This window comes from Paracoccus sp. (in: a-proteobacteria) (genome assembly GCF_030604785.1).
GTDB lineage: Bacteria > Pseudomonadota > Alphaproteobacteria > Rhodobacterales > Rhodobacteraceae > Paracoccus.
Window position 1 is genome coordinate 1 of the sequence record NZ_JAUVVF010000005.1, and the last position, 51,466, is coordinate 51,466.

The 51,466-nt window shown below is 65.9% G+C and carries 72 protein-coding genes and 2 tRNA genes (1 of these 74 cut by a window edge); 26 read left to right on the forward strand and 48 right to left on the reverse strand.

Translation table 11 applies throughout. The features are described 5' to 3' along the window. Window positions 1-483: 483 nt before the first annotated feature. Both QAR72_RS02680 and QAR72_RS02685 read left to right on the forward strand, forming a co-directional pair. Window positions 484-768, forward strand: coding sequence for a hypothetical protein (locus QAR72_RS02680; protein ID WP_304615821.1), 285 nt, complete (start codon window positions 484-486; stop codon window positions 766-768). 76 nt (window positions 769-844) lie between these two features. Then, complete coding sequence (locus QAR72_RS02685; protein WP_304615822.1) at window positions 845-1,159, forward strand: hypothetical protein; 315 nt, start codon at window positions 845-847, stop codon at window positions 1,157-1,159. Window positions 1,160-1,207: 48 nt separating this feature from the next. Here QAR72_RS02685 and QAR72_RS02690 read toward each other — a convergent pair whose 3' ends face one another. The 15 genes from QAR72_RS02690 to QAR72_RS02760 all read right to left on the reverse strand — a co-directional run bounded on the left by QAR72_RS02690 (window position 1,208) and on the right by QAR72_RS02760 (window position 16,017). After that, on the reverse strand, window positions 1,208-1,630 hold the full coding sequence (locus QAR72_RS02690; protein ID WP_304615823.1) for a hypothetical protein: 423 nt from the start codon (window positions 1,628-1,630) through the stop codon (window positions 1,208-1,210). 108 nt (window positions 1,631-1,738) lie between these two features. Further along, window positions 1,739-2,239 (reverse strand): hypothetical protein, encoded by a 501-nt coding sequence (locus QAR72_RS02695; protein WP_304615824.1) that lies wholly within the window; start codon window positions 2,237-2,239, stop codon window positions 1,739-1,741. A 14-nt stretch (window positions 2,240-2,253) separates the two neighbouring features. Then, window positions 2,254-2,886 carry a peptidoglycan-binding domain-containing protein gene (locus QAR72_RS02700; protein ID WP_304615825.1) on the reverse strand — a complete coding sequence of 211 codons (633 nt, stop codon included), beginning with the start codon at window positions 2,884-2,886 and terminating at the stop codon, window positions 2,254-2,256. Window positions 2,887-2,952: 66 nt separating this feature from the next. Continuing rightward, entirely contained in the window at window positions 2,953-3,243 is a 291-nt protein-coding gene (locus QAR72_RS02705; RefSeq protein ID WP_304615826.1) for a hypothetical protein, read from the reverse strand. After that, complete coding sequence (locus QAR72_RS02710; protein WP_304615827.1) at window positions 3,236-3,634, reverse strand: hypothetical protein; 399 nt, start codon at window positions 3,632-3,634, stop codon at window positions 3,236-3,238. Before QAR72_RS02710 ends, QAR72_RS02705 begins: the two co-directional genes overlap by 8 nt. Window positions 3,635-3,642: 8 nt before the next feature. Continuing rightward, window positions 3,643-4,038 (reverse strand): hypothetical protein, encoded by a 396-nt coding sequence (locus QAR72_RS02715; RefSeq protein WP_304615828.1) that lies wholly within the window; start codon window positions 4,036-4,038, stop codon window positions 3,643-3,645. Continuing rightward, a complete protein-coding gene (locus QAR72_RS02720) occupies window positions 4,035-4,817 on the reverse strand; it encodes a hypothetical protein (RefSeq protein WP_304615829.1) in 783 nt (260 codons plus the stop codon). Before QAR72_RS02720 ends, QAR72_RS02715 begins: the two co-directional genes overlap by 4 nt. A gap of 5 nt (window positions 4,818-4,822) precedes the next feature. After that, entirely contained in the window at window positions 4,823-5,260 is a 438-nt protein-coding gene (locus tag QAR72_RS02725) for a hypothetical protein (protein ID WP_304615830.1), read from the reverse strand. Beyond that, window positions 5,257-8,046, reverse strand: a complete 2,790-nt coding sequence (locus QAR72_RS02730) for a hypothetical protein (protein ID WP_304615831.1) — start codon at window positions 8,044-8,046, stop codon at window positions 5,257-5,259. Before QAR72_RS02730 ends, QAR72_RS02725 begins: the two co-directional genes overlap by 4 nt. Before the next feature lie 158 nt (window positions 8,047-8,204). Continuing rightward, window positions 8,205-10,082, reverse strand: coding sequence for a hypothetical protein (locus QAR72_RS02735; RefSeq protein ID WP_304615832.1), 1,878 nt, complete (start codon window positions 10,080-10,082; stop codon window positions 8,205-8,207). A 10-nt stretch (window positions 10,083-10,092) separates the two neighbouring features. Further along, window positions 10,093-12,105: a hypothetical protein gene (locus QAR72_RS02740; protein ID WP_304615833.1), complete on the reverse strand. Its 2,013-nt coding sequence runs from the start codon at window positions 12,103-12,105 to the stop codon at window positions 10,093-10,095. Continuing rightward, window positions 12,105-12,470 carry a DUF6950 family protein gene (locus QAR72_RS02745; protein WP_304615834.1) on the reverse strand — a complete coding sequence of 122 codons (366 nt, stop codon included), beginning with the start codon at window positions 12,468-12,470 and terminating at the stop codon, window positions 12,105-12,107. Before QAR72_RS02745 ends, QAR72_RS02740 begins: the two co-directional genes overlap by 1 nt. Before the next feature lie 105 nt (window positions 12,471-12,575). Next, complete coding sequence (locus QAR72_RS02750; RefSeq protein WP_304615835.1) at window positions 12,576-13,154, reverse strand: hypothetical protein; 579 nt, start codon at window positions 13,152-13,154, stop codon at window positions 12,576-12,578. Then, a complete protein-coding gene (locus tag QAR72_RS02755; protein WP_304615836.1) occupies window positions 13,151-13,822 on the reverse strand; it encodes a hypothetical protein in 672 nt (223 codons plus the stop codon). The genes QAR72_RS02750 and QAR72_RS02755 overlap by 4 nt, the downstream gene beginning before the upstream one ends. Continuing rightward, window positions 13,822-16,017, reverse strand: coding sequence for a hypothetical protein (locus QAR72_RS02760; protein ID WP_304615837.1), 2,196 nt, complete (start codon window positions 16,015-16,017; stop codon window positions 13,822-13,824). Before QAR72_RS02760 ends, QAR72_RS02755 begins: the two co-directional genes overlap by 1 nt. 65 nt (window positions 16,018-16,082) lie before the next feature. On the opposite strand from QAR72_RS02760, the gene QAR72_RS02765 reads away from it, so the two are divergent. Next, on the forward strand, window positions 16,083-16,487 hold the full coding sequence (locus tag QAR72_RS02765; RefSeq protein WP_304615838.1) for a hypothetical protein: 405 nt from the start codon (window positions 16,083-16,085) through the stop codon (window positions 16,485-16,487). On the opposite strand, the gene QAR72_RS02770 is transcribed toward QAR72_RS02765, so the two are convergent. The 24 genes from QAR72_RS02770 to QAR72_RS02885 form a co-directional block, all read right to left on the reverse strand. Then, window positions 16,480-16,788: a hypothetical protein gene (locus QAR72_RS02770; protein WP_304615839.1), complete on the reverse strand. Its 309-nt coding sequence runs from the start codon at window positions 16,786-16,788 to the stop codon at window positions 16,480-16,482. The two genes, QAR72_RS02765 and QAR72_RS02770, sit on opposite strands and share 8 nt — an antisense overlap. 11 nt (window positions 16,789-16,799) lie before the next feature. Next, complete coding sequence (locus QAR72_RS02775) at window positions 16,800-17,144, reverse strand: hypothetical protein (protein WP_304615840.1); 345 nt, start codon at window positions 17,142-17,144, stop codon at window positions 16,800-16,802. After that, complete coding sequence (locus QAR72_RS02780) at window positions 17,144-17,554, reverse strand: phage tail tube protein (protein WP_304615841.1); 411 nt, start codon at window positions 17,552-17,554, stop codon at window positions 17,144-17,146. Before QAR72_RS02780 ends, QAR72_RS02775 begins: the two co-directional genes overlap by 1 nt. Before the next feature lies 1 nt (window position 17,555). Continuing rightward, window positions 17,556-17,939: a tail completion protein gp17 gene (gene gp17, locus QAR72_RS02785; RefSeq protein ID WP_304615842.1), complete on the reverse strand. Its 384-nt coding sequence runs from the start codon at window positions 17,937-17,939 to the stop codon at window positions 17,556-17,558. Beyond that, window positions 17,939-18,415: an HK97-gp10 family putative phage morphogenesis protein gene (locus QAR72_RS02790; RefSeq protein ID WP_304615843.1), complete on the reverse strand. Its 477-nt coding sequence runs from the start codon at window positions 18,413-18,415 to the stop codon at window positions 17,939-17,941. The genes gp17 and QAR72_RS02790 overlap by 1 nt, the downstream gene beginning before the upstream one ends. Further along, entirely contained in the window at window positions 18,412-18,741 is a 330-nt protein-coding gene (locus QAR72_RS02795) for a phage head closure protein (RefSeq protein WP_304615844.1), read from the reverse strand. The genes QAR72_RS02790 and QAR72_RS02795 overlap by 4 nt, the downstream gene beginning before the upstream one ends. Continuing rightward, window positions 18,741-19,232: a head-tail connector protein gene (locus QAR72_RS02800; protein WP_304615845.1), complete on the reverse strand. Its 492-nt coding sequence runs from the start codon at window positions 19,230-19,232 to the stop codon at window positions 18,741-18,743. The genes QAR72_RS02795 and QAR72_RS02800 overlap by 1 nt, the downstream gene beginning before the upstream one ends. Next, window positions 19,229-19,504 (reverse strand): hypothetical protein, encoded by a 276-nt coding sequence (locus QAR72_RS02805; RefSeq protein ID WP_304615846.1) that lies wholly within the window; start codon window positions 19,502-19,504, stop codon window positions 19,229-19,231. The genes QAR72_RS02800 and QAR72_RS02805 overlap by 4 nt, the downstream gene beginning before the upstream one ends. A gap of 64 nt (window positions 19,505-19,568) precedes the next feature. After that, window positions 19,569-20,771, reverse strand: coding sequence for a phage major capsid protein (locus QAR72_RS02810; RefSeq protein WP_304615847.1), 1,203 nt, complete (start codon window positions 20,769-20,771; stop codon window positions 19,569-19,571). A 20-nt stretch (window positions 20,772-20,791) separates the two neighbouring features. Next, window positions 20,792-21,460 carry an HK97 family phage prohead protease gene (locus QAR72_RS02815; RefSeq protein WP_304615848.1) on the reverse strand — a complete coding sequence of 223 codons (669 nt, stop codon included), beginning with the start codon at window positions 21,458-21,460 and terminating at the stop codon, window positions 20,792-20,794. Beyond that, window positions 21,441-22,667, reverse strand: a complete 1,227-nt coding sequence (locus tag QAR72_RS02820; RefSeq protein WP_304615849.1) for a phage portal protein — start codon at window positions 22,665-22,667, stop codon at window positions 21,441-21,443. Before QAR72_RS02820 ends, QAR72_RS02815 begins: the two co-directional genes overlap by 20 nt. 1 nt (window position 22,668) lies before the next feature. Further along, window positions 22,669-24,378, reverse strand: a complete 1,710-nt coding sequence (locus QAR72_RS02825; RefSeq protein WP_304615850.1) for a terminase large subunit — start codon at window positions 24,376-24,378, stop codon at window positions 22,669-22,671. Between the two features lies 1 nt (window position 24,379). After that, a complete protein-coding gene (locus tag QAR72_RS02830; protein WP_304615851.1) occupies window positions 24,380-24,868 on the reverse strand; it encodes a resolvase in 489 nt (162 codons plus the stop codon). Window positions 24,869-24,950: 82 nt separating this feature from the next. Continuing rightward, the gene (locus QAR72_RS02835) at window positions 24,951-25,292 is read right to left on the reverse strand and encodes an HNH endonuclease (protein WP_304615852.1); all 342 of its coding nucleotides are present in this window, start codon (window positions 25,290-25,292) and stop codon (window positions 24,951-24,953) included. A gap of 115 nt (window positions 25,293-25,407) precedes the next feature. After that, window positions 25,408-26,157 carry a hypothetical protein gene (locus QAR72_RS02840; RefSeq protein WP_304615853.1) on the reverse strand — a complete coding sequence of 250 codons (750 nt, stop codon included), beginning with the start codon at window positions 26,155-26,157 and terminating at the stop codon, window positions 25,408-25,410. A gap of 436 nt (window positions 26,158-26,593) precedes the next feature. Beyond that, entirely contained in the window at window positions 26,594-28,408 is a 1,815-nt protein-coding gene (locus tag QAR72_RS02845) for a DNA primase family protein (protein WP_304615854.1), read from the reverse strand. Further along, window positions 28,401-29,555, reverse strand: a complete 1,155-nt coding sequence (locus QAR72_RS02850; RefSeq protein WP_304615855.1) for a DUF7146 domain-containing protein — start codon at window positions 29,553-29,555, stop codon at window positions 28,401-28,403. Before QAR72_RS02850 ends, QAR72_RS02845 begins: the two co-directional genes overlap by 8 nt. After that, complete coding sequence (locus QAR72_RS02855; protein WP_304615856.1) at window positions 29,548-29,829, reverse strand: hypothetical protein; 282 nt, start codon at window positions 29,827-29,829, stop codon at window positions 29,548-29,550. Before QAR72_RS02855 ends, QAR72_RS02850 begins: the two co-directional genes overlap by 8 nt. Next, window positions 29,826-30,314: an NUMOD1 domain-containing DNA-binding protein gene (locus tag QAR72_RS02860; protein WP_304615857.1), complete on the reverse strand. Its 489-nt coding sequence runs from the start codon at window positions 30,312-30,314 to the stop codon at window positions 29,826-29,828. The genes QAR72_RS02855 and QAR72_RS02860 overlap by 4 nt, the downstream gene beginning before the upstream one ends. Further along, window positions 30,311-30,553, reverse strand: coding sequence for a hypothetical protein (locus QAR72_RS02865; protein ID WP_304615858.1), 243 nt, complete (start codon window positions 30,551-30,553; stop codon window positions 30,311-30,313). The genes QAR72_RS02860 and QAR72_RS02865 overlap by 4 nt, the downstream gene beginning before the upstream one ends. Continuing rightward, entirely contained in the window at window positions 30,550-30,840 is a 291-nt protein-coding gene (locus QAR72_RS02870; protein ID WP_304615859.1) for a hypothetical protein, read from the reverse strand. Before QAR72_RS02870 ends, QAR72_RS02865 begins: the two co-directional genes overlap by 4 nt. 3 nt (window positions 30,841-30,843) lie before the next feature. Further along, entirely contained in the window at window positions 30,844-31,131 is a 288-nt protein-coding gene (locus QAR72_RS02875) for a hypothetical protein (protein WP_304615860.1), read from the reverse strand. A gap of 346 nt (window positions 31,132-31,477) precedes the next feature. Beyond that, entirely contained in the window at window positions 31,478-31,762 is a 285-nt protein-coding gene (locus QAR72_RS02880) for a hypothetical protein (RefSeq protein ID WP_304615861.1), read from the reverse strand. Window positions 31,763-31,778: 16 nt separating this feature from the next. Then, window positions 31,779-32,036 (reverse strand): hypothetical protein, encoded by a 258-nt coding sequence (locus QAR72_RS02885; RefSeq protein ID WP_304615862.1) that lies wholly within the window; start codon window positions 32,034-32,036, stop codon window positions 31,779-31,781. A 92-nt stretch (window positions 32,037-32,128) separates the two neighbouring features. Here QAR72_RS02885 and QAR72_RS02890 point away from each other — a divergent pair, with 92 nt between their 5' ends. The 12 genes from QAR72_RS02890 to QAR72_RS02940 all read left to right on the forward strand — a co-directional run bounded on the left by QAR72_RS02890 (window position 32,129) and on the right by QAR72_RS02940 (window position 37,501). Further along, window positions 32,129-32,488, forward strand: coding sequence for a hypothetical protein (locus QAR72_RS02890; RefSeq protein ID WP_304615863.1), 360 nt, complete (start codon window positions 32,129-32,131; stop codon window positions 32,486-32,488). 224 nt (window positions 32,489-32,712) lie between these two features. After that, a complete protein-coding gene (locus QAR72_RS02895) occupies window positions 32,713-32,907 on the forward strand; it encodes a hypothetical protein (protein ID WP_304615864.1) in 195 nt (64 codons plus the stop codon). Then, window positions 32,904-33,272, forward strand: coding sequence for a hypothetical protein (locus QAR72_RS02900; RefSeq protein ID WP_304615865.1), 369 nt, complete (start codon window positions 32,904-32,906; stop codon window positions 33,270-33,272). The genes QAR72_RS02895 and QAR72_RS02900 overlap by 4 nt, the downstream gene beginning before the upstream one ends. Then, entirely contained in the window at window positions 33,269-33,532 is a 264-nt protein-coding gene (locus tag QAR72_RS02905) for a hypothetical protein (protein ID WP_304615866.1), read from the forward strand. Before QAR72_RS02900 ends, QAR72_RS02905 begins: the two co-directional genes overlap by 4 nt. Beyond that, window positions 33,529-33,822 (forward strand): hypothetical protein, encoded by a 294-nt coding sequence (locus QAR72_RS02910; RefSeq protein ID WP_304615867.1) that lies wholly within the window; start codon window positions 33,529-33,531, stop codon window positions 33,820-33,822. Before QAR72_RS02905 ends, QAR72_RS02910 begins: the two co-directional genes overlap by 4 nt. A gap of 4 nt (window positions 33,823-33,826) precedes the next feature. Next, on the forward strand, window positions 33,827-34,036 hold the full coding sequence (locus tag QAR72_RS02915) for a hypothetical protein (RefSeq protein ID WP_304615868.1): 210 nt from the start codon (window positions 33,827-33,829) through the stop codon (window positions 34,034-34,036). Window positions 34,037-34,100: 64 nt separating this feature from the next. After that, window positions 34,101-34,643 carry a hypothetical protein gene (locus QAR72_RS02920; protein WP_304615869.1) on the forward strand — a complete coding sequence of 181 codons (543 nt, stop codon included), beginning with the start codon at window positions 34,101-34,103 and terminating at the stop codon, window positions 34,641-34,643. Then, a complete protein-coding gene (locus tag QAR72_RS02925; protein ID WP_304615870.1) occupies window positions 34,631-35,311 on the forward strand; it encodes a hypothetical protein in 681 nt (226 codons plus the stop codon). Before QAR72_RS02920 ends, QAR72_RS02925 begins: the two co-directional genes overlap by 13 nt. Further along, on the forward strand, window positions 35,308-35,679 hold the full coding sequence (locus QAR72_RS02930) for a hypothetical protein (protein WP_304615871.1): 372 nt from the start codon (window positions 35,308-35,310) through the stop codon (window positions 35,677-35,679). The genes QAR72_RS02925 and QAR72_RS02930 overlap by 4 nt, the downstream gene beginning before the upstream one ends. Before the next feature lie 70 nt (window positions 35,680-35,749). After that, the gene (locus QAR72_RS02935; protein WP_304615872.1) at window positions 35,750-36,322 is read left to right on the forward strand and encodes an MT-A70 family methyltransferase; all 573 of its coding nucleotides are present in this window, start codon (window positions 35,750-35,752) and stop codon (window positions 36,320-36,322) included. A 25-nt stretch (window positions 36,323-36,347) separates the two neighbouring features. Beyond that, window positions 36,348-36,605 (forward strand): helix-turn-helix domain-containing protein, encoded by a 258-nt coding sequence (locus QAR72_RS15645; protein ID WP_442953538.1) that lies wholly within the window; start codon window positions 36,348-36,350, stop codon window positions 36,603-36,605. Then, entirely contained in the window at window positions 36,518-37,501 is a 984-nt protein-coding gene (locus tag QAR72_RS02940) for a tyrosine-type recombinase/integrase (RefSeq protein WP_442953539.1), read from the forward strand. The genes QAR72_RS15645 and QAR72_RS02940 overlap by 88 nt, the downstream gene beginning before the upstream one ends. 20 nt (window positions 37,502-37,521) lie before the next feature. Here QAR72_RS02940 and QAR72_RS02945 read toward each other — a convergent pair. The 4 genes from QAR72_RS02945 to QAR72_RS02960 form a co-directional block, all read right to left on the reverse strand. After that, window positions 37,522-37,598, reverse strand: a tRNA-Arg gene (locus QAR72_RS02945). A gap of 84 nt (window positions 37,599-37,682) precedes the next feature. Beyond that, entirely contained in the window at window positions 37,683-38,573 is an 891-nt protein-coding gene (locus tag QAR72_RS02950) for a substrate-binding periplasmic protein (RefSeq protein WP_304615874.1), read from the reverse strand. Window positions 38,574-38,606: 33 nt separating this feature from the next. After that, window positions 38,607-39,317 (reverse strand): cytochrome c-550 PedF, encoded by a 711-nt coding sequence (pedF, locus tag QAR72_RS02955; protein WP_304615875.1) that lies wholly within the window; start codon window positions 39,315-39,317, stop codon window positions 38,607-38,609. Between the two features lie 80 nt (window positions 39,318-39,397). Then, window positions 39,398-39,835, reverse strand: coding sequence for a hypothetical protein (locus QAR72_RS02960; RefSeq protein ID WP_304615876.1), 438 nt, complete (start codon window positions 39,833-39,835; stop codon window positions 39,398-39,400). Between the two features lie 189 nt (window positions 39,836-40,024). Between QAR72_RS02960 and QAR72_RS02965 the strand changes: the two genes are divergently transcribed. Genes QAR72_RS02965 through QAR72_RS02985 form a run of 5 tightly spaced genes read left to right on the forward strand, consistent with a single transcriptional unit; the run spans window position 40,025 to window position 44,192 of the window. Further along, complete coding sequence (locus QAR72_RS02965; RefSeq protein WP_304615877.1) at window positions 40,025-41,137, forward strand: ABC transporter substrate-binding protein; 1,113 nt, start codon at window positions 40,025-40,027, stop codon at window positions 41,135-41,137. Between the two features lie 13 nt (window positions 41,138-41,150). Further along, complete coding sequence (locus QAR72_RS02970) at window positions 41,151-42,125, forward strand: PQQ-dependent catabolism-associated beta-propeller protein (RefSeq protein ID WP_304615878.1); 975 nt, start codon at window positions 41,151-41,153, stop codon at window positions 42,123-42,125. Further along, a complete protein-coding gene (locus QAR72_RS02975; protein WP_304615879.1) occupies window positions 42,125-42,844 on the forward strand; it encodes an ABC transporter ATP-binding protein in 720 nt (239 codons plus the stop codon). The genes QAR72_RS02970 and QAR72_RS02975 overlap by 1 nt, the downstream gene beginning before the upstream one ends. Then, window positions 42,841-43,635, forward strand: coding sequence for an ABC transporter permease (locus QAR72_RS02980; RefSeq protein ID WP_304615880.1), 795 nt, complete (start codon window positions 42,841-42,843; stop codon window positions 43,633-43,635). Before QAR72_RS02975 ends, QAR72_RS02980 begins: the two co-directional genes overlap by 4 nt. A gap of 14 nt (window positions 43,636-43,649) precedes the next feature. After that, window positions 43,650-44,192, forward strand: a complete 543-nt coding sequence (locus tag QAR72_RS02985) for a tetratricopeptide repeat protein (RefSeq protein ID WP_304615881.1) — start codon at window positions 43,650-43,652, stop codon at window positions 44,190-44,192. Between the two features lie 129 nt (window positions 44,193-44,321). Here the strand turns inward: QAR72_RS02985 and QAR72_RS02990 are convergent. From QAR72_RS02990 to pdxH, 4 genes are all read right to left on the reverse strand, one after another. Continuing rightward, window positions 44,322-44,396, reverse strand: a tRNA-Glu gene (locus QAR72_RS02990). Between the two features lie 134 nt (window positions 44,397-44,530). Beyond that, window positions 44,531-45,046 carry a DUF192 domain-containing protein gene (locus QAR72_RS02995; protein WP_304615882.1) on the reverse strand — a complete coding sequence of 172 codons (516 nt, stop codon included), beginning with the start codon at window positions 45,044-45,046 and terminating at the stop codon, window positions 44,531-44,533. Then, the gene (locus QAR72_RS03000; protein WP_304615957.1) at window positions 45,033-45,623 is read right to left on the reverse strand and encodes a cold shock domain-containing protein; all 591 of its coding nucleotides are present in this window, start codon (window positions 45,621-45,623) and stop codon (window positions 45,033-45,035) included. The genes QAR72_RS02995 and QAR72_RS03000 overlap by 14 nt, the downstream gene beginning before the upstream one ends. Window positions 45,624-45,760: 137 nt before the next feature. Further along, window positions 45,761-46,375 (reverse strand): pyridoxamine 5'-phosphate oxidase, encoded by a 615-nt coding sequence (pdxH, locus tag QAR72_RS03005; protein WP_304615883.1) that lies wholly within the window; start codon window positions 46,373-46,375, stop codon window positions 45,761-45,763. 84 nt (window positions 46,376-46,459) lie between these two features. Here pdxH and fabI point away from each other — a divergent pair, with 84 nt between their 5' ends. From fabI to QAR72_RS03035, 6 genes are all read left to right on the forward strand, one after another. Then, a complete protein-coding gene (gene fabI, locus QAR72_RS03010; RefSeq protein ID WP_304615884.1) occupies window positions 46,460-47,290 on the forward strand; it encodes an enoyl-ACP reductase FabI in 831 nt (276 codons plus the stop codon). Between the two features lie 28 nt (window positions 47,291-47,318). Then, window positions 47,319-47,927: a LysE family translocator gene (locus QAR72_RS03015; protein WP_304615885.1), complete on the forward strand. Its 609-nt coding sequence runs from the start codon at window positions 47,319-47,321 to the stop codon at window positions 47,925-47,927. A gap of 13 nt (window positions 47,928-47,940) precedes the next feature. After that, the gene (gpt, locus tag QAR72_RS03020) at window positions 47,941-48,441 is read left to right on the forward strand and encodes a xanthine phosphoribosyltransferase (protein WP_304615886.1); all 501 of its coding nucleotides are present in this window, start codon (window positions 47,941-47,943) and stop codon (window positions 48,439-48,441) included. 142 nt (window positions 48,442-48,583) lie between these two features. Further along, entirely contained in the window at window positions 48,584-49,342 is a 759-nt protein-coding gene (locus QAR72_RS03025; RefSeq protein ID WP_304615887.1) for a PRC-barrel domain-containing protein, read from the forward strand. Between the two features lie 174 nt (window positions 49,343-49,516). Continuing rightward, the gene (locus QAR72_RS03030) at window positions 49,517-50,263 is read left to right on the forward strand and encodes a calcium-binding protein (protein WP_304615888.1); all 747 of its coding nucleotides are present in this window, start codon (window positions 49,517-49,519) and stop codon (window positions 50,261-50,263) included. A gap of 106 nt (window positions 50,264-50,369) precedes the next feature. After that, the gene (locus QAR72_RS03035) at window positions 50,370-51,116 is read left to right on the forward strand and encodes an invasion associated locus B family protein (protein ID WP_304615889.1); all 747 of its coding nucleotides are present in this window, start codon (window positions 50,370-50,372) and stop codon (window positions 51,114-51,116) included. A gap of 68 nt (window positions 51,117-51,184) precedes the next feature. Here QAR72_RS03035 and QAR72_RS03040 read toward each other — a convergent pair whose 3' ends face one another. Then, window positions 51,185-51,466, reverse strand: the final stretch of a protein-coding gene (locus QAR72_RS03040; protein WP_304615958.1) for a beta-ketoacyl-[acyl-carrier-protein] synthase family protein. 927 nt of this gene lie beyond the right edge of the window; the window shows 282 of its 1,209 coding nt (coding positions 928-1,209); the start codon falls outside the window, past its right edge — the gene reads right to left on this strand; the stop codon is at window positions 51,185-51,187.

Genomic DNA, 51,466 nt, shown 5'->3' on the forward strand with positions numbered 1-51,466 from the left:
CGGAGGCTCGATCGAGGACTACAACGACAACCACCCGCACTCAGGGCTGAGAATGCGCTCGCCCCGCGAGTTCATCGCAGCCCAAACCGCAACCGCCTGAGTGTCCGGTGAAACGGGGGCAAGACCAAAGACGTGAAAATCCAGCTGCTTTAGTTCGGTGAAGCGAAAGGCATTCCCCAAAGTCCATTAACACGTTGATCTTATTGGTGACCCCGGCAGGATTCGAACCTGCAACCTGCCCCTTAGGAGGGGCTGGCACCCCGCGCAAATCCAGCGAATCCACGCAGAAAAGCAGCCCCCATTACGCCGATGTTCCCCGTTTGGACAGAAAAACGGGGCCTGCACAGGTCCAGTGAACCAAAGAGCAAACCCCCGCCATAAAGAAAAGCACCTTCAAGGTGCGTTTTCCTCTTGCGCTACGCACTCGCTGGGTGCATAAATAGGACATGGAAACGGGCAGGCGCCCAAACGGGAGACAAAGAAATGGCCAACTACTCCGCAGCCGGTTACATGATCCAAGACATCCAAGGCACCGCGATCTATGGCGTCGGCGCCACCGTCGATGAAGCCTGGCAGCAGGTCGCGGCGCTCGCGGGGCCTTTCTTCGATGCTTACGGCGAACTGATCAGCGATGACCAAGCCTACGACACGCAGTTCAGAGCGTATGGGGCAACGGCTGATTTGATCAAAGAGGTCCAGTCTTGCGGCGGGGCGATCAAGTGGGACGTGACCCAGGGTATCGCCCATCTCCCCGAGAACGACGACTGATTCCCATCCCGTCAAATTCGGCTCGCTGATCCAGGCGGGCCAATCCATCCCCGGCAATTTATCACAGGGAAAACCCATGAAGGCGATCATCAACGGCAAGCGTTTCGACACCGACAAGGCAAACCTACTGGCCGAGGTCAGCCACGGCTACAGCGGAGACTTCCATCGCTACGAGGAGGCGCTTTATCAGACCCCCCGCAGCGGGGCCTATTTCTTGGCAGGCGAGGGCGGGCCGCGCAGCCGCTATGCAATCAGCGACCGGCCCGGCGAATGGCGCAGCGGCCAAAAAATCACGCCCCTGACCGCCGACGAGGCGATGCGGTGGGCCGAGGAACACGGGCTGACCGACCTGCTGGAGGCACATTTCTCGGACCGCATCGAGGACGCATAAATCGCCTGATGTCAGCCCGCCGATGGTGCTTGCCTCCGACAGGCACCATCACTCCGAGATCGCAACCTCAATCTCGGACCAGTCCTCGGTCGCCATGTCGAACCGGACCTTCGCGGCATAATGATGCCGGATCGACACCCCGAGGCGGTTGTCGGCATCGACTGTGCCGGTCACCGTGTAGATGCAGACGCCCTCGTCATCGCTCGGCATCAGATAGGCGGTATGATCTCCGAACTTGGCGCTGCGGGGGGACACCAGCCGCTCTTTCACATAGGCCTCGGCACGCATAGGCGCACGCCATGAGACGTCCTGATGCGCGCAGCTCAGAGGCTCCGCAGCCGCCACATTGCCGCCCGCATCTTCCGGGTCAGGCGCGAAGATCGCCAGCCCCATCAGAGCGACCACCAGCCAGCCGGTCACGATCGTGAACTTCCCGCCGCGCGAACGCTCGGACCACGCTTTCTTCGCCATCCCTGTCACCCTAATACAAACGACCAATGGCGCGATGATTGCCCGGCAGGCGTCACGCGCGCAAGCGCAAGCGCCACCTTGCCCGCATGTAGCGCGGGCGCAGCCGCCTCATCGGCCCCCCGGCGCGCCAGCGCGGATCAGAGCCTGCGTCAGGTGATCCGGGGCCACCTTGGCGATCTGCTTGACCAGCTCGGCCTCGGCCATGTCCTGCAGGTGCTGGCGCGAGCCGAGCTGGTCGCGCTCCAAGCCGAAACGCCGCAGGCTGTCCGCTGCGCCCTCGTCCACATAGGGCAGCATCTGGCGGGCGGCGGCGCTGATCCGTTTGCCGATCGGCGTATCCGCCGCCTGGTCCAGCACCCAGGTCAGCGCCAGGGCGCTGGCACGCTCCATTGCGGTTTGGATCGTGGCCCGTGCGCGGGCATCCAGCTGGGCGCCGACCAGCCGTGCGATGACAGCGGCGATGGCCGAGGTCGCTGCCGTCGCGATTGCCGTGATGATCCAGGCCATAGCCTGATCCACGATCCCGGCCGAGGTCGCGGCCAGCGCGGTCAGCGGGGCCACGATCAGCGCAGCCGAGAGGCCCGCCAGAGCGGGGGTGATGCGTTTCATGGGTCTCTCCGATGTCAGGGGTTCAGAAGCTCGCAGCGCACCGCCTCGCGCAGGCGGTTGCCGATCTGGATCGGGTCGCCGGGCGCCTCCATGCCCGGCAGCCAGGTGATGTCCCATTTCCAGCGCTGGACGATGCCGAAGGTCGGCTGGATCTCGGCATGGCTGAGCATGGACCAAGGCGAGACCGGGATGTCGTATGTCCGGGCCAGCCGCGCCGTCTCGCGCACCATCTCGACCAGCTGGACAGGCAGGATCGGCGCCCGGCCCCGGTCAAAGGGCCGTTCATTGGCGCCCGCCATGGCGCAGATGGCTATGCCCACCGCGCCGCCATTGGCGTTCAGCGTATGGCTGCGCTGGACGGTCGGCTGGACAGGACGCACGACAGGACCGGTGGCAGGGATCAGGGCGTGATAGGCCGCCAGATCGGTCGCGTTCGGCACATGACCGCCTGCGGTCCAGTGCCAGTGGATGCGGGTGATGCCCGAGGCATGCTGAAACGGCAGGCCCTTTGCGTGTTGCGCGGCGCGCGCGGCTTCGAAAGCCGCGCGGGTGCGGGGACCATCCACCCCGTCGATCGGGCCGGGCCAGAAACCCAATGCGGCACAGCGCGCTTGCCGCGCGCGCACCGCGTTCATCACAGCGGTCATGGGGTTCTCCAATGCAAAAGCCCCGCGCGATGGCGGGGCGTGGGTCAGATCAGCGGATGCGCGGGGTCAGCGGTGCCGGTCGCTGCGCTCTTCCAGGATGGTCTCGACGCGGGTCATGCGGTCGCGCAGGCCGCGAAACTCGCGCTCGCTTTCCTTCTGCGCTGCCGCGAGCTGACCGCTCACCTTGTCAGCCATGCGGTCGATCTTCTCAGACAGCTTGTCCACGGCGGCAGCGCTGGCCTGTCCATCGTCGCGGTCAAAAAAACCGTATTTCACCGCCAGCTTGTAGCCGACGAACAGCAGGAAGCCGGGCAGGCCGACAGCGGCGATCATGGAGGTGAACGCGACTTCAGTCATGGCGAGGCCCTTTCCTGGCGGCGTCGGAGATGTCAAAGGCCGCCAGCAGCGCGACAGCGACGGCCAGCGCGCCGGACGCGATGACCACGATATCAACCCCGGCACTCGGTAGGGCGGCGACCACGAAGGACGCGAAATAGGTCATCATCCAGGCGGCGATCATGATGCGCGTCGGCGCTGTCCACCAGCGCCGGCCATTGATGAACAGCGCCGCCAGATAGGCGGATGATGGGACCAGCATGGCCAGCGCCCACCAGACCGCCGGGTATTTCACGGCGGCCCCGTAAACCGCTTCGGACATATGGAAATGCCCGGTCTTGGCAGAGATCCAGAACGCACCGCCCATCAGGAAAAGCAGGAAATAAAAGAAAAAGCGGGCGCCCTTGGTCATGTCACGGTTCATTTGCGCCGCCTCACGCCTGCAACGCCGATAGCGGCCAGGATGGCGAAGGCCAGCGCCACAGCCGCCCCGCGATTGCGCCACGCCCCTGCGGCCACGACAGCGCCGCACAGGACGGCCACAGCGTCCACGATGCAGTCAGCCAGCCCCGCGCCGAAGAACGCAAGCTGTGCGCCCTCCCACAGTGCCGCATAGGCCACAGACGCGACCGCCGCCGCCTGCCATGCCGTCAGCCGGGGAATGTCAGCCCACCGCGCGACCGTGGCGAATGCCCCGCCGATCAGCGCCGTCAGAAAAACCCCGATGGCGAAGTGCCCAAGCAGCGCCGCGCCCCATGTGTATGCGTCGGCCTGCGCGTCTGGCGTCTGCATCATCTCTCGAATGAGGTCCATCATGCCAGCGTGATCCCGTGCTTTGCGGCGACATAGATCTGCGCGGCGGTGAGTGCTGCGGCTGCCTGCGGATGGTCTGACAGCACGCCGAACACGTCCCCGATGCCGCCGTTGAAGCGGCTAGACGTGTCCAGGCCCTTGCCCAGATCGAGCAGCGGGAAATTGGCGTAGCTGTGACCGAATGTCCGCGCCAGTGCGCCGTTCTGGAAGAAGTTGCCCGCGGTTGCGCCCATCGACATGCGGAACAGCCCCTTGGCCGTCGTGTAGGGGAAGCGCGGCGACAGCGAGACAAGCGTGGTGGTTCCACCGACGACCCGGCGAAGGGTTAGGTTGGTGCCGCTGGCGTTGGTGTCAAAGCGGATGTCGGTCTGCGGGTCGGGCGACGGCTTGCCGAACAGCCGCATCCCGTTGGTCCACGGCGACTGCATGATCCAGCAGAAATCGACGCCCCGAATATCGGCTGCGTTGTTAAGCTGGACGTAGCCCCCTGTCCCGCCGCTGAATTGCAGCATCCCGTTGACCAGGGGCAGCGCGTTGCCCACGACCGTAGCCGAGAATGCGCCGCCCGCGCCGCCGATGTTTTGCAGCGCCACGACATTTCCGGATGCGTCGAGCGTGGCGTTTTCGTCCGACAGGTAGATCAGGATCGCGCCGCTGTCGAAATACGGCTGCAAGGGGTGCCCGCCGACCGTGGGTTTGGTCCACAGCAGATCGGCCCCGCGATATAGCGCCTGCGCCTCGACGCCGCCGTAAAAGAGGCGCGAGGCGTTGCGGAGGTCCAACACACTCACAGTTGCACCACATAAAATACGCCATCCACCGGGTTGACCGGTGGCGCGGTCAGGATTTGAACCGGCGGGGGCGATCCGCGCAGATCACCGGTCTGGAAGGTGGTGTTGTCCGTGAACGTGAACGTCACCCTCCCCGTCGCCGGGTCGTAAGTCGTGTCGCTGATCCCGCGCCCGTCCTGCCCTGCTGCCCCGCTGCCGCCCGCGCCGGTCGGGAAACCGGGCACGACAACTTCGGTCGCGTCGGTCAGGATCAGCGTCAGTTCGCCCGTCGCCGCGTTGAAGGTCGCATTGGCGATGCCAACGCCCTGATCCCCGGTGACGCCCTCCCACACATCGGTAAGGGCCGCGTTGATCTGGTCCAGCAGTTCCGCGATGCTGGCCTCCGCGCCGGTCGGCGTGTCGGTGATCGTCAGGTCGATTTGCGGTGCGCTCATTGGAGCCTCCATTGCAGCGGGTCGCCCGCGTCGGTGGTCAGGGTGAGGGGTTGGCCGTTAGCCGTGCGCCATTGGACGAACCGGGTCAGTTCGGGCGGATCAAGCGAGATATTGAACCGCGCCGCGATCCAGCTTCGCGCAACAGCGGTTGCATCCTCGGCCTGCGGGTGATCCTCAAGGATGCCCAGAACATCGCCGAACAATCCGTTGTATTGCTGGAAGAAGCCTTCTGGCCCAGAGCCGACGCGCTGGATCGGGAAGGCCGGGAACGTCAGGCCCGCGCCGGGCGACGGATCGTCGTCATCGTCAGGATCGCCGCCGATGCCGATGCTGCCACCGCCTTCATCGTCTTCCCACTCGCCCGCCAATGTGCCGTTGATCCAGACCGTCAGGCTGTCGGAGCGGAGCAGTATCTCAATCAGGCACACGTCCAGCGGGAAAAATGCCGTGTCGGCTGTGATCCGCCGCCTGTTGCCGCCGAACGGGTCGGGCTGCATGAATAGATCGACAACTCCGCCTTGAGACGCTGGCTTCGCTGTAATCAGCGCCCCCATCGGGTTGCCCTCAGCGTCCTCGCCCTCGAAGCCGAACACCTGCGGGCCGAACTGCGTCGCGTTGCCGTCGATCACGAACATCAGGCGCACGTCCTTGATATCCGCAGGCTGCGAGGTGGTCACAACGCTGTCGTCAGTGACAATGACGCCGCGCCCCTCGACCTGTAGCGGCTCACCGGCAACCGTCGCGTCGAAAGGCTCACCAGCCGCGCCAGCGTTGGCAATCGCCGTGACCTTGCCGTCAATGTCTTTGACAAAGCCCGCGCTGGTGTGGTGGATCAGGATCGCGCCCGACTGGTAGTAGGGCAGCAGCGGGTTTTCCGGCGCAGGCGGCAGGACAGGATCGCCGCCCTCGCTGTCGCCAAAGCCCAGGATGCGCCGTCCGAATGCGTCAAAGCGGTTGATCCCGCGACCGAATGCGTCGAACAGCGAGGTCTGCCCCTCGGCCAGAGGCGGAGGCACGGGCGGGCCGATCTGGTCCGCATCGCCCGGCAGAATATCCGCAGGCTCGGACCAGCCCGGCCCATACCAGCCGTCCGTGATGTCCAAAACGTATTTATGCAGCGTGGACAGCAGCCCGCCGCCATGCGCCATCAGCACATGCCCGCCGCCCGGCAGATTGACGATCAGGTCATCCCCCGAAAGGAAGGACGGCGACCGCACGACCTGACAATGCGCCCGAAGCTGCGCCGCATTCTGGAACTGCCCCTTGAACGATAGCCTGTCGCCGCGCTGCGGGTTGAAGCCGTAGATGGAGACGAAGGTTGACGCAGGGTCGATGATCGTCTGATTGTTCCAGCCGTAGGGATAGCTGATCGCCGCAAAGCCCCCGGCGCGGGTATAGACGCGCGCGGGACCGCCCTGCGAGACGACCGCATGGCTGCCCGGCCCCAAGCGGACAACACCGCCGCCCTTGCCGAGGAAGTAGTGATTGCGCCGATAGGTCGTATTCTGGTGGTCCCAGATGACAGTCTTGCCGTCGCCGCCCACCGTGATGCTGTAGGTCGTGCCGCCCGGTGGCGTGTGGACCGTCAGCCCGCGCCCGCCATAGCTGATCGCGGCATCCCCGGAATGCGTGATCGCGCTGTTCGGCAGGCCCTGATTTAGCAGCAAGTGCCAGCCGTCCGGCTCCCACCCCTGTGGACGGATCGAGTTGAAGGGGTTCAAGCCGATGAACGAATAGCCCTTGATCCCCGATTGATCCCCGACAGGGCCGTAATAGCGCGGGTCTTGGCCGTCGCGGTGCGCCAGTTGGTTGACCCACGCCGCGCGCGTGTTGCGGTAGTCGTCCTGCAACGCCCCGCCGCGCTGAATGCGGATGACGCTGTTATTGGCGTAGTTCATGAACGGCCAGAACGTGATCCCGCAGGCCTTCTTTCCCGGCCACAGCCCTTCACGAAGGTAGTCCAGATGCCGCGCGATGAAGAAGGACCGCCAGCCATTCCCGCCGCGCCGGTCGGTATCCATCCATGCGCCGTCGATGTTGGTCTCGGTGATGGCGATGGGGATAGACCCCGCCGCGCCGAACCGCTGCGTGAAGTTGCGCGAATGATCCGCCTGCGTGCGGCTGGCTTGGTCGAAGCCTGGGTAAAAGTGGATGCCCAGCAGCATGTGCGACAGGCCCACGGCCTGCACCATCGCATCCCACGCATTCATCCCGCGTTGCGGAAGGAAGGCCTGAACCAGCACGTCGATACGGCCATTGTAAGCCGCAGCAGGGGCGATCAGGAACCGGCCCGGCATCCGTGCTTTGACCAGATTGGCAAGCGCCTCGACATGATCCACGAAAAGGCCGTGGAAATAGGCCGGGTCGTTGAAGCGCTGCGCCGCCTGCAAGTAGCTGGCCGGTTCGTTCATCAGTTCAAAGCCGACCGATGCCGCTTTCAGGTCTGCATGTTCGGGCCGATCCAGCATGTCCAGCAGCCGCAGATACCCCGCGATCTGCCGCTGGCCGAGGAACGTGAACGCCGCGTTCGTCTCGGCCCGGTCGCTGGTCGGCGGATAGATATTTGGGGCCACCCGCCGACGCGTGCCGGACATGATTTCCTGCGTCGGGCCGTCGTGCCAGTCCCACACGATCTTGCCCCCTGATGCCGCCCACAGCTTGAGAAACTGCATGTAGAGCGGATGCAGCGTCAGATCGCCCGGCGTGGCCTCCACGAAATAGTCGTGGTGATACGGCGCGCGCATCGTGTCCACCGAAGGCGGCAGAATTTGCGTCAGGCCCGCCATCAGCCCCGCAGGCGTCTGGCCGGTGTTCAGCGACCACGGCACCTGCGGGGTTTCGTAGAACCAGAACCGGTTCATCGCCTCAAGGTCGGGCCGGTAGTCGATGATGCCGTCCGTCTGGAACGTCACCATGTCCAGCGGGCGCGTGGGCAGGATGCTCATCAGCCACGCCCCGCCGTCAGGGGCCGGAACCGGATTTGCAGGCGGCTGTCCGCGACGTTCGGCGCCCGGCTGTAGAGCATCGGGGCGCCGCCCGTGATCGTGATGGACGCTGCATCGCCTGCGAGGTCGTGGACGATGACATTGGCGCCATTGACCCGCACGCGGATTTGGCTGCCCTCGCGCGAAACCCGGACCTGCGCGGGGCTGGCCGAGGTCGGGGCGATGGTCAGGGACGCGCTTGCAATCTGGGTATAGCTGTTCGGCCCGGTCGCGCGATAGAGGAACACCCCGCCAGTCTGGAACAGCGCCATGAAGCCAGCATTGCCAAGGCGATCCGAATTGACGCCGAAGCCCACGCCCTGCCGTGCCGCAGCCGACAGCGACGGGAAAAGTTGCTCAATCTCGCCCTCGATCCAATGATCCGTGGGATACCATTCCCGGCTGACAACCCGCGTCGATGCGTTGTCATGCGAGGGCCGCAGCCAGCCCGCATTGACCTGCATCCCGCGCGATACTGCCCCGTCCTGATAGATCAGCCGCCAATCGACCGGCGCCGCATTGTGTAGCGTCCCGGATGCCGGGATTGCAAAGGTCACGCCGCCCGCGAAAATCTCGCGCGTGCGGGCAAGGCTCTCGATGCCGAAGCCCCGGAAATTGACATGCCGCAAAGACACAGCACGCTCACCAGCCGCAGCAGGGACGAGATAGTCCCCCGGCACCGGCAAGCCGTTCGGCCCGTTGGGAATGCTGGCAAAAGGCCCGTCGTCCAGCGCATACTGGATGCCCTCGATAGACGGGCGCGACGGCGGAACCGCGAAGATGCGGACCACGCCCTGCGTGCCATTCCCGGCGTTGCGGAAATCCCAGGTGTCATCCGTGGGAACGTCAGGCTCGGCGGATTGCAGCACCGATTGCGTGTCATACGGCCCCATCGGCCCCTGAGGGAAAGCGGGCAGCGGGTCGAACACCTCCCACTCAAACAGGCCTTGCTCTTTCGGCAGCGGGCGCGCGGGAATGTCGCCGGTCATCTGCACGATGGTGCGCCGCACCTCGCCACCGATCAGCGCGTCTGTGGCATCCGCCCTGCCGGTCAGCGTTGCCAAATCCTCGGCAACGAGGTCTTGCAGGACGCGCCACCGGTTTTGCACGCGGAACAGGGTCGTGGGTCGATCCGCCTGCACCCGCCCTGCGCCAAGCGGCTGGCCCGCCGAATTGCGAAGCTGCAACGGCTCGCTGCCGTCAATCGCCAGCGTGGCCCCGGCGCCATTGGCAAAAGGCAGCGTGACTGTGACCCGCCGCACATTTGCAGCCGTGATGCCCGTGCCTGCAAGCCCGCTCGGAATGCTGGCCGTGATCGCCGTGGCCGTGCCGCCGATGTTGGTCAGTTCAATGTTGCCCGCTTCAACGATGTTGTTGATGCGGTTGGCCCGCTCGGCTGCCAGATCGGCCCGGCTGCTCTCGATCAGCACGCGCAGGCGAGTGCCGGAACGCATCAGGCCATAGAGGCGATCCGGCTGAAATGCGTTGGCAGGCCAGATGCCGTCATCCGCGTTCCGCACATCGAACGTAGTGCTGCCAATGGTGATCGTCGGGTTCTGCCCCGAATTGGCGAGGATCGGGCGAAACAGCAGCAGGTGGTTATTGCCCACAGCAGAGACGCCGAAAACCGCATCCAGGCTGGCCGTGATCGCGTTGCCCGTGCCGCCGACGCTGGTCAGCAGGATCGGCCCCGTCCGCCTGATCATCGTCAGCAGATCGGCCTCGATGCCGTTCGTGCCGTTGATCAGGTCGTTGAATAGGTCGCGGTGGTGTGCCTTGTTCGTGGGCACAGCATCGGAAATCACGGTCCCCACGGGCCGCGTCAAGGGAATAGGCATGTGATGATCCTCAGAGGGTGCCGATGTTCACGGGGGCGGAGGTGATGCCGCTGCCATTGCCCGACCGCAGCCAGTAGGTTTCGGGGGCGGGGGCGTTCTGGATGGTGGTCGTGACGGTGCTGGACTGGTCGCGCACCCATTTGACAAAGGTCGCGCCAGCGAATGTCGGGCCGCGCCAGATGCCGGTTTGGGCGTAGTTGGCGCCAAGATCAGGCTCGAAAACGATAGTGATCGTGTTGCCTGACCGGCTGGCCGAAATCAGGACCGGCTCGGCGGGCGGCGTGCCGTTCGCCACGGCCACGATCCCCGTTAGCGTGGTCCACGGCCCCCACCGGGTCAGGTCGCTGGTCTCGACCGCCGTAGCCGCCAGACCGGACAGCACCCACCGACCCCGGACCTCGTAGGTCTGCCCGTCCGACAGCGGGGGCGTCCTGAAAAAGCCCGTGGCCTGATTGACCTCAAGCGCGGCCCAAGGCCCCCCAGTCGGCCGGAATTGCACCTGCACGATGTAGCCCGTGGCCGGGGCGACCGTGCCACTGATGACCGCCTGCGAGACGGCCACGCCGGCAATCACCGGGGCGACAATCTCGGGCAGCGTATGCACGTCACTGCGCGGGGGCGCGGCGGGTTTCTGCCCCTCCTCGGGCGCCGTCCATGCATAGGCCGCAGGATCGTCGCTTTCCAACTCGACCTTGACCACGCCGTCAGACGCGCCCAGATCAAGGGAGAGGCTCACAATCCGCATCGGCACGTTGTTAAGGCCACGGTCGGGGCGATGCAGAAACACACGCTCTTGCCCGATCAGCCGCAGCCCCCAGAAGCGCAGGGACAGCGTGGCGGTGATCTGCGGATTTTCCCGCGCCGCCGCGATCTTTGCCAGCGCCCGCGCCTGCCCGTGGTGCTGGACGAACGGCAGGCCCAGTTCGCGGGGCTTGGTCTCCCCGAACCGCGCGATTGCCCGCGCATCCTCCCAAGGGTCAGCCGTGGTCTCGGTGTAGTCCAGAGACGGCTCGACGTATTGCGGGACCAGCGTCGTCACGCGGTCAAGCTGGCTGCGGCCCATGCCGTAGTTCATGCTGACGATGTGCTGCCGCTCGATGGTGATCGTCGGCGCCTGATACGTCCCGACCCGGACGCCAATCTTGCCTTCCGGCGTCAGGTAGAGCGACCCGGCGCAGCTTTCCATGATCCGGGCCGCAACGTCCTTGCGCGGCTCGGCCAGGAAATACGACCCCCCCGCTGCGAAGCGAGGCCGCGTGCCGCCAGCCGTGGGAACGGTTGCGTTGCACTCGGCCCGCGCCGCGTTCCAAATCGCCGTGTCGAAATCGGCGCGCGGGATGGTCCCGGCCCCGTCCGCTGCGAGATAGTGATACGCCTGCCGCACGGGATTGGTGCTGAAATCGGCAGGCTCGTTCGTGATCGGCGCGCAGATCGCCCCCCGGACGATGGCCGAAATGACAGGCGGGCGCCCGCCCGGATACACGTCCGCGACATTCTCAGGCTTGACCGCCGAGAACTGGCCGAGGAAGGTCGCCACCCCGTCCAAGCGGTGCGCCGTGGTCCAGCGCATCGGGAACGCCGAACGCAGGTCCGCATAATCCCCGCCCGAGAATTGCGAACCCCGGCCCGTCCGCATCCGCAGCCTGACGCGGCCCTGCCAAGGCGCGGTCTGCACCCAGCCGTCGGCATTGACCGTCACCGGCTTGCCGTCGAGATACCACTGCTCCACGGCGTCGATACCGCCCGTCGCCACGGCCAGCAGCACGAATGCCCGCCGATCCCCGCCGACATTGGCCCAATCGGCATACATCAGCGCCCCGGACGTGCGGACCCGGCCAAAGTGCTGTTGCCGATCCGCCGACCCGCTCGTGACGGTCGTCTGCATGTCCTGCGGCTTCGGACCAGACGGGCGGTTCAGACGCGCCACTACGGCGTTCAGGGTCAGCGAAATCGCCGTGTTGACCAGAAAGGCCCCGACCGTCGTTTGCGCGAAAGCCAGAACAACAGGGATGACCTGCGGCATTATTCACCCCACGCAATCAGCGGTTTCAGCGGCGCCTCGCAAATCCCGCGCACCGTCCGAAACGCCCAGACCGGGCCGCAGCAGATCGCCGCCACCTGCCGTCCATCCACACAGACGATCCCCACATCACCGGATACGGGCGAAGCCGTCTCACGCAGGGGCGGCATCCACGGGCGGATCGTCTCGGCCAGCCCGCCAGCGATCAGCCGCGCGGCCCCGGCCTCGTCGTCATAGGCCCCACGAAAAGCCGCAGCCGGATCATGCCCGAAGCGCAGCTTGCACCAGTCCGCGACCCACATCGTGCAATCGGTCTCACCCCATACCCACGGCAGCCGAACGCCCGCCGCGATGTAGCCGTCAAGCATGGGCAATCCGGCGCATGAGTGCCGTCGCCTCGTCATCGCCAGGATCGGACCAGCCATGCGAAATCACCGGGCGAACCCGGAACAGCCAAGCGAACATGCGGAACCTCACAGTTGCAGCCAGCCGGTAAATTCAGCGCCGCCGCTCGTCTCGTATTGGGCCGCGTATTCGCAGCCACGATCACCGGGCGACCGCATCTGCTGGTCCCGGTCGGTGTATTTGCCAAGCAGGGTTTCGTTGCGGTCGCGGAAAGGCCCCTCGACCCGGACCACGAACTGCTCCGTGCTGACGCTCTCGTCCTGCCGAATGTCCGCTATCCGGCCACGATGCAGCACCACCGCAGGCCCGACCGGCATACCGTCCGCGAACAACTGCATCCGCTGGATCACCAGACGGTCGCGCCATTCGGCCTCGTCCTGCATCGCCGTGGACAGATCAGGCGTGATGTAGCCGAAGCGGTATTCCACAGGCGCGGCCACCATCGGGCCATCCTCGGGGAAGGCCAGCTCACCCACCGAAATAATCGCATGGGCCGGAAGCCAGTTGTTCGTCCCGTCGTTGTAGGGCGTGCTGCCCTCGATCAGCCGAACCGTGCCGGATGCAAACTGCACCTCGAACATCCGCCGCGCCTCGACCGCATCGCGGTTTGCGTCAAGCAGCGCCGTTTGAGCCGTGGTGAAGGTCATCGGTCGAAGCTTTCCTCGAATGTCAGCGACACCGGCTCCCCGTAGGACAGGATACCCCGCGCCCGCTCACCCTCGCCATCGGTCGCAAAGCGCGCATGGACCATCACAGGCGCCGTTTGCAGCGTGGCCCCCGAAGGAATGGCAGCACGAAGCGGCGGCTCGATCTGCGTCACGCCGCCCGCTACGCCGACCACGCGGTAAACGAACCCGTTATGGCTGAACAAATCCCCGATCCGAAATCCGGGCCGCGTTGGCTGCGTCAGCGTGACGGTGATCTGGCTGGCCCCTGCCGCCGCAGAAGCAGCCGTGACCATCGGGTGAACGCCTTGCCCCGTGGTCCAGCCGGTGCCGTCCGTGTGATAGGTGCCGTCACTCCACGGCTCTTGCAGGGGCGATACCGAATTGTCATAGGCGAAGGCGTCGTAAAGCGGGATTGCCGCCGTGTTGAAACGGCCTCGCATCCGCGAAACCAGCGCCTCAAACCGCTTTAGCCTCTCCGGGTTAGGCTCAATCGCCAGATCAAACCGGAACCGCCAAACCGCCGTGCCGCTGTTGATGATCTGCTCCGACCCCGAAAGCCCGCGCCCGGCGCTGCGGTTGGTCCAGTCGATGAAATAGCTGGTCAGGGTCAGCCGGAAATGCTCGGACGGCCATTGAATTACCGCCATCAGCCTGCCCTCACTCGCTGCTCTCGATTGATCCGCGCAATGGTCGCCGGTAGCTGCTGCCGTTCGCGCGCCAGTTCCATGCGGATATTGGCGATGTCGTCTTGCGAGACGTTGCCGCCAACGTGTATCGTCGGGGCGTAGGTGATATTGCCTGCGCCGCCCCCGCGCGTGTGGTCGATGACAGTCTCATTCGGGTGCAAGATCGCCGGGAAGCCCCCGCGCCCGTCCACGCCGCCAGAACGCGGGCCGGAACCGGTGAAGCCCCCGCCTTCATAAGAGCGCGGCGAGACAGCCCTTTGGATTGCCTGCGTCAAAGGATCTGCGCTGACAGAAGGGGTCAGCAAGTCGCCCACAAAGCTGGAAACGCGGCCCATCCCAGGAAGCCGGAAAATGGCGTTCATCGCCTGCACGCGCGCGATCTGCGCCAGAAGGTCTAGAACTGCCTGCTTCGCGCTCTTGCTGCCGTCGATCACGCTACCGAACAGGCTTTCCAAAGCCCGCTTGCCGTTTTCAGCGGCGCGGGCAATGCGCTCCTTGGCTTCCTTGAGGCGGTCAATCTCGGGAATAAGCCGCTGCACCTCGGCAATCTGCGCCGCCGTGGCGCCAGTGCCGAGTTCCTGCACCGCGTGATAGATGCGCTCCTGCTCGGCAGTCATGCCGATAGTCGCTTGCAGGTCCCGATACTCTTTCCGCAGCCGTTCCAGCGCTTCCCGCGCTTGGCCAATCGCTTTCGATGCGCCCGATTTTCCGCCGCCGCCCTTGCCGCCACCTGCTGCATCGGACACGCCATCGAGGGCATCAGCGAAATCATCTGCCGCATCGGTCGCGCGGTCTAGCCCGTCGCCTGCGGCGTTAATCGGCTCTAGCGATTTCGTGACAGCATCCGCAACGGCCAGACCCGCATCGCGGATGCGCTGCCCGCCTCGGACAATCGTAGCCTCGGCAGACCCATAGAGGCTATCAGCCAAGCCGCCGATTGCCGCCCCGGCGCTGCTCATGCCCATCATGCCAAGCCCGAGGCTTTCGCCAATGCCGGACCCTGCCAAGGCGTTCCATGCCGCAGCCATGCCGTTGACAAGCGTATCCCACGCATGGCCGATCAGCGCGAACCCGGCGATGAACGATGCCGCGATACCTTGCGCGACCCCGGCCATGATTTCGGCCAAGCCCCAAGCTGTGTTGCCTACGCCAAGGAAAACAGCCTTGCCGACCTCATAGACGCGCTGCAATGCCTGCGAGAACCCGCCCGCCGCTGAAACCAGCCTGCCGAACCACATGACCAGTTCAGCAGCGCCGATGATAAGCAGGCCAATGCCCGTGCGCGCGATTGCAGTTCGCAAGAGCGCTAAGGCCCCGCTCAGGGATAGCGTTGCCAAGCGAGCCGCGACCAGAGCCGCGACATAGCGAACGCCAAAGCCCGCGACCGCAACGCCAACATAGACCGAAAGCCGCTCAAAGTTGTTGATCAGCGCGTCAATGACGGTCCGCAGGGTGCCGCCTGCCCGCATGCTGTCGGTTATGGCCTCGGCCAGCCGCCCGAACGACGGGACAAGCTTTAGCGCAAGCTGCTCACCGACATACTGGCTGATGATGCCAAGACGCCCGATCCGGTCATTAGCCAGTTCGATCTCGTCAGACTGCGTGCTGCTCAGGGCCAGCCCGTAATCCTCAACGTCCCGACGTGCGTTGCGGAAAGCATCGCCACCCGCCATCACGGCAAGCAGCATCTCGCGGTTGCGGATGCCCAAATCTTGCAGCAGCACAGATGCCTGACCCGTCGAAAGACCAAGGTCTTTGATCCGATCAGCGATTAGGGCAAGCTTTTGGTCTGCATCAAGCCCGTCCAAGTCCGCAACGGCAATGCCAAGTTGCCCGAGCGCACCAATGGCAGCCTTACTACCCCGTGCAATCTGACGATCCATTGTCTGAACGGCGTCTGCAAGCGTAGAAACAGCAACGCCAGCTTCGCCTGCCGCCATCTCAAGCGCGCGGAACCCGCCAATGCTGGACCCAACCCGCCGCGCAGCCTTGGCCGTCTTGTCGATCTCCGCTGCGCCCCGCATCGCCATGGCGGAAATGGCAGCGCCAAGCGCCGTTGCCGCGCCAGCGACTGCAAGGAACTGATTTCGCAACGCCGCCAGCGGTTGACGGGTGTTTTTCACGCCGCGCTCGAATTGGGCGCTGTCCAAGCCCATGTTGACACGGAGGGCGCCGATCACTGACTGTGCTATGATACACCCCATTCGATGCGAGGAAAACGATGTTCAGGTTTGCGACCTTCTGCGCGCTAGTCGCAGGACCCGCTTATGCAGGGCAGGATCTGGCCGAATTCTTGGGCGACTTCCGACAAGAGGTCGTGGCCGAAGGATGGCTAGGCATCTCGCACCACGGCGCGGCCACCTTTTGGGCGGACGGCCACGAAAGCAGGATGCCAGCGCAGATCGCGCTCGACCGGGATATGGTGAGGCAGATCACCGACCAGTGCCAAGTCGGTCCTGTGGCGATGGGCAATGCAGGTATGTGCCGCGCCACAATCGGCGCAGAACTGTTCTTTTCCGGGCCGACCGCAAGCCTTCTGATCTATCAAGTCGATGATCTGACCCCGCCCGAGGTTGCCTCCAACGCTTCGCCCTTGGGTGCGGCCCTTGCTGACGCCCTCAAGTAGAAAAGCGCGCGCGCCATTCCTCTTGCGTAATCGTCGGTAATGATGCCCGCAAAGTCGCAAGGCGCATGGCCGTCTGCGCCGATTTCTCGACCTTCCCGGCGTCACCGGAAATGAAGGCGTCGAAATCCGGCATCTTCTCGACGCGCGTAAGGCCCGCGACATTCCACGCCAGCCAAGCCCGGCTCTTGTGTTTGCGTTCCATCCGGTCGGATGCGCCCCGCATGTGGGCAAGGTAAAGACGGGGCGTCAGGCCCCAGAACTGCGCCGGGTCATAGCCCGCCGCAGCATAGGCGCGAAGCATGGCGATATAGTCTAGCCCGCCTTCCGCGCCTTTGCTTTCGCGTTTCCCAAGTCCTGCACCTCGTCCGGCTCAGGGCTTGCCGCCTGGATGACGCGCATTAGAACGTCGATATCGGCGCTCATGATCTCGCCCGCCAATTGCGGGGTGGCGTCGGGGTGATGATGGACGAGAAAGGCCCGCATCATGGCGCGCATGTCTTTCGCCGTGGCGCCCCCGCTCTCGAACTGCTCGAAGGCCGTCAGGGCGTTGCGGCCCGTTTCTTCCTCGAACTCGCACATCGCGTTGAAGTCACAGCGCAGCGTGTAGCGCACGTCGTTCAGCGTAGTCGTCGCCTCGCCAAGAAAGCGGTTTGCCATCAGACGACCACCTGCGAAAGGCGGAACGTCGCGGTCGCCATCATCTTGTCACCGACAGGCGCCGTGCGGGAATAGCTTTTCAGGAAGCCCGCGTAAGTCTCCGGCGTGCCGTCAGCCGTCAAGGTGATTTCAACCTGAACGATCTCGCCCGAGGCTTTCAGGCCGATCAGCAGCGTGTCGGTGGCGCTGCCCGGAATGTAGTTCATGGGAACGCCGACTTCGCCGCCATCGACAAGGCCAGCGATGAACTGCTTGCGACGACCGGGTGACTTCATGTGCGTCACCTCCACCTCGTCCACCTGTTCGTTGGGCATCTCGATGTCGCCCACGAACGCCAATTCTGTCCAGGTCGGGGTCGCGCCGACGCCGATACGGACGCGGCTGCCATAGCCGATCTTGCCGTCAGACATTTCATTCACTCCATTTGATAAGAAAGTCGATGTTGACGGAGCGTGGCCCTTGTGCCTCTCCCCCGGTCACTTCTGATCCGTCACGCGTTCCAGCGTGAAAGATGCCTTGGAATATGCCCCCACGATGCCCGTCAGCCGCAGCCTTGACGGCGCGCTTGATCTGGGCGGCTTGGGCATATGTGTCGGCGTATGCGCTCACCTGCACCCGGCTTTCGTTCAGCTTGTCCGGGCCTTGCATGGTGTGTTCGTTCGTGGTGCCGATCTCGTCCAGAACGGCATAGGGCCTGACGGTGCCTTGAGGCGCCGGGCGCCAATGAACGCCGCCCGGCAGTAGCGCCGCAAGCGCGGCATTGCCCGCAAGCAGCGCGCGGAATTGGGTATGCATCACGCCTCCCTTGCGGCCCGGCGATCCGCCCGCTTGATGGCCTTCTCGAGTTCAGACCAGAGTTCTTGCGAAAGCCGCTCAAGCATCGCGTTCTGGTCCTGATCCCACGCAGGCCGCATGAAAGGCTGCGGGCCGTGATGCTCTGTGCCGAACTCCTGCAAGTGACCATGCCGACCGCCATCGCCCATCAGGTAGGACGGCCCCACGAACAACTCGATGCTGGACCGGTCATCGCGGAACATGCGGCGATGCAGCTTTGTCTGCCTGCCGTTAAGCTTTGCGCCGACCATGATGCTATCGCGCAGCGTGCCGCCGCCGACCGGATCGACAGGCGCCTTGCTGGCCGCAAGTTGCGCCAAAGGTTTGGCTGCCTTCATCAGGCCGCGCCGCAGCACGCCCCGCCCCATCGACTTAGAAAGCCGCTCTAGTTCTTTGTCCAACTCGGCAAAGCCGGACAGCTTGACAGTCACAGTCACGGGTCAACCTTGCTGGCCGTGATTTCCAGCCAGTCGCGGCGCCCAAGCTCCTTGATGCCCACGATCCCGAACGTCTGGCCGTCACACGTCAGGCGGTCCTGCTCCGTGATGCCCGCCGAAAACGGCGACCAGCGCACCGTGAAGCGCGCTGTCACGTCGCGATAGACCGCATCAGCCCGGAACCGCTCCCCGTCGCTGATCTGGTGCCGGTGAGCCCATACGATAGAGCCATGGGCGGAATAGGCGCCGGGCCGGACCTGGTAGCCGTCATCCTCAGACGAAGCGCGCAAGAACTGGACGCGCCGATCAAGTTTGCCCGCGCGCATCAGAAACGCACCCACCGGACAGAACCGATCAGGGCCTCGACGGACAGCGGCACCGATTGCTGACTGCCCTCGGCGGCAGCCTCGCGCTGCCGAAACCAGTGCGCGACGGTCAGCCGCACCGATTGCTGCACGACCGGCAAAAGATGCGCGGGCAGGCCACAGACGAAGTCGACATCGCAGGCCTTCGAAACCGAGACCATGCTGCCTTGCGCCACACGCCGCAGAGGCAGCGCCCCATCCGGCCCTGCAGCCGAGATCACATCCGGCAGAGGCAGAAGATGGTCGCCTGCCGCCGCCGCCGAAACCCGCCAGGTCTGCCGGGCGATCGCGCGGCCAAGGACCCCGCTGTAGCCATCGAAATGCGCCACGGCGGAATCGATGTAGTGCTGGATCAGCAGGTCCTCGCTGTCGTCTACGACCCGCAGATGCACCTTCATCTCGTCCAGCGTGACGACCGGATCGACCGGGGGCGTGACCAGCACGGGGATCATTGCGCGGCTTTGCCCTTGCCTGACGCGGCTTTCGACGGTGCGGGCTCGGGCGTGGGCTCCGGCTCCGGCTGCGGCGCGGGCTCCGGCTCCGGCTGCGGCGTGGGCTCCGGCGCGGGCTGCGGCTCGCGCTGCGGCGCGGGATCGGCCTCGGGTTCGATCAGGATCCCCGCATCGACCAGATGCTTGACGTCGATCGGCGCCGCTTCGCGCGTGTCGCCGGTCTCGTAGAAGCGATCACCGATATGGGGCCGCGCGACTTTGTAGGTCTTCATGGTTCCACTCCTGTCAGTTCATGAAAGAGGGCGCCGCAGCGCCCTCTCGCTCAGATGACAGTGATCAGCCGCCCTGCGCCGGCATGATCGGCCCGGTCACGAACGCCTCGGGACGATAGACGGCCAGCGCGGTGCGCTGCTCGGCCAGGACGGTCACCTTGTTGCGGGTGAAGTCGTCGTTCTGGAAGCCGGTCTCGATCCGGGCATCCCACTGGTCCATCAGCTGCGCGGCCATGCCGAAGGCGCCGGTCAGGAAGTTGCCGACGGTCATGGACTTGGTCGGGATCACCGGCGCCCCCCAGAGGGTCGGCTGTGCCGTGCCCTGCGGGTTGCCTATGATGTAGCGGCCTTCGCCATCCTTCGTCAGTTCGATCTGCGCCCAGTCGGTGGGGTGCAGCACGGTCCCGTCCGCCGCATATTCCGCCAGCGCGACCTGAAGCATCGCCAGACGGATACGGTCGATCCGCGTCATCTGCGCCGGGGTGAAGGCAGGGGCGAAGGCCGCGGCCTGGGGCACCAGGCCGTGCAGGTTCTCGCCGGTGCCGTCGCCGAACAGGATCTGCTCTTCTTCCTTCAGCGCCAGGCCATACATCAGGCGCGTGTCGATCAGGGTGCGAACCTGCGCGACATCCGAAAGCGTCTGCTTGCTGACGCGGAACCAGTGCGCGATGACCTTGGTGCGGGTCTGCACGTCCTGGATCTGCATGGTCGATTGCGGCTTCGCGGCGCCCTCGGCCACCGGGGCGGCGTTGTTCGTGAAGCCGACCTCGCGCTCGTACTCGATCAGCGGGCCATCGGTGCGGCCCGGCATCAGCAGGTTGCGGATCGTCATGCGCCGACGCGGCAATTCGATCATGCCCGCGCGGGTCGGAACGATGCCCGCGCCCATCGAGCCGGCCGCGTTGGTCGTGGCTGTGGTCAGGTCGGTGCTCTTCACGGTCAGCGAGGCCGACGCGCCCTGACGCTGGTTCGCGACGAAGCCCTTGAATTCGTCGCTGCCGACGAACTGCTCGCCCAGGCTGTCATCGCGCTCGTCGCCGCGACCGGGACGCGCCATCTTCTGCTCCAGCTCGGTCTGGCGCGCCTTCAGCTCGTTCATGACCGTCAGGGCTTCGTCGGCCCGTTCCTTGATGGACGCGGCCAGCGTCTCGCCGGACTTGGCCTTGCCAAGCGCCTCTTCGGCGATGGCCTTCACCGCGTCCACGGACTTTTCGAATGCAGCCTTCGTCTCGATGGCCAGCTGCTCGGCCGTCTTGGTCTCCGACATGGGAGCCTCCTTTCGATGGATCAGGCCAGATGGCCATGCAGGGCGCGCAGGAAGGCGTCACCCGATTGCACCGCTTCGACAGGCTCCCCCTGTCCCTTCAGGTGGATACGCGCGGCACGCTCCGCCTGTGAATTCGAGAGGCCAAGCCCCTTGGCCATGCGCTCGAATTCGCGCTCGGTCAGCCGGTCCCCGGCCGCGAGCTTTTCAATGACATCGTCCAGACCTGCAGCCTTGACGGCGGTGACCTTGGCCCGCTGGTTCATCGGGAACGGCACGACCGACACCTCGAACAGGTCCAGCTTGGTCAGCAGCCTGACATTGCCGTCCGGCTTCGATTCCAGCGTCCGGTAGCCGATCGACAGGCCCTCGACGGCGCCTGCCTTCAGCAGGGCGTGCACCTCACGGGCGCGGGCGACTTCCATGACCAGACGGCCCTTGCCGCGCAGGCCCTTGCCATCCTCGGCCAGATCTTCCCAGATCCCGATCGGCTGCTGCGGATCGTGGTTCCACAGCATCTTGACCTTCCGGCCCGACTGACGCGCGCGGGCGATGCCCTCGACGAAGGCGCCCGGCATGACCTTGTCGCCGCCTTCATCGACATTGCCGAAGATCGAGGCATAGCCCTCGACAGTCCCGGCATCATCCAGGGACTTCAGCTCAAGCCCGAAATCAAAGGTCTGCATCGCCATCCCCCGTTTGCGTGATAGGCACGTTCTGCATCTGCATGCGCGGCGTGTCGCCGCCCTCGACCCGACGCAGGTTTTCCTTCGTCCTGACCTCGTTGATGGTCATCCAGCCTGCGGCCAGAGCTGCGGAGTAGAAGGCCGAGCGCGCGGCGCTGTCGCCCCGCAGCAGCCCCTCGATGTTGAACTCGATATGGTATCCTGCGGCCCGGTCCGCGGCGCTCAGCAGCTGCTTGTTCATCGCTGCCTCGATCCGGCGCAGGCGGCGCCGAAGCGTGAAGGTCAGGAACATGATCATCTGCTGCTCGACGCTTGTCGGCCAAGCGGTCGAAGCCCCGGCATGGCCGATCAGCGCGGGCGGCACCCCGAAGAAACGGCAGATCACTTCGACCGAGAACTGCCGCGTCTCCAGCATCTGGGCATCTTCCGGCGACAGGCTCAGTGCCGAAATCTCGACCCCGCCCTCCGCGATGAAGGGGCGGCCGGAATTCGCGGCGCCGATGTAGCGCTCCGTCATCCGCTCCTCGACCAGCTTGCGCTGCTCGGGGGTCAGCCATTCCTTGAACTTGATGCTCGTGTGCGGATTCAGGCTGTTCTTGAACGTGGACGCTGCGGCCAGTTCGGCAGCCTGGACGGCAGACAGGCTGTTGCGCGCAACCGCCAGAGTGGAAAGCCCGCCCAAGGGATCGCCGCCAGCTCCCCGCACATGCAGCACATCCGCATCCCCAAGACGGTATTTCTGGCCGTCCTGCGTCCAAGCATATTCCAGCGAGCCGTCCGGGCGCCTCTTGACCGTGACTGATGGCGCCGGGGCCGGGATCAGGGCCACGATCCGCCCGCCTGCGCCGCGCTCGATCCGCGAGTAGGCGTTTCCGCGCAGCTCCATCCAGATCCCGAGCGCGTCCAGCCAATCGACGGCCGTCTGCTCGAAATTCGGGCTGTCGTGCAGGATCTCGTAGAGCGGGTGATCCTTGGCCGGGGTCTTGTGCCCGTCCGCATCCCGGCGGAACACCTGAAGCGGCAGGCTGCTGATCGTGCCGCTGATCAGGTTGACGCAGGCCCAGACCGCGTCCAGACCCATTGCGCTCGCGTCGGTCACCGCGACCCCGGCCGCACCGGTCTGCGCTTCGCGCGACCGGCCATCCGTGAACTGGAAGCTGTCGCCCTTGCGCGCCAGGCCCAGAGCTGACAGCGCGCGCGTCATCAGCTTCATCTCATGCCCCCAGGCTATCGAAGAACGACGCCATGTTGGCGCTCTGGCGGTTCGGCTCGGGATTGCCGAACATCAGCATCGCGGCGTTGAAGGTCGCCATCAGGGCGTCGATCTTCGCGCTTCCGGCCACCTGCTTTGTCACGATGTAGTTGCTCCCTTTCAGTTCGGTCTTGGCGTTGCCGACATTCCACGACATCAGCCCGGATCCGCCATGGACCAGCTTGCGGTCCTTCAGGCGTCGCGGCAGCGTCAGCACCGCCGATTGCAGCTTCCAGCCCTGCCCGACGCTGATCCAGCGATCCTCGCCGAAGCCGCAGGCATCCAGCGCGTCCAGAAGCTCGGCGATCCCGGCCGCATCGAGGCCGATGGCCGGGGTCTCGACCGGCAACAGCGATGCAGCCTCGAGCCGCTGGATGATCTCGATGGCGCCCGCGACATCGTCGCCCACGGCATCGCACCAGGTCAGGTCACCGGCAGCGGCAAAGTCGTTCAGCCGCGGCGCGATCTCCTTGCGCTGCGCGGCGACCTCCGGAAAGGCCCAGGCGTGCACCCAGTGCAGCCAGCGCCTTGTCTCGGCCTCGCGACCGATCACCGACATGGCGAACAGGTCATCAAGGCCGCCGCCGTCGATGCCGACCACGCAGACTTCGCTGCGGTCGATCAGATCCTCCAGCGTCAGCCCGGGATCGCCGCAGCCCTCCCAATACAGCGCACCGGGCCAGCGATCCGCGCGCAACGACATGCCGATCTGCACGTTGAAGTGCTGCGAGGCCAGAAGCATCAGCGCCTCCGGCCCTTCGGCCTCAGCCGCGATCAGCTCGTCGGCCAAAAACTCGGGCTGGACTGATGCCCCAAGGGCCGGGTTCACCAAGCCCCAGGTCTTCGGGTCCTTCCAGCCGCCATCCTTGGCCATCTCGACCGGCAGTTCGTAGAGCACCGGCAGCAGCGGCAGGATGATGTCGCCGTCCCGCACCGCGCGGGCCTTCTCCAGTTCGGCCTTGAACACGCCCGCCGGCGGCTTCTTCGACTGAGTCGTGATCGTCAGCAGGAAGCCATCGGGCCGCGCCGCCAGCCCGCCCTTGATCTCGCGCATGACGGCCGCCGCCCGCGACATCTCCGCGAACTCGTGCAGCTCGTCGATCAGCACATAGGCCGCCTTGGTGCCGGTCACGACCTTGGGGTCAGCAGCCTTAATGACCAGCGTGGCCCCAGTCAGCCGGTGGGTGATCGTCCGCGAATGGCTCTGGACGTGGAACATCGACGTCAGATCGCCGTCGAGGGCGATGATGCCCGCCGCCTGGTCGAAGCTGATAGCCGCTACGCTGATGGTCGGCGCGATCAGCAGCAGCTCGCACAGCGGGCGCTCGTTCAGGATGATGGCGGTGACCATGATGGCCGCCGCGATCGAGGATTTGCCGTTCTTCTTCGGCACCAGCAGGAAGAACTCGCGGATCATCCGCTTCTTCGTCACCGGATCGTAGCTGCCGAAGATGGCGCGGACGAAGTCGAAGACCCATTCCCCGCAGACCTCGCCATAGGTCGGCGTGCCGATGATGTCTGGCACCCGCAGCCGCTTGAAGATCCGCAGCGCCTTCTCGGCCACCGGATCGAACAGCGGCAATTCTGGGACCAGGCTGCGCCGCGACAGCAGGCGATCGGCCCAGTCCGGAACGGCCGTTGCCCATGCCGTGTCGCGGATCGGCGCCGTCATCTCAGTTCGGCCGCCAGCCCGGCGTCAGATCGGACCCCCAAAGGCTCCCCTCGCCCCCTGCGTTTTCCGCCGCGAGCTGCGCGGCCTCTTTCTTGCCCAGGGCCTTGGTCGGCTTGTCCCGGGCGGGCTGTTCCTGCGCGGCCTCGAAGCGGCGACCGGCCGTCATCTGGTCGTTCCGCTCAAGCATCTTGCCCAATTCCTTGATCGCGCCCACGTTGCCCTTGTTGGCCTCGGCCATGACCAGCTCGAAGCGGCGCAGGTCCAGCTGGTCGCGCGCCAAGTCGCGCGCCTTCAGCTCGGCTCTAAAATACCGCTTGAGCGTGGCCGCCGAGATGCCGACCGCGCCCGCGATCCGGTCATTGACCCAGCCCAAGGCAAGGCCAAGCTTGATTTTGTTGCGAATTTCCGGCGTCACCTCGAACCGGGGCCGCCCACGCTGGCCGCGCCCGGGCCGCACAGGGTTTCCGAACAGGTCGATTTCGTCGGTCATCAGAAAAAAATCTCCGGCTGAGTGGGGCGCGGGTCCCGGGGGCCGGGCGCCCTGGACTTTGACCCACCCCCCCCGTCCGGCGTCAGGCCCGAGGCGCCCGCCTTTCCTCACGCTGCTTCGCCCCGCTGTGGCAGGTGGCGCAGAGGCATTGCAGGTTGGTCCGGTCGAAGAACAGGTCACGGTCGCCGCGATGCGGCTCGATATGGTCAGCGACGAGGTCGCGGCTTTCCCCGATGAACCCGCACCGCGCGCAGGTGAACAGCGCGCCGATCAGTACGTCCTTCCGCAGCGCACGCCACTCGGGCGTCTTGTACCAGCGCCGCCAGGTGTCGATCCTGTCGCGCGACCGGACCGGCACCTCGCCGCCCGAACCGCGCGGCTTCATCTGCCGCCCGCGTTGGGCCAACTGCTTCATGCGCGCCATGGATGTCCGGGGTTCAGGAACGACGAACGCCCGCGAGGGATGATCCCTGCGGGCGCACGTCTGGATAATATTGATTCTCCTGTCACAGAGAGAGGTAAGTGGTCAAGAGGTTTTTTCAGGACCGATATCCGACCATGCGGCTCAGCGCGGCACTTAGCGCCTCTGCGAGCGCCTTCTGATGACCACCATAGTCAGACCATCCATGCGCCTTGAGAACCGCCTTGATGCTCTTGCCATGCAGGCAGACCGCGTCCACCAATGCCCGGTCAGTGATGATGCAGGCGCCTTGGCTGCCGCGAGCCGAGGGGCGCACCCGGCGCACCGCCATGGCGATTCCGCCGCCGATCCGCTTGCGCAGGACATCGACCCGCCCGGACAGCGCAAGGCGGCGGTCCATCCAGTCGCGCCCATCCGGCCCGCCATGCGATGCCTGCAGGCTGGACAGCTTCATGCCGTCAGCAGACAGCAGCTCGACCAGGTCACGATACCAGCGCCCGATAGCGACCTGATCCGGCGACAGGGGCGCCGGGCGCTTGGCGCGCGCCGCAGCAGCCAGCATCGCGTCGAATGCGTCGGCCGGGCGGATAGCCTCGCGCCCGCCATAGCCACGATGCACGGCCTGGACCTTGTCGCCCACCGGCAGCAGCTCGACGTTCTGGACCAGGACGAAGCCGCCGCGCGCCGGGCTGGCCGGGATCGCCGGGCCACAGACCTCGGGCGGGGTGGCAGCGGCCTGCATCTGGCGCAGTCGGGCGGCTTCGACCGCCATGCGATTGTCGGGCTGTTTCGCTGCCAGACCGGCCAGACGATCCAGATAGACCTGCCCCCGGCCTTCGCCATTCAGGATGTTGTGCTTCTCTTTCATCTGAACACTAGCCCTTGTGTTTCGCTGTTTTTTCTTAGGGTGGATGGGGAGGATGTTGATTTTCTAGGGATGATGCAGGGAGGAAAGAGAAGAGGTATTAAAGAAGGGAAAACAGGGAGTTGCGGCATTCAGGGTGGATAGGGATGATAATTCCGAACTAACGCATATGAGAGACCTTGCCCCAATCCAGCATTGGCCCTTCGCATATATATAGAACCTCGCCATTATCCTCCCCAAGCGCCCATGCTCCCCAATCACCCCGCAACCCCGTGTTTTCGCGACACTTCCCCCCGCGCCCCCTTGTTCCCCATCATCCCCGCAGGGACGATGAAACTCCCTGATCGAAGCAAGCGAGAGAGGGGTGCGGGGACCATGGGCGGCCCGGGGCCGTGCCCCTTTGCCGTCCATCTGGCGACATGATCCCTGAAAGACCGCCTCACGCATTGCGCGGCCCCTTCCAGTTCACGCGGCCATTCACGTCCTTGGGAAGGTCACGGCTGAAGGTGTCGCTGAACCTGATGCCGTCATAGCGCATGACGCCGCTAGACTTGCGATCGGTGAAACCCTGGCCGGTCGTCGCGCTTCGCCAGGTGCGGCTCTTGTCCTTCAGTCGCAGCGAGATCGTCCTGTCGCGCCACTGTCCCTCGCCCCGGCAATAGAGCCAGAAGTTGAAGGCATCCTTCAGGTCGAGAGCGTAGATCGTATCCGCAGGGTCGCCTGTGACCACGCATGCGGTCTCCAGGAACATGCCGACAGGGTCGCTTTCCTCGCGATACTCCTGCGTGGCGTCCAGCACCGCCGCAGGCTCTTGCAGCCCGCCTTCCAGATAGGCCAGCAGCCCCTCGACCAGCCAATTCAGGATGCCTGATCGCTCGGCCCATAGCTTCTCGCCCAGGTTCGGGTCGCGCTCTTCCTTCGGGATCTGGACGTCGAAGGGCACCAGCAGCACCCGACGCCAGATGCCATCGTCCAGCCCCCGGATCTCGGGCTTGTGGTTGCCGCTGATCGTCAGCTTGAAGATCGGCTTCACCTCGACGAAATCGCTGTGCAGGGCGCGGATCAGCATCGGCTCGCCGCCGGTCAACTCCTTGATGATGCCCTCTTGCAGCTTCTCGCCTTCCTCGGGCTCTGACGCGCGCACAAAGCGGGCGCCCATCAGCGGCACAAGGTCCGGGGTGGCATCGCCGCCCCCGCGCCGGTTGCGGCCCGTCAGGCTCTCGATCTTGGCCGTGCTGGCATAGTCGCCCATCATCCGGGCGATCAGATCGACCAGCACCGACTTGCCGTTCGCGCCCCCGCCATAGAAGAAACACAGCTTCTGTTCGCCGGTCAGGGCCGTCATGGACAGGCCCAGCCAGCGCTGCAGAAAAGCGCGCATCTCGGGCGCGGGCTGGATCCGCGACAGATAGGCATCGAAGGTCGGGCACCGGGCATGCGGATCATACTCGACCGGCATCAGCTTGGTCATGTGCAGCTGGCGCGCATGGGGCAAGGCCTGCATGTCGGCCGTGCGGCTGAACCCCGTCCCCGGCCCGCCATCGACGCTGAAGCGCAGCACGCCCGACGCGCAGTTCACGTCCAGCGCCTCGGCATCCAGCATTTCCAGCGGGCGGGCGAGACTGGTCTGCGCCTCGGTCATGGCCGCCGCGATCCGGGCCGTGTTGCCCGAGGTGCGCGCGAATCCGCGATGGTCCTTGCGCTTGCTGGTCAGCACCTTTTCCAAATTCGCCAGATCGGCCAGCCGCGGCGACAGCATGTCCCGCTCGGCCCGCGCCTCTTCGGCACCCTCGCCACCCAGGGCGATCTGATCGTCCAGTTCCTTTGCGCGGCGCCGGACCTCGCGCAGCTGGCCGAGCTTGTCCATCTGCCACGGCTCAAGCACCAGATGTGGCACCTCACGCTCGATCAGCGCGCCAAGACGCTGCGCCCGGCGGCGCGCCTCGATCTCGTCGGCGTCCTTTTCCCACCGCGCCCCGGACCAGACGAACCAGCCGACGCGCGGCACCCAGATCACGTCCTGCCCGAAATGGCAGTAGAACCGCTGGCCGTTCCCGTAGTCGTTCAGCGGAAAGGCAGCGCATTCCCGCGCGGGATCATCGGGGCAATCGTCATCAGGGGGTGCGGGGGATCGGTCGTCAGGACCTGCGCCGGGGTCGTCGGGATCGCCATAGCCGCTATCCGGCCCCTCGGGCAGATCGACCTCTTCGGGCGCGGCCATTGCTGCCCGGACTTTCTCGATACCATCACTCATCGTCGCCCCCCTCGCCATCGGGGTCTTGGCCCATCAGCAGGTCGTTCATGTCGAGCCCCTCGCCCGGATGGACGATGGCGGCGGTCAGGCCGGGCCGCAGCGCCATGGCGCGGCGCAGGCCGGAAAGAAGCTTGGCGCGGGTCAGCTTCGGATCGCTGTCGCCGTCCTGGACAAAGACCAGGCGCTTGACCCATTGCGGCGGCAGGAAAGCATCCCGATCGGTCAGGTCGGGCAGGCCCGCATATTTCAGGCCGGGGCCAAGGCGACGCGCGCCGGCCATGTTCCCCAGATCGACCCCAGCCCAGAAAGCCGCGCCTTCAAGTCCTTTGGTGCGCGCGACCATGGCCGACAGGGTCGTCTCGATCCCCTCGGCCATCACCATCGCCTCGGCATCGCGCGGCGTGTGAATGCGGATCGCGCCGCCCTTCTTGGATCCATAGACCTTCTTGGACGCGACCATCTCACCCGCTTTGAACGGATGCGGCGCAACGACCTTGCCCTTTGGCTGGCCCAGATCGATCCATGTCCGGTGGACGCCGGTCAGCGCGCCCGAGGCATCGCTGATTGCGGCCAGCATCGCCGGGCCCTCATGGACGGAGACGAATTCGCCGCGGCGCTTGTCATCCGGCACGACCAGGCGCGCGGATGGCTCGAAGCGGAAACAGCCGGGCACCCGAGCGCCTTCGCGCAGCCTGATGCCGCGCCGGGCGAGGTAGTCCACGACAGGCGTGCGGGTGGCAGGCTCTGCCCGCGACCAGATCTGGCGGGCCAGCGCGATCGCGTCCTGCCTGCGGCGCTCGGCCTCGGCCTCACGCTGGCGGCGGTGCTGATCGGCCCGGCGCTGCTGGTCGGCGCGCTGCTGCGGCGTCAGTTCCTGACGTGGTCCGACCAGCCATTCCAGCGCGGCGCGGAAATCCAGCCCCAGCACCAGCTGCACCAGCGCGATCTGGTCGCCCTTGGCATCGCAGCGGCGGCACAGAAACACGCCCTTGCGCAGGTTGATCCCGAAGCGATCCTTGCCGCCACAGCCGGGACACGGCCCGACCAGCTCGCCACCGGTGCGGACCAGCGACGGGATCGCCAGCCGATCGATCAGATCGGCCATCGGCACCTGATGAGCCAGCTCGACCCGGCCATCATCACGCATGGCGTTCATCCTTGATGGTCAGGCGCTTGTATTCGTCGCGCGACAGCATGACCGCCTTGATCGCGCGGTCGAGATCGATATCGATCCCGGCCAGCGCCGCCAGATAGCGTGCACTCGATCCAGACAGATAGCGCCGGGCCTCGACGGCGACCGCCTCGGGCTTACCGCGCGCCAGGCGCTTCTGCTTGTTGTAGCGGCCATTGAATTCGTCGAGCTGCGCCAGCAAGACCGCCGCGAACAGCTTGCGGCAACGCGCCGCCTGGATGTCTGTCATGCTGCCCTCCCCTTCCGCAAAGCCGCTTCATGCCGCATCACCGCGGCCATCAGCTGATCGCGCTGGCGCGGGCTGGCCGAGGGCGACAGCCACATGCAGAATGAGCTGTAATTCACGCCAAGGGCGTGGGCGGCGGCCCGGCGGCTGCGCCATTCGAAAGGCCCAATCTTGGTTGCCGTGCTCTTGCTCGGCTTGTTGCGATGCGACCCGCGGCCCACACCAAGCGTGTCCAGATGGCCGTGAAGGCGCAGCAAAGTGGACACCGACTGCGGACAGACCCCAGCAGCCTCGGCCACGGCCTTGATGCTGGGATAGGTCTTGCCGCGCCAGGTGCAGGCCACTGTCCGGCCCTGCCCGATCAGCTCAAGATGGCCGAATTCTTCGATATGCCTGGTGATCGTGGTCACATGCACGCCAAGGGCGCGCGCGGCGGCGGAATGGCTGGGATAGCGCGTCCCGTCCGGACCGATGACGGGGCGCTTCATGGCCGCGCCTCGCGGCTGACTTCGCGGATCGCCGCGATCACCAGGTCGATGGGATCGACCTGGCGCGCCACCGGCCGGCGGATCGGCAGGGTCTTCGGCGCGGTCTCGTCCACCAGCGCGGGCGGCGTCTCGAAAGGCGGCGGCGGCAGGGTCACGGCGACCTTGTAGCGCTTAGCCTCCCAAGGCTTCATCGGGACCAGCTTGTCACGGCTGCGGGGCTTTGCCTTCTGGATCGTCATTTCACCCCCCGAGCGGCATCCCAATGGGCGCCCAGGGCGGCGCGGTCGAAATCGGCCAGCGCGCGGGCGATGTGATGGGCGGTGCCCCGATGCAGGGTCTCGTCGGGATGGACATGGCGCGCAGCGGCAACCAGATCGGCCATCAGCCCCTCGCGGCTGGCGCGCTCGGCTGCGACGGCCACAATCCCGGCGACCAGCCGGTGATCATCGGGGCGCGGCACGATCGGCGGGCGGGCCAGCAGGCCCAGGCCATGGATGACGACGCGGTCGTAATGGGTCAGCTTCATGGATCAGCCCTCGATATCAACCCGCGCGGCGGGCTGCGGCCAGCAGGACCGCTCGACCGCGCGGAACAGGCTCTCGCCTGCCTTGGTCAAAAGTTCTGGGTTGCGGCGGGAAAGCGGGAACAGGTCGGCAAAGCGCAGGACCTCGACCCGCAGCGGATCGGCCTCGTCGAAACTGTCGCCCACGGCGACCAGCGCCATGGCCAGCGCCTCGGGATCGGGCTCGCCCAGCTTGGCGCGAAGGGCCAGCCCCAGGGCGATCATGCGCGCGGCGATGCGGTTGCGATAAGCCATCGGGATCCTCGAATTGATCCCGGGGCGCCTGTCAGGGAGGAGGATGAAAAGGCGCCCCGGGTGCCCGCGACGAAGGGGGGACGCGCGGGATGGGGATGGAAAGGGACGCGGCGGCGGTGGAAGGCCGCCGCGTCAGTTGCCCGGCAGAGGCACCGGAAAAAGCCGCCCCGCTGCCACAAGGCAGCTCTCGGCCGGGCCAGCCGCAGGTTCCGTAATCGCGCTACCATCCGCAGACCCGAGGGCGGACGCGATCACGGCTTGAGCGGGTTTAAGGTGGACCCCGGCCGGGACTTGATACCTGGCCGCCACTCCCGCCCTCGGGTGTCCTGAGAACCCGGTTCGCATTTCACCCCATGATCTCGCCGTAGCGCGGCAGGGTCCGCACGGCATGGGCGACATGATGGCCATAGGGCGCGTTCGCCCCGTCGAACCAGTTGCAGGCCGCTTGGAAGGTCACGCCGAAATGCACGGCGCAGGCCTCGCGGCTGGCGAAGCTGGCGATCATCAGCAGCGACCACTGGCGCAGGAACGCCTCGCGGTCCGATCCGATACGGCCATGCGCGCGGCGGGCCGCAGAACGGCCCCGCCCCCGTCCGTCAAAGGGATTGGCCGAGGGATTGGGGCGGGACATTTGACCGTGAAGCCGGTCAGGCTGCATCGGTGCAGTCAGAAGGTTGGTCATGATGGGATACCTCTGGGTTGGAGTGGGATGGCGATGGCCAGTTAGCGGCAAACCACGCCATGGCGGCATTGAAGCGCCGCACAGTGATGTCGCCGCCTCGCCTCAAGGCGCCGAGCTTCTTGGTGTCTCCGAAAACACGATGAGACACGGTCGTGTCCTCGGTGATCCCGGTCGCTGCCTTGTAGGCATCTGCACGTTCTATGAGTGTTGCGGTGTCGATCATGCGCCAGTTGTGCGGTTAAAAAACCGCACTGTCAACGGTAATCTAACCGCTGCCGTCGCCCTGGTGGGTGCGGTAACATTCCCCACATGGATATGAACGCCGTGATCAACCGCATTGCCGAGAGAATCGGCGAATTGAACGCCGCCGGACGCCAGGTCAGCGAGCGGTCTATCTCGGTTGAGGCGACAGGCTCGCCGGATACGATCCGCAACTGGCGGCGATCATTACAGCGCGGCGGCGAATCAGGCGCGACGACGGTAAAGCTTCAGCAAGTAGCGAAGGCTTTAGGCGTGACGCCTGAATGGCTTATGGTTGGTGGGACGAACGACGATCGAGCGCTGGCCATAGCGGAGATTGTGGCCCTTCTTCGAGAGCTAGAACCTGAAGAGATCGAGATGCTGCGAGCTGCCGCAGAAGGCGTTCGCGCTCGGCGCCACAAGGCAAACTCGTAAGGCGCTTCAAGTCCGAAAGGACATGGCCTGCAGCGTCCATCCGACCCCCTTTAATCATGAACATTAAAAGAACATTTGCCGCGATATTCAGCCGCGCCGCAAGGTGTTTTCAGCAGCGGCGCGGTTCCGCTAATGTGCATTTGCGGTTATTCTACCGCATTACTGCTTGACAGCGGTTTTATTACCGCACATTTTGCCCCCATCGCTCACCGATGGAGGTTCCCATGCAGTCCCCAGACCAACTGCAAGCCCTGCCCATCCGCCAGCAAGCCCGCGCGCTGCTGACCGATCCGCAGCTTGCCGCGCGCGCCAGCGCCCAGGCCCGCCGCTTCGCCTGGTACATCGAGGCCAGCGCCCGCGGCGCCGCACCCCGTCAGGCGCACCGCCCCGCCAACACGACCGGCAGGCCGCGCCAATGACCGGCCATCACCCGTTCAGCGGCAAGCCCCTGCCGCCCGCCCGGCCGTTCTCTCGCCCCCTGACCGAGGCCGAGGCCGAGACCGTCATCCGCAACATCGATCAGGGCTGGGATGCCGTGACCCTCGCCGAGGCCCGCGAGGTCCGGACCGAGGCGCAGCGCCGCGCCATGGCGCACCTGCGCCGTGACTGGATCGCCGAAGCCAGCAACGAGCCCTCTGCGCCGGTCGGATACTACCGCAGCGAAGACCCGGCCGAGATGACGGCCGCCAAGGCGCTTTTCGTCGTCCTGCTCTGCCTGATCGCAGGCGGGCTCGGACTGCTGGGCGCGCATATGCTGGGTCTGCTTCTGTGGGGGCCGGTATGACGCAGATCATCCCGGGCGAGATCAATACGAGCAACGGCTGGAACGTGGTTGCCTACGAACTCGATGCGCAAAGCCAGCACAAGCGCATCGTGGCAGTCGCCCTCGGCGAGCGATCAGACAGTGACTTCAGCATTCATGCGCTTTCGCTCCTCTCCACCGATCAAGCGCGCGAACTGGCCTTTAATCTGATCGACGCTGCCGATCTGGCCGAGGGAGAATGTCACTTGCGGCGCCTGACCGCGCGGGCGGTGCTGCCATGAGATCGCAGATCGAATATCGCGGCGCGTCGATCATGCTGACCGACATGCCCGGGCCGCTCTTTGCCTGGACGCATGACGCGACGGATGGCCACGGCACGGCGGCGACCCTGTTTCAGGCGAAAATCCAGATCGACGCGCATCTGCGCGGCGCGGCGACCCCGCGCCTGCCCGGCACCGCCCTCAAAGGTTTGGACTGCCCCGCCCACGACCCGCGCGCCAATGCGGCGCGCGAGGCGCTCGACATCCTCGACGACATCCGCCGCAGCGCGCGGCCCGACGCCAGAAGGTGACACGATGACGATGACAGAAAAGCTCCCTCGCCCGAAGACGGTCCACACGGGCCGGATCAGCCATCAGGACACGCACCCCGACCTGCTGACACCGGCAGCGATCCGCGCCGCTCTGATCAAGGCCGGGATCGCGCTGCCCACCGACCCCGGCGACACCGCCGCGCGCAACATGCTGGCCAGCGCCCGCGCCATGACCCCGGAGGGCGACGAATGACCAGCCATTTCCGCCGCATCGACATCGACGGCATGCCGCTCTACAATCCTGCCTCGGGCGGCGGGTGCTGAAACCGCAGCCGCAGGGAATTGCATCTGCGGAACGAGTCGGTCGCGCATCGTGGACCATCACGCCCGAAAGCAACCGCTGCGCAGTCGATTTCAAGGCGCCCATCTACGCCCCGGGCGACCGCCTTTGGGTGCGCGAAAGCTGGCAGGGCCTGTCTTACGGCGACTACCTGCCCACCAAGAGCCAAGTATGCGATTTGCGCTATGCCGCAACAGACCCCCTGACGGGCATGGACGCGCACGTCCGTGGCTATCCTTGGCGTCCCTCGGTCCACATGCCTCGATGGGCCAGTCGGATCACGCTGCACATCACCGACGTACGCGTCCAGCGGCTGCAGGACATCAGCAGGGGCGATGCCATGTCGGAGGGGTGCCCGTTCCCGAACATGCAGAATGGACCGGACCCGAGGGACTGGTTCCGCGACCTGTGGAACAGCCTGCACGGCCCCGACGCATGGGCCGCGAACCCTTGGGTCTGCGCCCTGACCTTTACCGTCCAGCGCGGCAACATCGACCAGGTGGCGGCATGCGCATCCTGATCGCCTGCGAGACCTCGGGCGTGATGCGGCGTGCCTTCGCCGCGCGCGGCCATGACGTCTGGTCCTGCGACCTGTTGCCGGCCGAGGACGGCAGCAACCGCCACATCAGGGGCGACGTGCGCGACATCCTGGCCGATGGCTGGGACCTGATGGCGGTGATGCACCCGCCCTGCACGCGCCTCTGCCGCTCTGGGCGCCGCTGGATGTCCGGGCCGGGCAAGTGGACGCCGCCCAAGCAGTTGCCGCGCGGGCGCAGCTGGGCCGACCTGCGCGCCGAATTCGAGGATGGCGTGGATCTGTTCATCGCCTGCTGGCGCGCCCCGATCGAGCGCGTGGCGATCGAGAACCCCGAGATGAACGATCTCGCCCGCGACCGGATGCCCGCCGACCTGCCCGCGCCGCAGATTGTCCAGCCGTTCTGGTTCGGCGAGCCCGCCTACAAGGCGACCGGCTTCTACCTGCGCGGCCTGCCGCCGCTGGTCGAGACGCACCGCCTGCCCGAGCCCGAGCGGGGCAGCGACGAATGGAAAGCATGGAGCGCGATCCACCGCGCCCCGCCCGGCCCGGACCGCTGGAAGATCCGCAGCCGCACTTTCAAGGGCGTGGCCGAGGCCTGCGCCGAGCAATGGGGCGGCCATGCCGCCGAAGCGATGGAGATGGACGCATGACGACCGAACCAACGAACGATGAGGCGCTGGAAAAGACCGGCACGATCTGCACAGACCGCTTTGAGGCGGTGCGCTACCGGTATGGCCACGACTTCGGAGACACGTTCGGAGAGGGCAGCGACTATGACGGCTTGGCCCTGACCGTCGAGTGTGCCGATGCAGCCGACGCGCAGGCCATGCTGGACGCTATCAGCTGGCGGCCGCTTACCAAAGCTCAACGGATGGAGGCCGCGCCTCATGTCCCCGCCAGGTTCATAGACGACTTGGCCGAATATGGCTCGCGGGAAGAACTGGTCGCGGCGCTTCAGCGCGAATGGAACGAAAACTGCCGCCTGCGTGCGGTGCTTCTTCAGAGAGGCGGTGAGTAATGACCGCCGAGGACATGGAGCGCATCCTGAATGAGGCCTTTGCGGCTGTCTGGCGCAAGCGGGGCGACAAGTGAGCGCGCTTCACCAGTTCCACGCTCTGCGGCCCTTCGGCGGATTCGACATGATCATGGCGGACCCGCCCTGGTCCTACGAAATGCGGTCCGAGAAAGGGCACGAGAAAAGCCCTCAATCGCATTACGACTGCATGTCGATCGACGACATCTGCGCGCTGCCCGTTTCGGCACTGGCCGGGCCAAACTGCCTGCTGTGGCTCTGGTCGCTTAACACGATGCTGCCGCAGGCCCTGCGCGTGATCGAGGCTTGGGGCTTCGAATACAAGACCGCCGGCCATTGGGTGAAGCTGACCAAGAATGGCAAGCTGAACATGGGTACCGGCTACATCCTGCGCGGCGCGGGCGAGCCCTTCCTGATCGCCACGCGCGGCGCGCCGAAGACCACCAAGGGCGTCCGGTCCGTCATCATGGGCCGGATCCGCGAACACAGCCGCAAGCCCGAGGAAGCTTTTGCCGAGGCCGAGCGTCTGATGCCCGACGCGCGCCGGATCGAGGTCTTCAGCCGCCAGCGCCGCCCCGGCTGGTCAAACTGGGGCAACGAGATCGACAAATTCGAGGAGGCGAGCTGATATGGCACGACCCTACACCCCCGAGATGCTGGCAGATCGTTGGGATTGCAGCGCCGAGACCGTCCGGGCCATGATCCGCACCGGCGCCCTGCCTGCCTTCCGAGTCGGGCGCATGATGCGGATCACGGCCAAGGCGGTAGAGGATTACGAATGCGGGATTATCGGATCGGGCGCCTCAAGGGACGATTCGTCGTCATGTGGAATGACGATGACGGAACCCGGCGACGTTATCGCCTTGCGGCAGACACGCAGAAAGGCGCCGAGCGCGAAGCGCGCGACCTGATCCTGCGCCAGATGGCCCCGGCCGCCGGGGTCACGGTGGCACAGATCTGGCAGGCTTATCAGACCGAGGTCGAAGGGCGGCGTCAGGCCGCCAAGCTGGCGCAGACGGGCAAGAACGTGCTGCCTGTCTTCGGGCATCTGACGCCCGATCAGATCACGGTCGAGGATTGCCGCCGGTTCATCGGCACCCGGCGCCAGGATGGGCGCAAGGACGCCACGATCAGGACCGAGCTGGGATGCCTGCGCACCGCACTGTCATGGGGCGTGAAGGCCAAGCTGATCCGCACGGCGCCTCGGATCGAGATGCCGCAGACGCCACCCCCGCGCGAACGCTATCTGGACCGGGCCGAGGTCGCGCGCCTGCTGGACGCGGCCAGCGATCCGCATATCCGGCTGGCCATGCTGCTGATGCTGACGACCGCAGGCCGGATCGGCGCGCTGCTGGAACTGACATGGGACCGCGTGGATCTGGACCGGCGCCTGATCAAGCTGGCGACCAGCGACATCGGCCCGCGCAAAGGCCGCGCCACAGTGCCGATCAACGACACCCTGATGGCCGCGCTGCAATCCGCACAGAATGCGGCGCTGTCGCGCTATGTGATCGAATGGGGGGGGCGCAAGGTCGGGTCGATCAAGACCGGGTTCAACGCGGCAGTGAAGCGCGCCGGGATCGACCACTGCACACCCCACGATCTGCGGCGCACCGCCGGGCGGTTTATGGCCGAGGCGGGGGTGCCGATGGAAGAAATCGCCCAGTATCTCGGGCACACCAACCCGGCGATCACCCGCTCGACCTATGCCCGGTTCTCGCCGGAGTATCTGCGCGGCGCAGCCGATGCGCTGGAGATTTCAGGGCCGACTTTGGTTCAACGAACCAGAAAGCAAACCCCCAGATGATCAAAAACGCCAGTAATTGCTGGTGACCCCGGCGTGATTCGAACACGCAACCTGCCCCTTAGGAGGGGGCTGCTCTATCCAGTTGAGCCACGGGGCCATCACGCCTGTCTTAGGATGCAAGCGCTCAGGCGGCAAGAGTGTTTGCCGCGGCGGACCGGCGCGGCGGCGGCGGGATCGGTGCTCAGCGGCCCGGGGTTTCCCATGTCAGGCCGTGGGCCCTGTAGATGGCCTCGACGCGGCCGTCGGCGGTTGCGGCGGTCAGGATGTCGTCGACCTCGTAGCTGAGCATCCTCGCCGTGTAGAACGCCGTCGCCACGCCGACCGGCCATGTGCCGATGGCAAGGCCCGGCAGGGGACCGGATTCCACCGCGAAATCCGGATCGTCCTTCAGATGATGCTCAAGCTGCGCGCGCAGGCCCATCACCGCGACCACCTCGCCCTCGCGCAGCAGGTCCACCACGTCCTCGAGCGCGCGGCGGCGCTTGATGTTGGGCAGAACGCCCGGCAGGCCGGTCAGGTAGAAATCGGCCAGGCGGTGATCCTCGACGCCCACGGGGCGGGTGCGGAAACTGCCCGGAAAGGGCGGCTCGTCGGGGAATTCCGAGCGGCGATAGGCGATTGACAGGCGTTCCTGCGCGTAGCGCCCGGTCAGGGCGGTCAGTTCGTTGCGCTGGTCCAGTTCGCGGTTGTAGGGCACGCGCATCAGCACGTTGACGATGCGCCGGCCCATGTAATGGCCGCGCCAGATGTAGTTGCGCAGGTCCTTGTCCACATCCTCGTCGGCCGGCAGATCGACGAGGCGCAGCTCGACGCCAAGCTCCCGGGCGATCAGGCCCGCCAGATCAACGTCGACGCCGACCAGGGCGCCCCGGTCGTCGCGCCACGAATAGGGCGGGAAGTCCTGATAGACGCCGATCTCGATGAAGCCCCGTTCCCTGATCTCGTCGATGTCGATTCCGACCTGATCGCGGCCGGAATCGTCCGAGGGGTATTCACGCGCCGAAAGTCCCGACCCGGCCAGGGTCAGGACGATGGCGGCGATCAGGGCGGCAATCCCGGGGATCAGTCTCATCCGCGCCTCCGTGCGGTGATGTGCGGTGGTGCCTCAGCGTGCGACCGACAGCCCGACGGTCAGGGTCTCGTCGGCGGTCCGCAGCGAGGCGTCGCCGCCGGTGTCGAGGATGATCGCGGCGCGGCGGGCGATGCTGTCGGCCTTGGGCGCCCCCGACAGGGTCGGCACGGCCTCGGCGATCTCGGTCAGCTCGGCCTGAATCGCGGCGATCTCGTCGGCATAATCGGCCGCGGTGGCCGTGCCTGCGGCGATCGCTTCCTGCTTGGCGCGCAGGCCGTCGCGGATCTCGCGCAGGCGTGGCATGTATTCGGCGATGCCGTCCGGATCGGGACGCGTCTCGATATAGGTGCGGATCGCCCACATGGCCTGCTGGTTCATCACGCCGTCAAAGGCGGGCATCCGGTCGCCCGAGCCGTTGCGCAGCCGTTCCAGATACCATTCATCGTCCAGATCCTCGGCTGCAAGATAGCGCAGATCCGGCGCCAGCCCGCCCGAGATCACCTCGAGCCCGTGGCAGCGCGCGCAGTTCTGGTTGTAGGCGCTGTCCCCGATGCGGACCGCGCGGTCCCAGTATTCGCCCGACGGGTCGCGGAACGGGTTCTCCAGCGCGAAATCCTCGCCCAGTTCGGGCAGCCCCTCGGTGTTCACGGGCTGCGGCGCCACATCGCCATGCGACAGGGCCAGACCGGCCGAGAGGCACAGGGCCAACACGGCCAGCGGCAGTTTATTCAGGCTGTTGGACATGTCATTCCTCCTGGTTCGTCTGTTCCGTCGCAGGCTATCGAGGGCACGGCGGCGGCGCTATTCGACCAAAAGCCATGCGACTATTGGACTATGAACACCCCCGCGAGGCCCCGATCCTCCAGCCCGCGGCAGCCCCAATCATAGGTGCCGGGGCGGATCGGCACGAAATACAGCTCGGCCTCGCCGTCCGAGCTCATCTCCAGCTCGTTCAGGGACGGAACCTTGATCTCCATCCCGCCGGCCTCGATCTTGCGCAGCCAGGCGTTGCGAAAGAAGGACGGCGCCTCCCAGTTGCATTCGTGCCAGCCCACCGCGTTGATCTGCAGGCTGTAGGCCTGCCCGGTCTGCAACCGGTACTCGGTCACGCTGACGCCGAAACCGCTGTCGCCCTGCCCGATCTCCAGCGTCTCCAGCGCGACGGGCTGCGTGGCAAGATCGCCGCCGATGGCATGGGCGGTCAGCGGGGCGATGGCGGCGGCCATGGCGGTCAGGGCCGCGAAAGCGGTGCTGCGGGTCATGACATCTCTCCTCCTCCAGGGTCGGGACCAAGGAAAACAGAGGCGCGGCACGGGGCGAAATACGACCATGGTAGAAGTTTTCATCCCTGCAACCCCCGCGATAGCCTCGACGCAGCCTTTGGGAGGGGGCAAGCCATCCGCTGCATCCATGCGCTACCCGTCTGCCTTGCCGCATTGGCCGCCGAGGCCGTGGCCGAGCCGGTCGACGTGCCGATCGCCTATCTGGAATTGCAGGTCGAGCGTCCGCCCGTCCTGACCAATCTGGACCCGATCCCCAAGGATCTGGGCCGGATGGGGGCGGCGCTCGGGCTGGCCGACAATGCCACGACCGGCGGATTCATGGGGCATGAATACAGCCTGGCCGAAACCGTGGTTCCGGCGGGCGGCGACTGGCTGGACGCAGCCCGCGCGGTTCTGGCCGAAAGCCGCATCCTGGTCGTGAACGCCCCTGCCGAGGCGATCCTGGCCTTGGCCGATCTGCCCGAGGCGCAAGGCGCGCTGATCTTCAACGCCAGCGCCGAGGACGAGGCGCTGCGCGAGGCGGATTGCCGGGCGAACCTGCTGCACACGATGCCCAGCTACGCGATGCGCGCCGATGCGCTGATGCAATTCCTCGTGTCGCGCCGCTGGACCGATCTGGTGATGATCACCGGCCAGCGCGACCCGGACCGCGCCTTCGCCCAGGCGCTGCGGGATTCGGCCACCAAGTTCGGCGCCCGCATTCGGGCCGAGAAGGAATGGGACATGTCCTCGGACATGCGGCGCAATATCGGGCAGGAATTTCCGCTGTTCACGCAGGATTTCCCCAGCCATCACGTGATGCTGGCCGCGGACGAGACGAACGATTTCGCCCCCTATCTGGAATTTCACGCATGGGAGCCCCGCCCCGTCGCCGGATCGGCGGGCGCGCGCCCCGACGCCTGGTCGGACCGGGTCGAGGCCTATGGGGCCGCGCAGCTGCAATTGCGCTTCAAGCGGCTGGCCGACAGGCCGATGGGCGCGGTCGATTACGCGGCATGGGCGGCGGTCCGCAGCGTGGGCGAGGCCGTGACCCGCACCGGCACCGCCGATCCCGCTGATCTGCGAGACTACATCCTGGGGGACGAATTCGAGCTGGCCGCCTTCAAGGGCGCGGCCATCACCTATCGCGACTGGAACGGCCAGATGCGCCAGCCCATCCCCATCGCCACCCGCACCGCGCTCGTCGCCATGGCGCCGATGCCGGGCTTTCTGCATCAGGTCAGCACGCTCGACACGATGGGGCGCGACCGCCCCGAAACCGAATGCACCGCCTTCGACTGAAAGGACAATGCCCATGCTTGCCCGCACCGCATCCGCGATTGCCCTGTCCGCCCTGATGACCGCGCCCGCCGTCGCGCAGGAGGTCTGGGTCTCCAACGAACGCGACAACACGATCAGCATCATCGACGTCCCCACGCTGGAGGTGATCGAGACGATCGAGGTCGGCGCCCGCCCCCGCGGGCTGATGTTCAGCCACGATTACAAGGTCGCCTATCTCTGCGCCTCGGATGACAGCACGATCCAGGTGATCGACACGGCCACGCGCGAGATCCTGCACAACCTGCCCTCGGGCGAGAACCCCGAGACCTTTGCCCTGCATCCCGACAACCGCCACATCTACATCTCGAACGAGGATGACAACATCACCTCGGTCCTTGATGTGGTGGACCGCAGGATCGTGGCGCAGATCCCGGTCGGGGTGGAGCCCGAGGGCAAGGCGATCAACCATGCGGGCACCATCGCCATCACCACCTCGGAAACGACCAACATGGCGCATTGGATCGACACGACCACGCACGAGATCTTTCAGAACTCGCTGGTCGGGTCGCGCCCGCGCCATGCCGAATTCACCACCGACGACAAGCGCCTTGTCGTCAGCGCCGAGATCGGCGGCGGACTGCATGTCTTCGATACCGAGACGTTCGAGGAACTGGCCGAGATCCGCTTCGAGATCCCCGATGTCCATCCCCACGACATCCAGCCCGTGGGCTTTCGTCTGACCGATGACATGACCCGCGCCTATGTCGCGCTTGGGCCAGCGAACCGCGTCGCGGTCGTGGACATGCAGACATACGAGGTGCTGGATTACCACCTTGTCGGCCGGCGCGTCTGGCACATGACCATGTCGGATGACGAGACGATGCTGTTCACGACGAACGGCGTCTCGGGCGATGTGACGGTGATCGACCTGACACGTCAGGAACCCGTCAAGACGATCAAGGTCGGCCGCTTTCCCTGGGGCGCGGCCTACCGCCCCGCCGACAGTTGATGAACGCGCTCGAGGTCCTGGACCTGAGCTTCCGCTACGGGCGGAAAGAGGCGCTCAAGGGCGTCTCTTTCCATGTCGGCGCGGGGGAATTCTGCGCGCTTCTGGGGCCGAACGGGGCCGGCAAATCGACGCTGTTCGCGCTGCTGACGCGGCTTTTCGTGGCCCGACAGGGGCGGATCAGCGTCATGGGCCAGGATCTTCAGGCCCATCCCCGCACGGCGCTGGCGCGGATGGGGGTGGTCTTCCAGCAGATGACGCTGGATCTTGATCTCAGCGTGGCGCGCAACCTGGCCTATTTCGGCGCCCTGCACGGCCTGTCGGCGCGGCAATCCGCGATGCGCGCGACCGAGGTTCTGGAACGGCTGGACATGGCCGAACGCGCCCGCGAACGCGCCCGCGACCTGAATGGCGGTCATCGGCGGCGGCTAGAAATCGCGCGCGCCCTGATGCACCGACCGCGCCTTCTGCTGCTGGACGAGCCGACCGTCGGTCTGGATGCCCGGTCGCGCGCGGCGATCACGGCGCATGTCCATGCGCTGGCGCGCGAGGACGGGCTGGCCGTCCTGTGGGCCACGCATCTGGTCGACGAGGTGGCCCCCCACGACAGCGCGATCATCCTGCATCAGGGCGCGATCCTGCAATCGGGCCGCGCGGATGCACTGGCTCCGCCGGGCGGGCTGGGCGCACATTTCCTGGCCCTGACCGAGGAAACCGCATGAGACCCGCCCTGCGCGCCATGACCGCGATCCTGACGCGCGAGGCGCTGCGCTTCGTGACGCAGCGCGAACGCTTCCTGGCCGCGCTGGTGCGCCCGCTGATCTGGCTTCTGGTCTTTGCTGCAGGCTTTCGTGCCGCTCTTGGCCTGTCGATCACGCCGCCCTACCAGACCTACATCACCTACGAGATCTACATCCTTCCGGGCCTCGTCGCGATGATCCAGCTGTTCAACGCGATGCAATCGGCGCTGAGCCTCGTCTATGACCGCGAGATGGGCTCGATGCGGCTGCTGCTGACCGCGCCCATGCCGCGCTGGTGGCTGCTGTTCTGCAAGCTGCTGGCGGGGGTGCTGGTCTCCATCCTGCAGGTCTACGGCTTCCTTGCGATCGCCTGGGCCTTCGGCATCCGGCTGCCGCCGCTCGGCTATCTGGCGGTGCTGCCGGCGCTGCTTGTCTCGGGGCTGATGCTGGGGGCGGTGGGGCTGTTTCTGGCCTCGACCATCCGGCAGCTCGAGAATTTCGCGGGCGTGATGAACTTCGTGATCTTCCCGGTCTTCTTCCTGTCCACGGCGCTCTACCCGCTGTGGCGCATGGCCGAATCCTCGCGCCTGCTGCGCGACATCTGCGCGTGGAACCCCTTTACCCATGCGGTCGAGCTGATCCGCTTCGCGCTTTACCTTCGGCTGAACCCGGAAAGCCTTGGCTGGGTGGCCCTGACCTTCGCGCTGTTCCTGGCGCTCGCCCTTTGGGGATTCGATCCCGCGCGTGGTATCATGACGCGCAAGACACGCTGAACCGGAGAATTGCCATGCGCCTGATTCCGACGCTTCTGCTGATCGCCCTGCCCCTGCCCGCCCTGGCCGAGGAAGACCTGACCCAATACGGCACCACCAACCCTGAAGAGATGACCCTGAACCGGCTGGTCGAACGCGCAGCCGAAGGCGATGTCGACATGATGGTCTGCGCCAACGGTTATCTGGCCACGAAATCGGGCCGCCACGAACAGGCGCGCACCATCTTCGAGGCCTGCGCCGAGGCCGGCTGGACGCAGGCCATGACCTGGATGAGCCAGCTTGACCATAACGGCCTGGGCGCCGAGGAGAATCCCGACCGCGCGACCGAATGGAGCCGCCGCGCCGCCGAACTGGGCGATCCGGTCGGCAGCTTCAATCACGGCATCGACATGATGCGCGGACGCGGCGTGGCCAAGGATGTCGAGGGCGGACGCGCGCTGGTGGACCGCGCCGCCGATGAGGGCCTGCTGATCGCGCAGCGGCTTCGGGCCGCCGATTACGATCTCGACGCGGTGACCCCGGACGCGGACGAATGGAAATACGCGCCGATGTTCTGACCCTTGCGGCCCTGCACCACGACAAGGGCGGATGGGTTGGATGGACCCTGCGGACGGCTCATCGGCACGGGCAAACGAGCCTGCTCAACGCCGGCGATCGTGTAATCTGCGATGATTATCAAGGAGAAGTGGCAGCCCGTAGGGGAATCGAACCCCTCTTTCCAGGTTGAAAACCTGGCGTCCTAACCGATAGACGAACGGGCCACTTTCTGTTTCGCTTCCGACGCTTGCCGTCTGCGTGAGGCGGTAATTAGGCAAAGGCGGCGGGGGCTGCAAGCGGAAAAAACACCTCGTGGCGATTTTTTTCGCCCCCGCCCCTGATGCGCCTTATTCCCCCGTCAACGGCAGGGCCAGGCAGCCTTGTCCTGATCCAGCCGCGGATGCGCGAGGACCGCATCGCGGCCCAGACCAAGGCGCGCAGCCTCGCCTCCGGCGATCTCCAGGACCATCAGGCGGGCCGGATCGGGATCGCCTGCGGCGGCGCCGGGAATCGGGGTCTCGTCCAGCGGGCGCGCCTGCGGGTGGATGTGTCGGACCGCGCCGGTCTCGTCGATGAAGATCAGGTCCAGCGGGATCAGCGTGTTGCGCATCCAGAAGCTGACGGCTTGCGGACGTTCGTAGATGAACAGCATTCCGCCCTGTTCGGGCAGGGATCTGCGGAACATCAGGCCGCGAGCGCGGGTCTCGGGTGTGTCCGCGATCTCGATTGAAAAGACCAGCGGCGCGTCGGCACCGGTGGCAAAGATCGCACGGTCCTCGCGGCATTCCGCGCGGGGCGCATCCTGCGCCCCGGCCCAGACGGGGACGAGAAGGACCAGAACCAGCGCGAGGATACGCGCCCTATTCGGCCACATGCGCCAGGTAATCGTCGCTGGTGTCGCCGCGTTCGACGGGCACCGCCTTGCCGGACGCGCTGACCGCGCTGTCCCACGAGGCGACCTGCGCCGCCATCAGACCGCGCGGGCCTTCGATCACGCGCAGACAGACGGCCTCGCCGATGACAAGGTCGGCAAAACCGGAATGGCGCACAACCTCGATATGAACGAAAACATCATCAGGATGACCGTAGATATTCGCAAAACCGAAGCCTTTGGCCTTGTCGAACCATTTCACGCGGGCCGGCCGCAGGGGCAGGCTGTCGAGATGTTCGATCACCGCGATATCGAGGTCGGCGATGGGCGGCGTGCCGTCGGTCGCGGGTGGTTCGATCAGGACGATCTCGGCGGCCTGAAGGCCGCGCTGCGTCTCCTGGACCAACACGACGATGCGCGACTGATCCGCGACCGATCCGCGTCCGAAATTCCGAAGAACGTTTGCATGCAGCAGGATGTCGGGGCCACCATCCTGATCCAGAATGAAGCCATATCCCTTGGTAGGGTCGAACCACTTGACCAAACCGGTCACACGCTTCAAGGACACGTCGTCTGGCATGCTGTTCCCATATTCCTGCCCGGATTGCATTCCACGCAAAGCTAGAGACCCTTGCTTCATTCCGCAACTGCCGAATGAGGCAATTGATACAGCCGTCCGGATAAACAGCCTAGCCTTGGGACCGCGATCCGGTCAACTCACGGAGACAGGCGCTGGACCTGCCATTCCGTGTCGTCACCGCGCTCCCAGGCAAAACGGTCGTGCAGCCTGAAAGCACCATCGGCCCAGAACTCGATGCGTTCCGGTCTTATCCTGTACCCTCCCCAAAACGCGGGGCGCGGGGGATTGGTTCCCAGCCTCAGACCCATTTTTGCGGCCTCGGCCATCAGCGCGCCGCGGCTGGCCAGAGGTTGCGACTGACGCGAGGCCCAGGCCCCGATCCGGCTCTGCAGGGCGCGGCTGGCGAAATAGGCATCGGCCTGCGGGCCCTCCTCGCGGGTGACGGTGCCGCGCACGCGGATCTGGCGGCGCAACGATTTCCAGTGCAGGACGAAGGCGGCCTTCCGGCTGGCCTCGATCTGCCGCCCCTTGGCGCTGTCGTAATTGGTGTAGAACACGAAGGAACCGTCGGCTCCCGCCCCGTCGATATCCTTCAGCAGGACCATCCGCACATCGGGCATGCCGTCGGGATCGACCGTGGCCAGGGCTATGGCATTGGGATCGTTCGGCTCTGACGCCTCGGCCTCGGCCAGCCAGGCGCGGGCGATGGCAAAGGGGTCGTCGCCCGCGAATATTCCGGTCCGATCATCCATGGGTTGCATCCTGCGCGCTTGAAGCCATGCCATGATTGGCCTAATCACGACGTCGTAAAGTGTTGAAACCGCGAGGGACAGCCAATGTCAAGCGAGCAGGGGTGCGGCCTGATGTCAGGCAAGCGCGGCCTCATCATGGGGCTGGCGAATGACAAGTCGATTGCCTGGGGCATCGCCAAGGCGCTGGCCGAACAGGGCGCAACGCTGGCCTTCAGCTATCAGGGCGAGGCTCTGAAGAAACGGGTCGAGCCCTTGGCGGCGCAGCTGGGTTCGGACGTGGTCCTGCCCTGCGACGTCTCGGACGAGGCCACGATCGACGCCCTGTTCGCCGATCTGTCGGCACGCTGGGGCAGCCTCGACTTCATCGTCCATGCGATCGGGTTTTCCGACAAGGAGCAGCTGCGCGGCCGCTATGCCGAGACGACGCGCGACAACTTCATGATGACGATGGACATCTCGGTCTATTCCTTCACCGCCGTCGCCCGCCGGGCCGCCGCCATGATGCCGAATGGCGGCTCGATGCTGACGCTGACCTATTACGGCGCCGAACGGGTCATGCCGCATTACAACGTGATGGGCGTCGCCAAGGCCGCGCTCGAAGCCTCGGTGCGCTATCTGGCCGAGGATTTCGGCAAGGACGGCATCCGCGTCAACGCGATCAGCGCCGGTCCGATCAAGACGCTGGCCGCCAGCGGCATCGGCGATTTCCGCTACATCATGAAGTGGAACGAGCTGAACTCGCCCCTGCGCCGCAACGTCACGACCGAGGATGTGGGCAAGTCGGCGCTCTACCTGCTGTCGGATCTGGGCAGCGGCGTGACCGGCGAGACGCATCACGTCGATGCGGGCTACCATGTGGTGGGCATGAAGGCCGTGGACGCGCCCGACATCGCCGCCGTGGTCAAGAAGGACTAGGCCCCCAGGGGCCAGCCGGGGCCGCGCCATGCTTCAGATCACCTCTGCCGAGATGGCCGTGTTCGTGGCGACCCTGTCGGTGGCGATCCTGTCGCCCGGCCCCGGCGTCATCGCGGTCAGCCAGGGCGCCTTTGCCCTGGGCCGCAGGCATGCGCTGTCCTATGGCTGGGGGCTGGCGCTCGGCGCCTCGGTCTGGTGCCTCTTTGCGCTGCTGGGGTTGACGGCCCTGTTCCGCGTCGCGCCCTGGACGCTGACGGCGCTGACCCTGGCAGGCGGCGCCTATCTGGTCTGGATCGGCGCGCAGATGTGGCGCCACGCCGCCGACCCGCTGCCCGATCCGGCCGGCGGCGGCATGAGCTTCCGGGCCGGCGTGATGCTGAACCTCGCCAATCCCAAGCCGGCGCTGTTCTATTCGGCGGTGCTGCTATCGATCTTTCCGGCCGCGCTGAACCTTGCCGACAAGGGCGCCATCTACATGGTGGCCTTGTCGGTCGAATTGTTCTTCTATACCGCTTTGGCCAGCCTGATGGCCCTGCCCCTGCTGCGGCGGCGCTATCTTGCATCGAAATTCTGGATCGACCGGGCGGCGGGTCTGGCCATTCTGGCGCTTGGCCTTTCGCTGATCCTGCGCCCCTGAAGGAGAGAAGACCGTGAACGACCGCCTGCCCCACGAGAAAGGCTTTCATGTCAGCTGGGACCAGCTGCACCGCGACGCCCGCGCGCTGGCCTGGCGCCTTGACGGAACCGAATGGCGGGCGGTGGTGGCCGTGACGCGCGGCGGGCTGGTCCCCGCGATGATCGTCGCGCGCGAACTGGACATCCGCACGATCGACACGATCTCGATCCGGTCCTACAAGGGCGTGGGCGCGGCGGCCGGTCAGGGTCAGCTCGAAGTGCTGAAAAGCCCCGATGCCGAGCTGATGCGCGATGGCGACGGCATTCTCGTCGTCGACGATCTGGTTGATTCCGGCCGCACGCTGGAACTGATCCGGCAGATGTATCCCAAGGCGCATCTGGCCACCGTCTATGCCAAGCCCAAGGGCAAGCCGATGGTCGCCAGCTACGTGACCGAGGTCAGCCAGGACACCTGGATCTTCTTCCCCTGGGACATGGCGCTGCAATACGTCCAGCCCTTCCGCGGAGAGGATTGAGACCAAGCCCCGCAGGACGTCAGGGCGGTCGGCGGCAGGCTTTCGCCGATCGCGCGCAGAGCAGAGGGAACCAGCAGCCGAGGCATGGAATTGTATCCACAATAGCGGCCCACCGGGCGCTTCTCTTACAGGAGGATACATCATGCGCAAGCTCATGCTGACCACTGCTCTGGCCCTGCCCTTCTCGGTCGCGGCCTTCGCCCAGGACACCACCCTGCCCGCCGACGACCCGGCGATGCAGCCCGCCGGCGACGCGACCATGCAGCCGGACGCGACCGATCCCGCGGCCACCACGCCGATGACCACGGACCCCGTCGCCGATCCGATGGCCGATCCCGCGACCGACCCGATGGCCGACCCGGCCGCGGACCCCATGGCCGACCCGATGACGGATGACGTGGCCACCGACCAGGATGCCGACATGGCGGCGGCCGCCGCCAGCGAAAAGGTCGTCCAGCAGCAGGCCACGAACGAACTGCGCCTCGACTGGATCACCGGCACGAATGTCGAGGCTCCGGACGGGACGGGCATCGGCTCGATCAAGGACCTGATCCTCGACGGCGAGACGGGCGAGCTGAAGGCCGCCATCATCGGCGTCGGCGGCTTCCTGGGCATCGGCCAGAAGGACATCGCCCTGCCCTGGGAAGAGCTGACCATCAACTACGACGCCCGCGAGATCACGGCCAATCTGACCCGCGAAGAGGCCGATGCGGCCCCGGAATACGTGTTCCGCGACCGTGAGACCGCGCCTTCGGCCGAGATGGCCCCGGCGGGCGGCGACCCGGCGATGGCTCCGGCTGGTGGCGATCCGGCGATGGTGCCGGCCAATGACCCGGCCGGCGACCCGGCGATGCAGCCCGCACCGGGCGATGCCGGAACGGCGCCTGCCCCGGCGAACTGACCGGCGTATCCGATCAGCATATCACCGCTAGACCAAGGAATGGCGGCCCTTCGGGGCCGCCATTTGCAATTTGACAAACTTGTCGCGCGCAACAGCGGAATCATTTGACGCAGGGGCCGGATATGCTCAAGTGATGACAGGCAGCGGACCCACCGCGTGAAAGGTTGTCGTACAATGGTCTATGAGTGGGCGTTCATCGCCAATGCGTTGATTTTCGGAGGTCTGACCGTATTTCTGGCCACGGATCCCTTCAGCAGCGATGATGACGATGGCGGCACCGATCCGACGCCGGGCCTGAACCTGACCGGGACGAACGGCGCGGACCGGATGGACGGCACGGATGGCGACGACATCCTGCTGGGGCTTGGCGGCCCCGACGTGATCAGCGGCTTTGCAGGCAATGACCGGCTGGAGGGGAATACCGGCAACGACACGCTCTATGGCGGGACCGGCGATGACAGCCTTGCGGGCGGCGGCGGCACCGATGTGATCTACGGCGGGCCGGGCAATGACATCATCAGCTCGGACCGTCTGGATGCCGATGCGAACTGGGCGCGCGGCGGCGCCGAGCAGTTGTTCGGCGATGCAGGCGACGACCAGCTGCTGTTCTCGCCCGACGACATCGTGTCGGGCGGCAGCGGGGCCGATTCGTTCCGCATGGTCTATGACGTGCGCGGCGACGCGGCGCGGATCACCGATTTCGACCCGGCCGAGGACAGCCTGACCCTTTATGCGGAATTCGACGAGACGAAGCCCCCGGCGATCACCGTCAGCGCCGATGAGGACACGGCGATCACCAGCGTCGCGGTCGATGGCCGCATCGTGCTGACGCTGAACGGTGTCTTCACCAGCGAGCAGCTTGCCGTGACGCTGCGCCAGCGCGGCCTGATCTTCACCGATGCGGGCCTGCCCGCCACCTGACACGGCTTTCAAGGCAAGGTGATGCCGATGGCGTGACGTGCTGCCTGACATCGGCCCGGCGGCGTGATAGGCCATGCTCAAGGCTTTGATCAGAGGAAGAAAGATCATGCAGAAGACAACCACGGCGCTGCTTGCCGCCCTTGCGCTGGTCGCGATGCCGGCCTTCGCGCAGGACGCAGCCCCCGCCACCGACAGCCCCGCCGAGGCCGAGACCACCGCCCCCGAGGCCGAGACCGCGGCCCCTGCTGCCGACGCTGCTGAACCGGCCGACGCCACCCCGTCGGAACAGGCGGCCGAGGAAGGCGGCCAGCCGCGCCTTGGCACCTATTACGCGCTGTCCGAGCATCAGGACTGGGTGATCCGCTGCATCCGCACCGATCAGCCCAAGGACCCGTGCGAGATGTACAAGCTGCTGGTCGATGACGAGGACAATGCCGTCGCGGAACTGTCCGTCTTTCCGCTGGTCAACGGAGAGCTTGCCGCCGGCGCGCGGCTGATCGCCCCGCTCGAGACCGACCTGCTGAACGGTCTGGGCCTGCAGATCGACAATGGCGAGGCGCGCGGCTATCCGTTTGGCGTCTGCACCCAGGTCGGCTGCGTGTCGCAGATGGGTTTCACCGCCGAGGAAGTCGCCGCGATGAAGCGCGGCAGCCGCGCGACGATCCAGCTTCTGCCCTTTGGCGGCGATCCCGCACAGCCGGTGAACCTGGTGGCCTCGCTGTCCGGCTTCACCGCGGCCTTTGACGCGCTGACCGCCTATGTCGAGGCCGAGCCGGAAGCCCCCGCCGCCGAGGATGCCGAGACTGAGGCCGAGGAACCGGCCGACGCGACCGAAGAAGCGCCCGCCGAGTAAAGGGGCAGCTCCACACGATAAAGGCCCCCGCATCGCCCGATGCGGGGGCCTTTTCCATGCTGGACGCGTCAAACCCTCCGAAGCGCGATGACCGCGTTCAGGCCGCCGAAGGCAAAGGCGTTCGACAGGACCGCATCGACCCGCGCCTCGCGCGCGACATTCGGCACGACATCCAGCGCGCATTCCGGATCGGCCTCTTCATAGCCGATAGTCGGCGCGATCACGCCCTCGCGCAGCGCCATGATGCAGGCCAGAAGCTCGACCGCACCGGTCCCGCCGATCAGGTGGCCGTGCATCGACTTGGTCGAGCTGATCATCAGCCGGTCGGCGTGATGGCCGAAGGCATGAGC

Excerpts from the sequence above, each read along its gene's own strand:
- QAR72_RS02680 (WP_304615821.1), top strand. The coding sequence starts at position 484 with ATGGCCAACTACTCCGCAGCCGGTTACATGATCCAAGACATCCAAGGC.
- QAR72_RS02685 (WP_304615822.1), top strand. The coding sequence starts at position 845 with ATGAAGGCGATCATCAACGGCAAGCGTTTCGACACCGACAAGGCAAAC.
- QAR72_RS02690 (WP_304615823.1), bottom strand. The coding sequence starts at position 1,630 with ATGGCGAAGAAAGCGTGGTCCGAGCGTTCGCGCGGCGGGAAGTTCACG.
- QAR72_RS02695 (WP_304615824.1), bottom strand. The coding sequence starts at position 2,239 with ATGAAACGCATCACCCCCGCTCTGGCGGGCCTCTCGGCTGCGCTGATC.
- QAR72_RS02700 (WP_304615825.1), bottom strand. The coding sequence starts at position 2,886 with ATGACCGCTGTGATGAACGCGGTGCGCGCGCGGCAAGCGCGCTGTGCC.
- QAR72_RS02705 (WP_304615826.1), bottom strand. The coding sequence starts at position 3,243 with ATGACTGAAGTCGCGTTCACCTCCATGATCGCCGCTGTCGGCCTGCCC.
- QAR72_RS02710 (WP_304615827.1), bottom strand. The coding sequence starts at position 3,634 with ATGACCAAGGGCGCCCGCTTTTTCTTTTATTTCCTGCTTTTCCTGATG.
- QAR72_RS02715 (WP_304615828.1), bottom strand. The coding sequence starts at position 4,038 with ATGATGGACCTCATTCGAGAGATGATGCAGACGCCAGACGCGCAGGCC.
- QAR72_RS02725 (WP_304615830.1), bottom strand. The coding sequence starts at position 5,260 with ATGAGCGCACCGCAAATCGACCTGACGATCACCGACACGCCGACCGGC.
- QAR72_RS02730 (WP_304615831.1), bottom strand. The coding sequence starts at position 8,046 with ATGGCGGGCCTGACGCAAATTCTGCCGCCTTCGGTGGACACGATGCGC.
- QAR72_RS02735 (WP_304615832.1), bottom strand. The coding sequence starts at position 10,082 with ATGCCTATTCCCTTGACGCGGCCCGTGGGGACCGTGATTTCCGATGCT.
- QAR72_RS02740 (WP_304615833.1), bottom strand. The coding sequence starts at position 12,105 with ATGCCGCAGGTCATCCCTGTTGTTCTGGCTTTCGCGCAAACGACGGTC.
- QAR72_RS02745 (WP_304615834.1), bottom strand. The coding sequence starts at position 12,470 with ATGCTTGACGGCTACATCGCGGCGGGCGTTCGGCTGCCGTGGGTATGG.
- QAR72_RS02750 (WP_304615835.1), bottom strand. The coding sequence starts at position 13,154 with ATGACCTTCACCACGGCTCAAACGGCGCTGCTTGACGCAAACCGCGAT.
- QAR72_RS02755 (WP_304615836.1), bottom strand. The coding sequence starts at position 13,822 with ATGGCGGTAATTCAATGGCCGTCCGAGCATTTCCGGCTGACCCTGACC.
- QAR72_RS02760 (WP_304615837.1), bottom strand. The coding sequence starts at position 16,017 with ATGGGCTTGGACAGCGCCCAATTCGAGCGCGGCGTGAAAAACACCCGT.
- QAR72_RS02765 (WP_304615838.1), top strand. The coding sequence starts at position 16,083 with ATGTTCAGGTTTGCGACCTTCTGCGCGCTAGTCGCAGGACCCGCTTAT.
- QAR72_RS02770 (WP_304615839.1), bottom strand. The coding sequence starts at position 16,788 with ATGCTTCGCGCCTATGCTGCGGCGGGCTATGACCCGGCGCAGTTCTGG.
- QAR72_RS02775 (WP_304615840.1), bottom strand. The coding sequence starts at position 17,144 with ATGGCAAACCGCTTTCTTGGCGAGGCGACGACTACGCTGAACGACGTG.
- QAR72_RS02780 (WP_304615841.1), bottom strand. The coding sequence starts at position 17,554 with ATGTCTGACGGCAAGATCGGCTATGGCAGCCGCGTCCGTATCGGCGTC.
- gp17 (WP_304615842.1), bottom strand. The coding sequence starts at position 17,939 with ATGCATACCCAATTCCGCGCGCTGCTTGCGGGCAATGCCGCGCTTGCG.
- QAR72_RS02795 (WP_304615844.1), bottom strand. The coding sequence starts at position 18,741 with ATGCGCGCGGGCAAACTTGATCGGCGCGTCCAGTTCTTGCGCGCTTCG.
- QAR72_RS02800 (WP_304615845.1), bottom strand. The coding sequence starts at position 19,232 with ATGATCCCCGTGCTGGTCACGCCCCCGGTCGATCCGGTCGTCACGCTG.
- QAR72_RS02805 (WP_304615846.1), bottom strand. The coding sequence starts at position 19,504 with ATGAAGACCTACAAAGTCGCGCGGCCCCATATCGGTGATCGCTTCTAC.
- QAR72_RS02810 (WP_304615847.1), bottom strand. The coding sequence starts at position 20,771 with ATGTCGGAGACCAAGACGGCCGAGCAGCTGGCCATCGAGACGAAGGCT.
- QAR72_RS02815 (WP_304615848.1), bottom strand. The coding sequence starts at position 21,460 with ATGGCGATGCAGACCTTTGATTTCGGGCTTGAGCTGAAGTCCCTGGAT.
- QAR72_RS02820 (WP_304615849.1), bottom strand. The coding sequence starts at position 22,667 with ATGAAGCTGATGACGCGCGCGCTGTCAGCTCTGGGCCTGGCGCGCAAG.
- QAR72_RS02825 (WP_304615850.1), bottom strand. The coding sequence starts at position 24,378 with ATGACGGCGCCGATCCGCGACACGGCATGGGCAACGGCCGTTCCGGAC.
- QAR72_RS02830 (WP_304615851.1), bottom strand. The coding sequence starts at position 24,868 with ATGACCGACGAAATCGACCTGTTCGGAAACCCTGTGCGGCCCGGGCGC.
- QAR72_RS02835 (WP_304615852.1), bottom strand. The coding sequence starts at position 25,292 with ATGGCGCGCATGAAGCAGTTGGCCCAACGCGGGCGGCAGATGAAGCCG.
- QAR72_RS02840 (WP_304615853.1), bottom strand. The coding sequence starts at position 26,157 with ATGAAAGAGAAGCACAACATCCTGAATGGCGAAGGCCGGGGGCAGGTC.
- QAR72_RS02845 (WP_304615854.1), bottom strand. The coding sequence starts at position 28,408 with ATGAGTGATGGTATCGAGAAAGTCCGGGCAGCAATGGCCGCGCCCGAA.
- QAR72_RS02850 (WP_304615855.1), bottom strand. The coding sequence starts at position 29,555 with ATGCGTGATGATGGCCGGGTCGAGCTGGCTCATCAGGTGCCGATGGCC.
- QAR72_RS02855 (WP_304615856.1), bottom strand. The coding sequence starts at position 29,829 with ATGACAGACATCCAGGCGGCGCGTTGCCGCAAGCTGTTCGCGGCGGTC.
- QAR72_RS02860 (WP_304615857.1), bottom strand. The coding sequence starts at position 30,314 with ATGAAGCGCCCCGTCATCGGTCCGGACGGGACGCGCTATCCCAGCCAT.
- QAR72_RS02865 (WP_304615858.1), bottom strand. The coding sequence starts at position 30,553 with ATGACGATCCAGAAGGCAAAGCCCCGCAGCCGTGACAAGCTGGTCCCG.
- QAR72_RS02870 (WP_304615859.1), bottom strand. The coding sequence starts at position 30,840 with ATGAAGCTGACCCATTACGACCGCGTCGTCATCCATGGCCTGGGCCTG.
- QAR72_RS02875 (WP_304615860.1), bottom strand. The coding sequence starts at position 31,131 with ATGGCTTATCGCAACCGCATCGCCGCGCGCATGATCGCCCTGGGGCTG.
- QAR72_RS02880 (WP_304615861.1), bottom strand. The coding sequence starts at position 31,762 with ATGTCCCGCCCCAATCCCTCGGCCAATCCCTTTGACGGACGGGGGCGG.
- QAR72_RS02885 (WP_304615862.1), bottom strand. The coding sequence starts at position 32,036 with ATGATCGACACCGCAACACTCATAGAACGTGCAGATGCCTACAAGGCA.
- QAR72_RS02890 (WP_304615863.1), top strand. The coding sequence starts at position 32,129 with ATGAACGCCGTGATCAACCGCATTGCCGAGAGAATCGGCGAATTGAAC.
- QAR72_RS02895 (WP_304615864.1), top strand. The coding sequence starts at position 32,713 with ATGCAGTCCCCAGACCAACTGCAAGCCCTGCCCATCCGCCAGCAAGCC.
- QAR72_RS02900 (WP_304615865.1), top strand. The coding sequence starts at position 32,904 with ATGACCGGCCATCACCCGTTCAGCGGCAAGCCCCTGCCGCCCGCCCGG.
- QAR72_RS02905 (WP_304615866.1), top strand. The coding sequence starts at position 33,269 with ATGACGCAGATCATCCCGGGCGAGATCAATACGAGCAACGGCTGGAAC.
- QAR72_RS02910 (WP_304615867.1), top strand. The coding sequence starts at position 33,529 with ATGAGATCGCAGATCGAATATCGCGGCGCGTCGATCATGCTGACCGAC.
- QAR72_RS02915 (WP_304615868.1), top strand. The coding sequence starts at position 33,827 with ATGACGATGACAGAAAAGCTCCCTCGCCCGAAGACGGTCCACACGGGC.
- QAR72_RS02925 (WP_304615870.1), top strand. The coding sequence starts at position 34,631 with ATGCGCATCCTGATCGCCTGCGAGACCTCGGGCGTGATGCGGCGTGCC.
- QAR72_RS02930 (WP_304615871.1), top strand. The coding sequence starts at position 35,308 with ATGACGACCGAACCAACGAACGATGAGGCGCTGGAAAAGACCGGCACG.
- QAR72_RS15645 (WP_442953538.1), top strand. The coding sequence starts at position 36,348 with ATGCTGGCAGATCGTTGGGATTGCAGCGCCGAGACCGTCCGGGCCATG.
- QAR72_RS02940 (WP_442953539.1), top strand. The coding sequence starts at position 36,518 with ATGTGGAATGACGATGACGGAACCCGGCGACGTTATCGCCTTGCGGCA.
- QAR72_RS02950 (WP_304615874.1), bottom strand. The coding sequence starts at position 38,573 with ATGAGACTGATCCCCGGGATTGCCGCCCTGATCGCCGCCATCGTCCTG.
- pedF (WP_304615875.1), bottom strand. The coding sequence starts at position 39,317 with ATGTCCAACAGCCTGAATAAACTGCCGCTGGCCGTGTTGGCCCTGTGC.
- QAR72_RS02960 (WP_304615876.1), bottom strand. The coding sequence starts at position 39,835 with ATGACCCGCAGCACCGCTTTCGCGGCCCTGACCGCCATGGCCGCCGCC.
- QAR72_RS02970 (WP_304615878.1), top strand. The coding sequence starts at position 41,151 with ATGCTTGCCCGCACCGCATCCGCGATTGCCCTGTCCGCCCTGATGACC.
- QAR72_RS02975 (WP_304615879.1), top strand. The coding sequence starts at position 42,125 with ATGAACGCGCTCGAGGTCCTGGACCTGAGCTTCCGCTACGGGCGGAAA.
- QAR72_RS02980 (WP_304615880.1), top strand. The coding sequence starts at position 42,841 with ATGAGACCCGCCCTGCGCGCCATGACCGCGATCCTGACGCGCGAGGCG.
- QAR72_RS02985 (WP_304615881.1), top strand. The coding sequence starts at position 43,650 with ATGCGCCTGATTCCGACGCTTCTGCTGATCGCCCTGCCCCTGCCCGCC.
- QAR72_RS02995 (WP_304615882.1), bottom strand. The coding sequence starts at position 45,046 with ATGTGGCCGAATAGGGCGCGTATCCTCGCGCTGGTTCTGGTCCTTCTC.
- QAR72_RS03000 (WP_304615957.1), bottom strand. The coding sequence starts at position 45,623 with ATGCCAGACGACGTGTCCTTGAAGCGTGTGACCGGTTTGGTCAAGTGG.
- pdxH (WP_304615883.1), bottom strand. The coding sequence starts at position 46,375 with ATGGATGATCGGACCGGAATATTCGCGGGCGACGACCCCTTTGCCATC.
- fabI (WP_304615884.1), top strand. The coding sequence starts at position 46,460 with ATGTCAAGCGAGCAGGGGTGCGGCCTGATGTCAGGCAAGCGCGGCCTC.
- QAR72_RS03015 (WP_304615885.1), top strand. The coding sequence starts at position 47,319 with ATGCTTCAGATCACCTCTGCCGAGATGGCCGTGTTCGTGGCGACCCTG.
- QAR72_RS03025 (WP_304615887.1), top strand. The coding sequence starts at position 48,584 with ATGCGCAAGCTCATGCTGACCACTGCTCTGGCCCTGCCCTTCTCGGTC.
- QAR72_RS03030 (WP_304615888.1), top strand. The coding sequence starts at position 49,517 with ATGGTCTATGAGTGGGCGTTCATCGCCAATGCGTTGATTTTCGGAGGT.
- QAR72_RS03035 (WP_304615889.1), top strand. The coding sequence starts at position 50,370 with ATGCAGAAGACAACCACGGCGCTGCTTGCCGCCCTTGCGCTGGTCGCG.